This window comes from Dyadobacter sp. BE31 (genome assembly GCF_031457695.1).
Classification (GTDB): Bacteria; Bacteroidota; Bacteroidia; order Cytophagales; family Spirosomataceae; genus Dyadobacter.
This window is the reverse complement of the sequence record NZ_JAVDXA010000002.1, coordinates 230,686-288,356: the sequence shown is the minus strand read 5'-3', so window position 1 is coordinate 288,356 and position 57,671 is coordinate 230,686. Positions and strand designations below refer to the sequence as shown.

Here is a 57,671-nt window from a genome sequence, read left to right as displayed (position 1 = left end):
CTGGCGGAAGCGTCATTGAGAGGCTGGATCAACGGAACTCCGGCGAGTACTTACTACGAAAATGCGATCCGCACGGGCATGCAGTTTGTAGCCAACAATACGCCGGATAATGCTGATTTTCACCATAACCGCAAAATCACTGCCGAGTACATCACGGCTTACCTCGCTTCACCCAAAGTAAAGCTATCGGGCACCCCGGAACAGCAGCTTGAAAAGATCATTACCCAAAGATACCTGGGAACTTTCCTTCAAGCCGGATTTGACGGTTATTTCGAAAACCGCCGCACCGGTTATCCGATCTTTCCGATAAACCCGCTGTCCAATAACAATACCGACAAGGACAAAATACCGGTAAGATGGATGTACCCGGATTCGGAGATCAACTACAATAACGACAACCTGACCAAAGCGATCCAATCGCAATATGGGGGTAACGACGATTACAATCAGAAGATGTGGTTGCTTAAATAGGCGGCAGTCTTCGTAACAAACAATGCCCTCTGAAAGTCAATTGACCTTCGGAGGGCATTGTTCGTTTATCTCAAAGCATCTGGTCCAGATCCGCCCGTGCCGGACCGGTGAGTACGTGCCCGAAGCAATCGTACCGCGCACCGTGGCAAGGGCAATCCCAGCTTTTCTCGGCGCTGTTCCACTGCACAATGCACTTCGCGTGGGTGCACACCGGATCGAGCACGTGGACTTCACCGGCCGGATCGCGGTACACTGCCAGTTTCTCACCGTCAAGCTCGATGATCCTCCCGTCGTCGGCGCTTACATCCGCCAGGGAATCGATTTGGGCAATGCCGAAACGATCGCCGATGAACCGTTTCACTACGTCCGCATTTTCCTTCACCACCTCCGCAAATCCCGCAACGGGTTTCACCCGCGCCGGGTCGAATAGCGCCTTGTACTTACTGTCGCCGGTGGTAATGAGGTCGCTGATTACCAGCGCGGCGGCAGTGCCGAGGATCATCCCGTTGCCATTGTAGCCCGTGGCCGCATAAATGCCTTCCGATGCGCCCGGAAGATGCCCTATGTAAGGGAGGCCATCGGCCGGCACATAGTATTGCGCAGACCACCGGTAAGCAACCTGCTCCACATTGTAATACTTGCTGGTGTAGGCTATCAGATCGGCAAACGCCCGCTCGGGGTCGTTGTGACCGGTTTTGTGGTCATGGCCGCCCGCGACAAGGTACCGCTGCCCGTCGATCGTATGTGTTCTGAAATAATGATAAGGCTCCTGCGAGTCGTACACGAGGGCGTCGGGGTAAGCACCATCTGCGAGCGTAGCCGCAATGACATAGCTGCGGTAGGGCGCATTCCGGAAATGCAGCACGTTGATCCCCCCGGGCGGAATATGTGTAGCGTACACCACCCGCTTCGCGTGGATGCGGTGCTGATCCGAGATAGCCGTATAATGCCCGTCAGCGGTTTCTACTTCCCGGATACAAGCGTTTTCAACCACAGTCCCGCCCGATTTCCTGAATTCATTCAGCAGGCCGCGGATGTATTTTAAGGGATGAAACTGCGCCTGGCCATCGAATACCACGGCTTTCAGGTAAGGTACAGGCGTAGGTACATCGTCTGCGGGCGCCACGCCGACGCCTGCGCGCAATGCGCTCTCATACAGATCGTCGAGTTGCTTTACTTCCTCTTCCGTTTCGGCATAAACATATCCCTGCCGCCATTCCAGGTCGCAGTCTATCTGGTACGTTTCAACAAAGTGCCGAATCAACTCCACAGCGTCGCGGATCGACTCGGCAAAAAGCGGGGCAGCATCCGTCCCGAATGCCTGCTCCACTTCGGCATAGGTAGTATCCGCAAATGTGTTGATGTGGGCCGTGGTACCGCCCGTTGTACCGAAGCCCGCGTGATGCGCATCGACTAGGGCACATCGATTTCCAGCTTGTTGAAGGAGCAACGCAGTAGTAAGCCCGGTTATGCCGGCACCCACCACGATCACATCGTAAACCTCCGTTTCCGGCAACGCCGTCTCCTCGTTCTTCAATGTAATATCCTTGTTCCATAAGCTGGCATTTTGTCCATCGCGCTCCCACTCGTGCGCGTCGGGCAGGACGTCCGTTTTTGAAGTGTGTTCCGTTTTAGCCATGGTCGTTCTGTTTTTTTGCGCAGGCTTTCGGTTAAAACCGTACCAGCGCTCAATGCCTCTTACAAAAACGCAGGGAAAGTTGCCCAAACCGTGGTTTGACATGCGGGGCGGCTGGTATCCCAAAATCATACCATGTGTTTTTACGCGGGGGAACGGATTTTGCTCAACCCGCCGGATCAAAAAAACGGAAATCATGGCTAACGAAAAAGATAAGTCGACGCAGGACGCTGTCGCAAAAGCACTCAGAAGCGGCAGAAATGCCAACGACAATTTCAACGAAGGAAATGTGGACGACTACGGCACAGCATCACAGGAGGAAATACAGGAACGCGATGAAATCAAAGGAGGCGCGGGACAGCACGGGGCAGGAAGGAACGCAAACGACAATTTCAGCGAAACCAGGTCGTATCCGCAGGATCAGTCGCAGGTCATCTTTACCGATTTGCAGGGCATCAGGCGCCGGGGCGTCTACAAAAAGGCTCGGGGTTTTCAGGAAATCAGTGAAACAGAAGTTCCGCTGGAACAGCAGTCCTTCTTCCCCGAGGAAGATGTGGCTGGGTGGGAATATGAACCGGAAAGCCAGTCAGAATAGGGCGCTGCCCGGCGTAAAACCTGCGCCAATGCATTCATTTAAATTCCATGAGGCACATTTGAGAACACCTTGACTCCGGGACCGTCGATGTTGCGGGCGCTGCCCGTTTTCGTTTGCGCATGTTCCGGTGAATCGAGTATCAGGTGCCAATGGGCCTCTTCCGGCAGCGAGAAGGTCAGTTTTTCGTCGGAGAAATTGATATAGCAATACAATGTCGCCCGCTCGTCCCGGCTGGTTCTTTTCAGAAGCAATGCCTTGTCGGTCAGCACGTCCACGGCGACGCCGTCCTTGTCGAAGTTGCGTAATGCGGCATGCGTTTGCCGTAGGGTGATCAGCCTCTTGGTCCAGGCAAGCAGGTCGGCGTATGGGTCTTCGCTACGTTTTTCCCAATGTATTTTAGAATGCAGGAAGGTTTCCTCGTCCTGTGGGTTACGAGGTTCCTGACCGTCCCCAAAATCCTTGAATTCATTTTGCCTTCCTTCGATCACAGCCCGGATGAGCTCCGGGTCAGTGTGGCTTACGAAGAAGAAAAAGGGTGTGTCCTCCCCATATTCTTCACCCATAAAAAGCATAGGTACGTAGGGCGAAAGCATTAAAGCAGCCATCGCCACTTTTTGTCTCGCAGGGTCCACCAGCTGGCTAAGCCGCTCCCCACCGGCGCGGTTTCCAGCCTGATCGTGATTCAGATTGAAAACAACGAACGCAGCGCCTCCAACCCCTGCCGAGGAGACTCCGTGCTTTCTCTTCCGGAACTCCACATAACCGCCGCTATGCACAAAACCATCTTTATAAGCCTTAGCAAGCTGCCCGATGGTTCCGAAATCGATATAGCGGTCACGCCCCTTCTCGTCGAGCAATACGTAAAGCGCATGGTGGAAATCGTCCAGCCATTGGGCCTCGAATCCCATGCCGCCTATTTGGACGGGTTTGACGACACGCGGACTGTTCAGATCGGATTCGGCAATGAGGTGGAAAACGCGACCGCTATATTGCTGATGCGTACGGAGTTTCTCATGTACGAGCTCCCAGAAACTGAATGCGCCCTTGTCGAAAATTTCATGAATGGCATCCAGTCGGAGCCCGTCTAAATGGTAATATTCCGACCAGAACAGGATCAGGTCCGAAAAGTAATCCCGCACACCGTCCGACCATTCGCCATCCAAATTGATCGCCTTACCCCAGGGCGTTGCGTACTTATCGGTGAAATAGGGACCGAAATGGCCCAGGTAGTTGCCCTCCGGACCGATATGGTTAATGACAATATCTAAAAAGACGGAAATGCCGAGCGCGTGGGCGGCATCCACGAGCGCTTTCAGCCGATCGGGCCCGCCATATGCGCTGTGTACGGAATAGGGAAACACCCCGTCATAACCCCAGTTCCGGCTGCCGGGAAATTCCGAAACAGGCATCAGCTCGATCGCATTGATTCCCAGGTCCGCCAACGCCGCCAGGCGGGGGATGATGGCTTCGAACGTCCCTTCCGGCGTAAATGTGCCTACATGCAGTTCGTACAAAATGAGGTGTTCGAATGCGCGCCCGCGCCACTCGTTGTCCGTCCACGGAAAACGGGTGTGATCTACAAACTGTGAATATCCATGCACACCTTCGGGCTGAAAATGCGATGCGGGATCAGGAAAAGGCCCCTGCCCGTCCGGCGCATATTGGTAGCGGCAGACCTCGTCCTGCCAGGGTAGCGTCAGACTGAAATAGCCTTCGTCGTCCGGCTCCATTTGAAAGGTCGCGAGTTCCGTTCGCTGACAAATCAGGTTCATTTGCTTTGTTTGCGGGGCCCATACCCTGAACCTGATTTGTTCTCCGTCCCTGTATGCGCCTGCTGTGACATGTATCATAATATAGGATGTTAGATACCCGGTTTTTTTTGAATTCCCGCCCCGGAAAAAACTTATGCCATGCCTCTGTACCTATGCAGGCGCGATTTTGGATGGGGGGCCGACTATTTCAAAAGAAACAGGATAATGGAACATACAACGGCGATATTTCCGGCAGAACCTTCCGCCCAATATAGGTGGTGGCATCATGGCATTATTTATCAGGTGTACCCCAGGTCTTTTCAGGATTCGAACGGCGACGGCGTCGGCGACCTGAAAGGTATTATTACCCGGCTCGACTACCTGCAATGGCTTGGCGTCGACTGCCTGTGGCTTTCCCCGATTTTCCCGTCGCCGATGGCCGATTTCGGGTACGACATTTCCGATTATCGCGGCATTCACCCGCTTTTCGGAAACATGGAGGATTTCGACGAGCTGCTGAGCGAGGTACACCGGCGGGGGTTGAAACTGCTGCTTGACCTCGTTCCGAATCATACCTCCGACCAGCACCCCTGGTTTCTGGAAAGCCGCTCATCCAGGGACAATCCGAGAAGGGACTGGTACATCTGGCATGACGGCAAGGCAGACGGTTCGGTACCCAACAACTGGCTTAGCGTATTCGGCGGGCCGGCCTGGGAATGGGACTCGCATACCGGGCAATATTATTATCATGCATTTCTGAAAGAACAACCTGATCTCAACTGGCGCAATCCGGAAGTGCAGCAGGCGATGCTTGATGTCATGCGGTTCTGGCTCGAAAAAGGGGTCGACGGATTCAGGGTGGACGTTATGTGGCACATGATTAAGGACAGCCAGTTGCGCGACAATCCACCCGTACCAAATGCCGCCGGCGATACCGCAAACCCGCTGTATGACGACTATCTGCCTGTTTATTCCACCGACCAGCCCGAGGTACATCAGATCGTACGCATGATGCGCGAGCTCACAGACGCCTACGACGACAGGGTGCTCATCGGGGAGATCTATCTGCCGATACCGAAACTGGTCACCTATTACGGCCAGGACAACTCCGGGGCGCACCTCCCGTTCAATTTTCAGCTCCTGACCTTGCCCTGGAATTCCCGGGAAATCGCGGGCGCGATCGACGCTTACGAAGGCGCACTGCCTGCGGGAAGCTGGCCGAACTGGGTATTGAGCAACCACGACAAGCCCCGGATCGCCAGTCGTTTGGGATTATCGCAGGCCAGAATCGCGGCCATGCTCCTGCTCACGCTGCGCGGCACGCCCACCATCTATTACGGCGATGAAATAGGGATGACCGACGTACCCATCCCCTTGGATGAAATCGTAGATCCGCAAGGGCTGAATATGCCCGACATGAATGTGAGCCGCGATCCTTGCCGAACGCCCATGCAATGGAGCCCGGAGATCAATGCCGGCTTCTCGGCCAGGAAGCCGTGGCTACGACTGCCCTACAATGCAGCGAGAGTGAATGTGGAGAAGCAAAAAAACGACACGCATTCCATGCTGTCGTTCTACCGCAAGCTGATTGATATGCGCAAAAAAAGCGCTGCATTAAGCGTGGGAAGTTATAGCCCGGTTTACTCGGACGGACAGCTTATCTCCTATCTCCGGCAGGAGCACGATGAGACATTCCTCATTATCCTCAATCTGAGCCACCGCCCGGCTTATTTCCGTCCCCAAAACACCAGTTATAACGGCATTATAAAACTCAGCACCGAAGAGGAACGCATCGGGATGCGGGTCACAAATGTGATTACCCTGGCGGGGGATGAAGGTCTTTTAGTACAAATTGACGATTAAAAAAACGATTTATAAGTAGCAAAAAAATGGAACAACACATTGAAAACGAATTGCTGGAATCTGCCAGTGAGCAGGAAATAAAAACACTTCCCGGCAAACCTTATCCCCTGGGCGCGACCTGGGATGGCAATGGAGTCAACTTTGCCGTTTTCTCCGAGAATGCGGATGGTATCGAACTATGCCTTTTTCAACCGGAAAATGAGGAGGACGAGTACATTAAGATCAAAATTGAGGAAGTAACCCACCACGTCTGGCATGTATACATTCCAGGCATCGGCCCCGGGCAACTTTATGGCTACCGCGCACACGGGCCCTACGATCCGGGAAAGGGGCACCGGTTTAATTCCAACAAATTGCTGCTCGATCCCTACGCAAAAGCGATCAACGGCAATATCAAATGGGATCATGCGGTATTCGGCTACCAGATCGGAAATGCCGAGGAGGACCTCAGTTTCAATGACAGCGACAGCGCGGGTTTCATGCCGAAATCGGTGGTGATCGATCCCGGCTTCGACTGGCAGGGCGACGCGCATCCGAACATCCCCTATCATAATACCGTTATTTACGAACTTCATGTAAAAGGCTTTACCAACCTCTGGGACCAAATCCCTGAAAACATCCGCGGTACCTATGCGGCTATTGCCCATCCGGCGTCGATTCAGTATTTGAAACAACTTGGTATCACTGCGATTGAGCTGATGCCCATTCACCATTTCGTAGCCGACCAGCATCTGATCGAAAAGGGCCTTACCAACTATTGGGGTTACAACACACTTGGCTTTTTTGCACCGGACATCCGGTATAGCAGCCGCCGCGAGCCGGGAGCGCAGGTCAGCGAATTCAAAGAGATGGTGCGCGAACTGCACAAGGCCGGCATTGAGGTCATTTTGGATGTAGTCTATAATCATACTGCCGAAGGCAACCATTTCGGGCCCACCTTTTCATTCAAAGGGTTGGACAATGCAGCCTATTACAGGCTCGTGCAAGACAATCCACGGTATTATATGGATTACACCGGCACGGGCAATACACTCAACGTCCGGCTGCCTAACGTACTGGCCCTCATCATGGATAGCCTCCGCTACTGGATTACCGAAATGCATGTAGACGGCTTCCGGTTCGATCTGGCGGCTACGCTGGCGCGTACGCTGCATGATACCGACACCCTCAGTTCGTTCTTTAACATTATCCATCAGGACCCCGTGATCTCGCAAGTCAAACTGATCGCCGAGCCGTGGGACATTAACGAAGATGGCTACATGGTGGGCAAATTTCCCGTGGGCTGGGCAGAGTGGAACGGGATTTACCGCGACCAGATCCGTGACTTCTGGCGTGGGCAGGATATTGAAATGACCGCGTTCGCACGCCGTTTCACAGGGAGCCCGGACCTCTACCAAAGCGATTACCGCAGGCCCACGGCCAGCATCAACTTCATTACAGCGCACGACGGCTTCACACTGAACGACCTGGTGAGCTTCGAACAAAAACACAACGAAGCAAATGGCGAGCAGAATCAGGACGGCGACGACAGTAATCACTCCTGGAATTGCGGTGTGGAAGGTCCGACAGACAATACAGATATCAATTCACTCAGAGACAGGCAGAAAAGGAATCTCCTTACCACCCTGCTCCTCTCGCAAGGGGTAGCCATGGTGGCAGCCGGCGACGAGCTGGGCAAAACCCAGCAAGGCAACAATAATGCCTATTGCCAGGACAATGGAATATCCTGGCTCAACTGGGCCAATGCCGACCAGCAGCTGCTCGAATTTACCCGGGCATTGATCGCGCTTTGCAATGCGCACCCGACTTTCCGCCGCAGGCGCTGGTTCCAGGACCTGCCCGTTACAGGTTCGGACGTGAAGGATATTATGTGGTTCTGGCCAAACGGGCAGCAAATCCCCGATCAGGAGTGGGAAGGCCACATCGCCCGAACCTTTGGGGTGTATCTTAACGGCCAGGGGATCCGGTGCGTTGATCCGGACGGCAATAGAATCACAGACGACAATTTTTACATCATTTTTCATGCAGGAGACCAGCCGCTGGATTTTACGCTCCCCCCTGTGGAATGCGGCTCCGACTGGCACATCGTGATTAATACAGCGGATAATTTCGTCGGCGAAGCCGATCAAACAATTCCATCGGGCGGAAGCCTGACTATCACCGACCATTCTGTGGTTGCGTTGAGATGCTTGTCGTCTACCCCTCAAACCGGTACATAAACTGTGCGGGTTCACCCCTGAACCCGCACAGTTTACTTGCCTGTTTCCCAATGGGCGGCGTCGACTGGTTTTGATTCCGGTGAACCCTTCTGCCGGAGAAAAATGGACAGGATAACAATGGAAGCGACGGAAAGAAATTCGCTTTGCCAGTTCTGGAAAGTCTCAAACCAGAAATCGGGTTCCCCCAGAAATGCGCTCAACGATTGCTCCGGTTCCCCATGAAGCATCCTTTGCTCGTTGTGATCGGTATAGCTGCCGTACAAATGGCCCGCCCAGCTCCCGAGGAAAAGCACCACAAAAGCGATCGACAAGGACTGCTGGTACAGCCATAATTGCCATCCCCCCCGCTTCACAGGCCCCGGCGCATCTTTTTTCAAAGGGTCGGGCTCGCGATCGACTTCTTCCGGCTTCACCAGATCTTTCGACTCGGCCGAACCGATCTGACGAAGTGAGATGGTCAGGATTACATACATGGCCATTTGAAGGAACTCGCTTTGAAAGTTTTCAAATGTCGAAGAAAAAAAGTGACCGCTGGAAAGGTAATGTGCAAACGCGATCGGCTGTGCGCCTAGCTCCATGAGTTCATCATTGTGCTGCTTCCAGCCAAAAAAAGCCTGCGCTACCCATGCGACAATGAAAAACGAGAGAAAGACGATCGATAATCCGTTTCTGTAAAAAAAGTGTGGTTTGCGTTTCGGCATAGACGTAGCTGTTAAAGTATGCCTTTTACACTAGAAAAGTGTGCCAGCTTTTGAGCGCACCACACCCGTATTAAGCTATATTCTAACAGAAAGAATGCCCAACCTGGCAGACAGCGATGAGCCTTTTTTCCGGCCCCTCATTTACCTTAAATGCAAACAACGATTGTGGTTATACGCAATCCGACTACCGCACACGCTGCAATCAACTGAATCACGTAATAACCCAATATGTCCCTTTACTCTTTTCAAAATTAGACCTTTTCAAATAGAGCGGTATTGTAAATTGAGGCTATTCTTTTTTCACACAAACCTGTAAAATAATGGAGGATGATTGCAGGAATGCCCTTGGAAATACACCAAACGTTTTCTTGAATGTATTGCTGAAATGCGCCTGATCGGTGAAGCCGAAATTCTCTACTGCTTCTCCGAGCGTCATTTCACCCGAAGCCACTGCATAAATGGATTTTTTAAGGCGCTGCCATATAATGTATTGCGTGAAAGGAAGGCCGATCTGCTCTGTGAACAAATGCCTGAAACGGTGAGACGACAGGTGCGCCAGGTTCGCTACTTCGGCCAGCTCGATGTTTTTGGAGAGATTCTGGTCGATATAGGATATCACCCGCCCCAGCCGGTCATCGGTTTTCCTCCGCGGCACTGCCGGACTTTTTTTAGCCAGCTTCACAAAGAATGCCTGAACCCGCTGTGCAACGGCCGTTTCATCCATCGCATCGAGACCACGCGGCAGGATGGAGTCAATCTCTTCTACGGCCATTAACTCCTCGATGAAGCAAACCTCCCGCCCCGAAAGTAATACCCACAGATCGCGGCCCCACCGGCTGGCAGGTTCGACGAGGCTGATAAACATGACTGCCTCACCGGAATTCCAGGTATGCCGTACATTCCGGGCAATAATAAATCCCTTAACGGCTTTATAGTAACGCCCGTTGATCTCCGGATCGAAGGTATCGTCCAAAGAGATAACAATCTTGAATCCGAATCTGTTTTGTATTTGTACAGAGTGGTTCGTTGTTTGGATAATGTAAGAGATACTACAATCCTGCAATTCTCTGGATTGAGAATCCGCAGAAACAGATAATTTCATAAACGCGCTACCCCGGTTCTTTCAAAAAGTTAAAAAATGTTGAGTGTGGTTTCGACCCGAAACCAACAAGGCGAGTAAAGGGAGCGCTAAAATGAAACAAACGTAACTACGCCACAACCTTTTGAAAGAAGAAAACCCTTGAAACAGTAAATATTAGCCCCAATTTACAAGTCTTCGCCGCTGGCGACAACTTCTTCGACGTGCGCATCGTCCTGGACAATAACCCTGCATTCAACGAGGAAATTGGATGGGTTTAATCCAAAAATGTTTTTAAATGTTTTATGAAAATGCGAGAGGTCGGTAAAGTGGTAATCCCGGCAAACTTTGGAGAGGGATTCGCCCGACTCGATGACAGTTTTAAGTGTGCGCCGCAGCCGCTGCCACAAAATATATCTGGATAAGGGGATGCCCACTTCGGCGGCAAACAAATGCCGCGTCCTGTGAAATGAAAGATTGGAGATATCCACGATTTCCCGGTTGGTTATATCGCTGGTAAGATGCCCGGACACATAGTCGATGATCCGCATTACGCGCGGATCGATCAGATTGGAATCATGAATTTTCAGCCCGGTGACGGCAAACATCAGTTCGAATATGTGTGGAATGAGATCGGTGTCTTTTAAAAGTGCATGGTTCATCGGCAGAATAGGACCAAGACTGTCCACATCCAGGATTTCTTCGAACCGGACAAAGTCCTTATCACCCAGGATTTCCCTGATTTTATTTCCCCACGGGCTTTGCGGCTCGATCAGGATACTCAACACCGGCCCATCGGGAGAGATGCATCGGTGCATGGCGCGCCCGTTAACCACAAACCCCTTCATCGCAGTATAAGTAGAATCTTCCACACTGCATTCGATCTGATGGTCGAGGCTCACGGCCACCTTATAGCAATAGTGCTTGTGGACTATGACGCTTTTTGTGCTGGAGATGTATGGCAGGCACACCTTCCAAAGCCTTTCCGATAAATCATCTGTTGTATACATATAGTTTATGGTTGGGCTCTAACTGCTGCTTGCAGCAATTATTGTGCCTGCAACTTAGCCTCTGTATACAAGTGTATTTTTCCGCGGGCGCGTGAGTTTTGTCTTATCTCCGTAATCTACCGTGTCAAACATAATGTCGGCTGCAAAACAGGAATTTGTTATCGAGGCGATTGTTGCCCAAATCACCGAAGCCCGACGCACGAACAAGCATTACCTCATTTACACGATCCCTTCGAGCGATGTGGAGCGTAAAATTGTAGAATCCATTATTGTTGATCTGAGAACACTCGGCTTTCACGCAACGCATTTTTCCATCCCGGATCAAGAACCGGAGACTCCTTCTTCATGGGATATCTATATCTGCTGGACGGAAACGGCGAAACAGGACGCAGTCAGCCGCGGATACATTTTTGACTGATCTGGCTCCCGATTTGTATATAGAGGCTATTCTTTACACTATCGAAGTCTTTCTACATAGTTGCGGCACGCCTTTTGGGCTTTCCATCCACCATTTGTAATGGAGAAACCGGAGGTCCGGTGATGACCGGCAGTGCAGAAAACAACGAAAGAAAAATGAAACCAATCGACCTGAACCACACTATTGTCAATATTGTATACTATACCCAGCCGTTATGCCCGGTCAGTTGGCGAATGCAGCAGCATTGGCATGAATTCACCACCAAATTCAGCGAACTGATTAACGTCCGTTTCTGCCTCGTCACAAGCGATACAACGAGCCGGAGCCCGACTGGCTCAGGTCGCGAGCCGTCCAACATCAGGGCGTGCCAGGCGGTGAAGGCAGTATCGTTACAGTCGCAGCGAGCGGCGAACCTCTACCTGAACGCCCTCCGCAAAGCTGCGCTCGTCGAAGGAAGGGACATTTCGCTTTCCCGTGTTTTGGTAGACCTGGCACGGGAAATCAGCCGCGAGCACCATGGCATTCTTGATTTGCAAAAATTCGGGACCGACTTCGACAGTCCTGCTACCCGGCGCGCATTGCAGAAAGACGCGCTGAAAATCCGTACCAATAAAATCGACAGCTGCCCGACCATTACGTTTACGGTGAATGGGTACGGGTTCAAAGCCACGGGATTTCATTCATTCCAGCAGTTGGCGGCAATGCTCAAAAAAGCGTTGACACCCACATTCCCAGCAGCGAATGATTTGCGGAGTCGGGTTTGAGAATCGTAAATTTTTCGACGATTCTGTAACCTTTCCTCCCGGGTTTTCTCTAAGAGGTAAACCAAAACAAACTGTCGATGAAAAATTCAAAATTCCTTAGCTGCTCGTTTGCATTCGCGTCTTTGATCTGCACCGCTAACGCGCAAAAGAATCCAAGCCTGACCGACCCCGAAGTAGCTTCAGTGGCGGTGGTAGCAAACCAAATTGACATTAATTATGCGGAGATTGCTGCTAAAAAGTCGAAAAATCCCGAAGTCCTCAAATTTGCGGAAACGATGAAGCGGGACCACGCCGCAGTAATCGGTCAGGCCGTTGCGCTGGCAAAGAAACTGGGTGTTACACCGAAGGATAATGAGGTTAGCAAGAACCTGCTGGCCGATGCCGACAAAACGAAGAAAACACTAAATGGAAAAGCGGGCAGGGATTTCGACAAAGCCTACATCGATAACGAAGTAACATACCATAAGACGGTGATCCATGCCGTGGAGAAGCTGCTTATACCGGAAACCGATAATGCCGAGTTGAAAAAGTTGTTGCAAGACGTATTGCCAGCATTGCAAGCACACCTAGGCCACGCCGAAATGGTTCAAAAGAACTTCAAGTGATGAACTGGCCGCTTAGGATTAGCCTGACAATCATCCTGTTGACAGCCGACAGGAACGCTTCGCATTTGATTGGTTATCAAAACAATCCAAACACTTCCAGCTTCGTGGCCAATCATGTTGTCGAGGTCAGGCAAATGGCTTTTGTTCCGTCGAGCATTACTGTCAGAAAGGGTGAGCGGGTAACTTTTATTAACCGCGATATTGTCAGGCACGACATCACTGAAGAGAAGAAAGCCTGGCAATCACGCCCCTTAGGCACCGGCAAGTCCTGGACCTTTACTGTCATGCGAAGTGCAGATTACTATTGCTCGATTCATCCGGTGATGAAAGGAAAAATTACCGTGAAATGAATAATACATCCTGCCGGGCCGGTTTCCGGAATCACAAAATGGCTGGCTCCGGCGGGACATTCTACAGGTGGATCAGGACGAGATATTTTGCTACCTTGATCTGTCCCCGGTTAATACTTCATCCAGCGAGCTGGCAATATTGTTAAAATGAAAGAATCCGAACAACTGCCCCCAACCACGATTTCGGACGAAGAACTGGTTGCAAGGATATTACAAGGCGAAAAGAATCTATACGAGATACTCATCCGCAAATTCAACCTCCGTCTGTACAGAATCACCATGGCGATTGTAAACGACGACGACGAAGCGGAAGACGTTATGCAAACCACCTATTTGAATGCATACCTTCAATTGTCTAGCTTTGAAGGCAGATCCAGTTTCGGAACCTGGCTGACCCGAATCGCGATTAACGAAAGCTTGCTGCACAAAAAGCAGAAAAAGCGATCAGACGAACTTCTTCTTAGTCATGCACAAAGCGAATTGCACAACGAATCGCCATTGAAATACCTTATGAACAGAGAATTGAAAGTAATCCTCGAAACTGCCATTTCCAACCTGCCAGAGAAATACAAGCTCGTGTTTATAATGCGTGAAATCCAGCAAATGAGCATTCAGGAAACAATGGAAATACTCGACGTGGGCAAATCAAATGTCAAAGTCCGGCTGAACAGGGCAAAGGAAATGCTGCGTGTAGAACTAAGCAGTTACTACCAATCCACCCCGCTCTTTGACTTTGATCTCGTTCGCTGCGACAGGGTTACGCGCATTGTCCTTTCCAGGATTCTTGAACAATAAGTTATCCTACCTCGCAAAGTCTTAGTCTCCAATGCCTACCAGCACATAAATCAGGCGGGAAGTAGCCGAAATCCGGCAGAATCGAGTAATATTAGTGAGGCGGCGGATACTAAATACTATTGGCGCCGGCAGAGCGATATTACCCATGAACGACACCAGTATGAAACGCTTTTTGGTTGCCCTCGCGCTCTGCGGCGGGGTATTTGCGTCGGCCATAGAGCGAAAAGAAGCATATCCCCGCGAGGTAAAACCCGAAGATGCCATCGCCACATTTGAGATCCCGGAAGGTTTTCAGATCGAAATGGTGGCCAGCGAACCAGAAGTTTCGGACCCGGTTGCGATGGAAATCGACGAAAACGGGGTGATGTACGTCGTCGAAATGCACGGGTACCCGCTCGACAAAAGCGGTACGGGCAAAGTGAGAGCGCTGCACGACACCAACGGCGACGGAAGAATGGACCGATCGGTGATTTTTGCCGAAAACCTGGTGCTACCGACCGGGATCTTGCGCTGGAAGAAGGGCGTACTAGTGACCGATCCGCCCAATGTGCTTTACCTCGAAGACACGGATGGGGATGGGAAGGCCGACAAGCGCGACACGCTCCTGACGGGTTTCGCGATGTCCAACCCACAGCATAATTTCAACAACCCGATCCTGGGCATCGATAACTGGATCTACCTCGGACACGAACCCGCCGTCACGACTAAAACTTTTCAGAAAGAATTTGGCGACCGCGGTGGGGAAATCTTCTATCCGCACCTCCCCGACAGTCCCCGTTTACCCGAAAATGGCCTTGGAAGAGGCGTACGGTTCCGGCCTGATACCAAGGGACTGGAGGTATTGAGCAGTTACACGCAATTTGGCCATACATTCGATCAATGGGGGCGATATCTGCTCGTCAGCAATGCAAATCCGGGTTACCACGAAGTAATTGCCAACCGCTACTTGCAGCGTAACCCCGATTTGCTGATTTCAAAAGTAACCCAAACCCTATCCGACCATTCCTCGGAAGTGTTTCCCATTACCAAGAACCCGCAGCACCAGCTGCTCACCGACCTCGGCGTGTTTACATCTGCCTGTGGCCTCACGAGCTATCAGGGCGGGCTCTTCCCAGCTCCCTACGACAGCGTCGCATTCGTTGCGGAACCAGTCAGCAACCTGGTTCATGCCGATATTATCCGCGATAACGGCGCGAGCTTTACGGCCAGCCGCATGCAGGATAAAAAAGAATTCCTGGCCTCCACCGACTCCTGGTTCAGGCCCGTGAATATGTACATTGGCCCGGACGGCGCATTGTACGTGGTGGATTACTACCGCCAGATTATCGAACACCCGGAATGGATGGCCGACGACGTCGTGAAATCCGGGGCGCTTTATAATGGCCGGGATATGGGCCGTATTTACCGGATCTCTCCCAAAGGCACGCCGCGGCTATCGTGGTCGGGCAGGCTGGATCTCCATGCATTGTCGGATGCCGAGCTGGTGGAAAAACTGGCAGACAAGAATATCTGGTGGCGCCGCAATGCGCAGCGGCTACTGCTTGACCGCCATCATGAAACCGCTATCCCGCTGCTGAAACGCATGGCTACGGGTAACGACCCTAAGGGACGGCTGCACGCTTTATGGGCAATGGAAGGCCTGGGGGCGCTCCGCGCGGACGACCTGCAACGCGCATTGAAAGACCCGGAGGCAGGTGTAACGGAAAATGCCGTCAGGATTGCCGAACTTCACCTCGCACAATTTCCTGAGCTCATACCTGCCCTCACCGCCCTCGCCAATCATCCGAATGCCAAAGTCCGCTTTCAGGTGCTTCTAACGCTCGGCGAAATACAGTCCGACGCGAAGTCCACAGACGTGCAGTCCGCAGACGCGAAGTCCGCAGACGCGCTCAAAGCGCGCGAAACAATTCTGTTCAAAGACCTGCGGGACCCGTGGGTGCAAACTGCCGCCCTCACTTCCGCCTACGGGAACGACGTTCTGTTTGCCGAAACGCTGAAACGCTACAAACCGCGTGACGAAGCGTATGCGGCACTTGTGCAACGGTTGAGCACACTGACCGGTGCCCGTGGCGACGCTGCCGCGGTCCGGTCCATCATTCGCAAAGCGCTGGCTCCCGCGAGCACGCAGGGATGGCAGGCGCCCGTATTGCGTGGATTAGCCGAAAGCCTCAACAAGAAAACGGATCTTGCCGCACTCAAAAACGAGAAGTCGCTACTATTGAATGCATCATTAAAAAACCCCAATCCGGAAATCAGGCAGGCGAGTATGCAGCTCCTGCGGAAAACCGGGCTCCCCGCCGGACCGGAAACCGAGGCTGCCATCAAGACGGCCGTACTGACGGCATCCAATAAAGGCACCACAACCGAAAAGCGCGTGGAGGCGATCCAGTTTCTTTCTTTCAAAAACCCGGCGGAACACTCGGATATGCTCCAAAAACGGGTGGAACCGAGCGAGCCTCGCCCGGTTCAAATCGCAGCGCTGAAAACGCTCAGCGCCATACCGGACGAAACCGTATGCCGCTTGCTGCTCGACAGATGGTCGTCACTCACACGGGATGTGCGGGAGTCGGGCATAGGGTTCTTCCTTTCCGACCCAAAACGGACTACCCTCCTGCTGGACGGGCTGGAACAAGGCAAAATCGATCAGGCGAGTCTTGGATGGCCGCGCAGCGTATCCCTGATGGCGAACCAAAACGAAACCCTGCGCAACCGCGCGAGGCAGCTCCTGACCCAAAAGGAAAGCCAGCGCCACGTGGTGATTAAGTCCTATCAGCCGGTCATGACCCTGTCGGGAAATCCACAGGCTGGCAAACGGGTGTTCGAGCAGCAATGCGCGGTATGCCACCAGATTGGCGGCGCAGGCGGCGTAGCGTTTGGGCCCGATCTTGGTACGATCCGCAATCGACGCCCCGAGTCGATTATGGGCGACATCCTGGACCCCAACTTTTCCATTGCCGACGGATATGACCTGTGGCAAATCGAGCTCAGCTCCGGCGAATCGGCGCAGGGACTCATATCCAGCGAAACACCTTCGGCCCTGACGCTTTCCAATTACGGCGGCCAGAAAAAAGTCATTGCACGCAAGGATATCAAATCATTGAAAACATTGGGCATGTCGAGCATGCCCGTGGGGTTCGAAGCATCGATCGATAAACAACAAATGGCAGACTTGCTGGCCTATATCAAAAACGCAAAGTAACACACCCTAACCACCTACACCTCACATCCTACCCTTATGGCATACAAACATTTGCTTCGCCACCTAAGCCTCTCCTGCCTGGCGGTTGTCGGCCTGATTATCCCACCGGCCGTCTCGCAAACCTTCAAATGGCCCGACGGGAAGAAGATGGCGATCAGCCTTACGTTCGACGATGCGCGCGGCAGTCAGGCGACGGCGGGCATACCGCTTCTCAACGAGTACGGCATTAAGGGAACATTCTATCTTGTCCCCTCGGCCGTCCGGAAACAGCTCGAAGGCTGGCAGAAAGCAGTAGCCAGCGGGCACGAAATGGGCAACCACTCATTACACCACCCTTGCAGCGGCAATTTTGTGTGGTCCAGGGAAAAAGCGCTCGAAACCTACACACTCGACCAAATGCGCTCCGAACTGACCGAGACCAATCGGCAAATCCAGGCGATGCTTGGGGTAATGCCGGTCTCGTACGCATATCCGTGCGGGCACACGTTCGTAGGTCGCGGGCGGGGGACGCAGAGCTTTATACCACTCATTTCAGAATTATTCATGACAGGTCGCGGCTGGCTGGACGAAGCGCCCGTTGACCCGGCCTATTGCGATTTCGCCCAGCTGACGGGTATGGAAACCGACGGTAAGGACTTCGAACAGATTCTTCCGATCATTGAAGCGGCCCGAAAATCGGGACAATGGCTTGTGCTCGCCGGACACGAAATGGCCGACTCCGGCCCGCAAACTACCCGCCTGGCAATGCTGCGCAAACTCTGCGAATATGCCAAAGACCCCAACAACGGCATCTGGATCGCCCCGGTGAATGAAATCGCCGGCTACGTAAAGGCGGTACGGGACACCATCAACATCCCCGAAATGGTGGTTACCGATGCAAAAGGCATCCTTCATTTAACAGCCGAAAAAGGCAAAGGCACAGGGCCTCAAATTCAATATATGCCCAAATGGAAAGCGTTTGGCTGGTTTGGCGCTGCGGACGCTGTCGAATGGGAGATCGAAGTGCCCAGGGCCGGGGTATATGAAGTGCGCATGGAATGGTCTGTTGACGACAAAGAGGCCGGCAAAGCGTTTGTACTGGAAACGGGGAAAGTGTCATTATCCGGCAAAGTCCCGCGAAGCGGAGGCTGGGAGAACTTCCAAAGTAAGTCCGTGGGAACCCTGCGCCTTGCGACTGGTGTGCAAAAAATCAAATTCAGGCCCGGCCAGGCCTTTGCGAGCGGTGCGCTGCTTGATCTGCGTCAGATAGTGCTGTCGCCTGGGCATTGACGATACTATACTGCCAGATCAAGCCCATATCACATTTAAATTGAAGCACTTACAGCTCGACCAGTAGCGCGAACAGAGAAAGTCCGGATCCTGGTTTGCCTAAAATAATGACCGCAAAGATTGGAATTCCAAATCCCGGCTGTAAATTTACAACTGTAAAAAAGCAATTGGAATGACTTACCTGAGCGCAATGCCGCAAACGGCTACATCCTGGGAGGAAATTTGTTATCCGGTGGATTCGGTGTTACTGGCCGATATGCTGCCCGAGTATGACATTATCGCCACCGACCGGCAGCAGCTGATAGTAGGCACACCGCCCGGGCACAGGAAAACAATTTTTGGAATACAAAGCTCCGGCTATACCATCATACCGAATGAAATGATCAGACAGGCCGTAGACAGCCTGTTCACTCAGTACGAACTCCAGATCAAGCACACCATCACTGGTGAATTCAGCATCAGCATTATCCTCCCGGAGGAACTGCCCATCGGAGGGGAGCATCTGAGACGAAGTATTATTGTGACCAATGGCTATAATGGTAAAACGCCTTTCACCATACAGGGGCGCACGCTTACGGCGGACAACGGCCTGCCGGGCGGAAGCATGTACAGGGCGGTATGCCAGAACGGTTTGATGGGTTGGGCCGATTCCTTCACAGAACTCGGGCACTACCAGGAATGGTTGCGCGGGCATTTGCCCGGCACTTTCAAAGGGCAGCAAAAGAAAAGCGGTTCTTCCGGCAGCCTGGAAGCATTACCGCAATTGCGCAGGCCCAAAGGAAATCGCAAGATAGATTTGGACGCACTCCAGCAGCAGCTCGCCGACCTGCTAAGCTCCGTCACGCAAGAGAATCTTACGCTGACGGCAATGGTATATGAGCATTTTCAAAAAAAATCCATGACCCGCAAAGAGGAAAATGTGCTGAGCAGCCTGCCGATCCCGGTTCAGCTGGCAAGGCAAGCCCGCGAGCGCCTGCGGATTGAGCAGAACCTGCTGGGCGTCACCCCCTCCTATTGGCTGATGTACAATGCGGTAAATTATGCCCTTTTCAACGCCCGGAGCAGCCTTACACTGAACGATCGCTATAAGCTCGATGAAAAGGTATTCCATCAATTTGCAGCCCTTGCCTTTAATTAACCCTATCAGTAAGCGAGGATAAGTAGTGAGCATCAAACGATTTGGAATGCATGGATAAAATAGGAATTTCACCGGCACTGGAAAAAATCCAGCAACTTTTCAGCACACACGGCCACCAGCAGGAAGCTGGTTTGCAGCATCATTGGCCTGATATGTCGATCATAACAAACTTTATCCGCGAGAATGCGGTGATCCTTGACAAAACGGGGACGATACAGCGGCAAAGCCAGGTCGGAAACCGGACGGCAAACTCATATAAAATCGCCACCGAACGATTTCTCAGAATTTTGGCCCGGCTTACCAAAGCGAACGAAGGCCTGTCGCGGCAGGAGCGGATTTTTGTTACCCAATACTGGTCTGACCTGCAAAATACTTCCCCCACGAAATAGCATCCCGGGTACTCAGCATCAAACACATAACGCTAACATTGGCCGCGGTTCCATCGCACCTCCCCGGAGTTGCGGCGGACTGCGGTCGACTATTCCTTAACCCTTTCATTCTGAAACCACTTCGTGGACAACCAACAAACCCAAACACATCATGAGCAGCAACACGAGCCCTGTCATACTTGGAAAAAATGATTTTCGCCTTCTCAAACAGTTTGCGAGCAACTTCTCGGACAGCCCCGCCGCCAGCGAAATGTCGCTCGCTTACGAGCTGAACCGCGCGATAGTCGTTGAGGACGACCAGCTTCCCGAGGATAGTATCCGTCTCAATTCGCAGGTAAGAGTTTTGGAACTGACCACCAACAGGGAAATGGAGTTCAGTATCGTCATGCCCAATCTGGCAGATATTACGCAGCAAAGAATATCCATTCTCACCCCGATGGGCGCTGCCTTGATCGGCCTTTGCAAAGGTGAAACCGTAGAATGGAAAATGCCCGCCGGGATACGGAAGTTGAAGATCCTGGACGTGCGTTCTGCCTGAATGCGAGTTGGTTAGCTCACCGTCTCCGGGTGAATCGGGTGACTAAGCGCGAGGAGAAAGTTCTTGCGGTCTGTTTTATATTACAACGGTTACACGATTTTTCGTGTCTTTTAAGGCGTTGTATTCAGATCGTTCGCTATGAAAAAGCTTTATTACCTGGCCATCATCATGCATTTTCTGGTTGGTTGTAAAAACAAGGAAATAGAAGCCTTTCAAGGACCGCCCGGACCCAATGAAGGCGATACGAGCATTTACAACACAGATCACTACCGGTTGACTAAAATCCTCAATTTCAGCAAATCGGATTCCAAGGAGCCTGGCGGGCACGTGCTCTTCACCTACGACACTGAGGGAAACCTCACGCGCGAGGCTATGTACAGCGCCCCCGACCAGCTCTCGACCTACAAGGAATATACCTACCGTAACGGCCGGATGGCGACCCAAAAAGTGTATGACGGCGTCGTAAACAGCCTAACTTTGGCAAGAACGATCACCTATACCTACGAGGGTGGGCTGCTCACGCGGGAAGAAGCGGTGGACGCCGGCGGTACATCGTTGCAATCGATCCATTATGAGTATACCAACCGAAAACTCGCCGAAACTTATACCTGGTCGCAATCACTAGGCAAGCATCATCACTATAAATACACTTTTGACGGCCGCGGAAATGTTGCCAAAATGCAGGTGTATATGTATAACAACGAGCTGTCGAACACCGAGAACTACACCTACGATAACCAGAACCGCCTGATCAGGACAGAGCGGTTCGATCATCGGAATGCGCTCGAATTGATTACCATTACCGAATACACGGGCAACAATTCCCTGCCGTCGTCAGAAATATATCAGAACGCAGACGGCAATGTGAGATCCGGACGAACCTATGAGTTCGATGTCGCCGGCAACCAGATCCGGACTTTGATGGGCACCAATGTGGCGAGTAAGAGAAAATATTATGGGAAACTGCTTCGGGAGGAAATACTGTACTCGCCTACCTGGGGCTTCACTGAAATGGGTATGATCCGCTATGAATATGAAAAAAAATAGCCTGCTGACGGCAGTCGCAGTTCTGGCATTGCTTAGCTGCGACAAGGATAAAACAGAACCGGCGTCGGGCACCCAATGCATCCCGGCCGTTTACCTCACACAATACTGTCCGACCAAAACCGAAACACATCTGGTCCGGCTCCTGAAACCGACATCGTACGCCACGAGGCTAAGCAGCGACAGCCAGGGCGAATTCTACGTGGCAGCAGTCATAAACCTTCCGAAATCGCTGATAAAACGGGACACAGTTTTCCAATTACAGTTTCACTACGACCCCGAGGCCGAACGACAAAACAAGGCCACCGGCTACTGCAATGCCAATATCGCACCGGCGAAAATGGTTGTTTACGATGGCGTGAGTGGAGTTGAATGTCCGTAAACAAAGGGTAAACTATAAGTAAATTATAATATATTCATACTTAAAACATAAAGTATCTGATATGTTACGATTTGCTTGTGTCGCATTCCTGATGTTGGCCTGTGAATTTGCGTTAGGCCAGGATAAAGTATCACCCATCGTTTCTTACGACATCACGTGTACTTTCCAGTTGACATTTTATCCAGATAGCACAAGTACCGTTCCCAAAACGGAATCGTTTTTTCTTTTCATCAATCAGGAGCAATCCCTTTTCAAAAGCCAAAACAGGTATTTGCAGGATTCGGCCATCTCGGCGAGCGTCGACGGTGCGGACCGCCATAACCTGATTGCATTTCTACAACAGCATAGGACGGATTTCGACTTCAACATTGTCAAACACGGCTGCAATGCGATCCAAACAACAGACCGGGTTTATCACGATTACTTTTCGTACACCGAAACTCAGGGCCATTTGCAATGGGCTTTAACGCCAGACACCGCGACGGTTGCCGGCTATCCTGCACAACGGGCCACCACGGAATTTGGCGGGAGGACATGGGAAGCCTGGTTCACGGAAGCGGTGCCGGTCAGCGAAGGACCATACAAGTTTTGCGGACTGCCCGGCATGATAATCCGCCTCACGGATTCCAAAAAACAATACAACTTTGTTTTAAATGGCTTGAAGCAGTCGCGGCGCGAAATGCGCAACACAACACCGCTCAAAGTCACTAAAACGGACAAACGGACATTTTTCAGGAAACGCGACGAATACCGTGCAAACCCCATCGGCGTTGCCGAACAATCCGGCGTAGTTTTCACATCGGGCCGAAGCGAAGTAGCCCAACGAGTGCAGCAAAAGATCAAATCCGACAACAACCCGATTGAGTTCTTTACCCATTGAAAATCGGAATAGCCAGGCGACTCATCTCAGCCCTCGTTCTTTTTATTCAGATCGGGTGCTATAACTCCTACGCCCAAACCACCATATCGGGCAAGGTAATAGACGAGCGTGGCACGCCTATTCCGAATGCGAACATCGCAATCGTCAACAAAAACAACACGGTATCCGCATTCACATTCAGCGGTAATGACGGGAATTTTATCTTGAAAACACCCCTCGCCGTCGATACGCTGGCAATAAAAGCGACGCGCCTGGGTTTCGAGGCGGGGCTATTCCTGCTTCCCAACAAATCACAGTTTACACAGTTGGTTTTAAAAGAAAGCGCATTAAAACTACAAGAACTCACAGTCAAAGCACCACCTATTATTTTGCGAAAAGATACGATCGATTATCAGGTCAGTGCCTTTCAGGCAGAAGGCGACCGGACGATCGCCGACGTTATCAAACGCATGCCCGGGATAGAGATCAAGGAAAATGGCCAAATTCTTTACCAGGGAAATCCGATTGATAAATACTATATCAACGGCCTCGACCTGTTGGAAGGCCGATACAATCTTGCCAACGAGAACCTGCCGGCCGACGCCGTCAGGAAAGTGCAGGTGATGGAGAACGACCAACCGATCAAAATTTTAAAATCAAAAGTGTTTTCGGAGAAAACTTCACTAAACATTCAGTTGAAAAAGGTCACTACAACGGGAAGTGCCAAGTTGGGCGTCGGATTGAGCCCGGCCCTCTGGGATGTGAATGTAACCCCCATGGTATTCAACCGAAGCTTCCAGGCGATTGCCAGTGTGCAAACCAACAATGCCGGAACAGACCTTTCCAGACAACTGGATGTCCTGACAAAATCGTCGCAAGCAAAGATGCCGACTCCGGTGCTGAGCATCCAATCGTTGAGTACGCCCGGCATCAGCACGGATCGGTGGCTCGACAACAGATCTCACCTCGCCTCATTGAACCTGATCAAAAAAACCAGGAACCAAACCGAACTGAAACTAGGCCTGGGGATACGGGACGAGATGCAGCGACAAGCGGGAAGGAACTATACGCGACTGCTGACACCCGGCGGTATTGTCGAAATCGACGAACGGATCACGAACCGCGCCGACACAAAGGCACTCAATGCCAACCTGGTCATTGAAAAAAATACCGAACGGCTCTTTCTGAAAAACAATATCAGCGGACAATTCGGGCAAATAGATGGCGGCGGTAAATTAAGCCGGAATCTGCTTCAAACAGAGCAGCAATTGACGGCCGAACAAATGCAGCTACAAAACAGTCTTTCTATCATTACACATGTTGGCAAGCAACTGTTAAACATTAACTCCCAAACGATTTACAACCGCAGGCCCGAAGCGCTGGCTGTTCGTCCCGGCGTTTTTCCCGACCTGTTTAATGCGGGCAAAAATTTCCAATCAATCACACAAGATATCTTTACAGCGGAATTTGATACCAGAAACTCCGTCAGCTTTACCAGGCAATTTGCACGAATCGCATTTACGCCGATGGCTGGATTGAATTTCCAAAATCATCAATTCGAAAGCGCGATAAGCACCAAAACCGGCGACAGCACACGGACACACGGCAATGCATTTCGAAACGATTTGAAGTACCTGCATCTGAATCCGTTTGCACAACTAAGCGGCTACTACGAATCCTCAAAATGGCAGGTAGAACTCAATGTACCGTTCAGAATGCATGCATTCGGGATCTCAGATTTCACACAAAATAGCCATCAAAAGCAGACGCAACTCGCATTCGAGCCTTCGCTGACAGCAAGGTACCGGGCCACGGAATATACGGACTTCACATCTGCCGTGAGCTATTCATACGACTTCGGAAACCCGTCGCAAGTGTACAGCGGCTTCATTCTGAGGTCGTACAGAAATGTACAGAAAGCCCAAGGAGCCATTCCGGTAAACAGGATTCTGCTGGGCAGGATCGGAATTAACTATAAAAACCCGCTTTCGCTGATTTTTATAAATCTGGCAGGTTCGGTGATGCGGATCAACAACAACTTGCAATACCGCACCGGCATTGATTCGACGGGTGCTGCGGAACTTACTTTTGTGCTGAACAACAACACCCAGCTTTCGCGAAACGTCCATTTAGGTATCGGCAAGTATTTTGGTGGGATCAAAACTTCCCTTAAACTGAACGGCGACGCTGGATTGACCCGTTCCGAACAGATCGTGACCGACCGCCAGGTACCGGTTCGAAACAGGAACTATCGCGTGGGATTGTCGGGCTCGACATTATTCACGAGTTATCTAGGCGTGGAACTTTCGGGAAGTACCCACTTTTTTCAAAATCGTGTCGCCGATCAGCGCCAAAAAACGTCGGGCATTTCGCAGCTGCTGTTGGGCATCGACATTTATCCGGGTAAGGCTCATGCATTGCGATTGGACACGGAACGCTATGCCACGCGGGGAAGCGCAAGTCAAAATCAACTTTATCTGAACTTTCGTTACCGTTATACTTTTGGAAAAAGGAAAATCGATCTCGAAATCAGGGGAACGAATCTGACGAATGCGCAAAACTATTTGTCGATTGTAAATTCCGCATTCACAATAGCTGAAAGCGGCTTTCAGCTCCGGCCACGGCAGGTAACGACCGGCGTAAGAATTCCTTTTTAACATTGAAATGGCTTTTTACTACGGGTTAAAATAGTTTTATCAGCCAGAGATTGTTCAATATTTTAGCGGTTATACATTATCTTGACGCACGTTTCGTAGATAGAAAATCAATTCTAGAAAATGCAAAAAATTTACATAAACACAGCTCGCGTCATAGTGTTGATTGCGATCGCGGCAATACTCCTATTACTCGTACAGTTTAAATTGCAACACTGGAAAATAGGCCCGGCTTTGTATGTGGTTCTTGGTGTTCTTGTTGCGATTGTAATGGGAGACATTTATTGGAACAAGGTTAAGAAATGAGATTCGTTGAGTTTGGTCAGCACACGAAGACCTGCGTAGCCCTCCCGAATTTATGATTCAGAAAATCTTAAAGGGCTTCGTCCTCGGCTTACTGCTATTTGTATTCGCTGGGTATTTATGGTATCTGATTCGAAGAGATCATAGCCGAATATTATATGTCAAAACATGTGACCACGCAGGCGGACAAGGTCTAAAAGCACTGAGCAAATTCGTTAAAGGCGGCTGGCTACACCTTGGGCGTCACGAGATACAGGTGTTTTCTTATGGCTCATGTATGTTTTTCCAATTCGACGAAAATCGCGGCACATTGTTCTATGGTGTGGAATTAACAAGCGGATATATTGGTGCTGTAACCATGACATTGACAGAACTTCATCAATTGGCAGATTCAATACCTGCAAATACGGGTTTTGAAAAGACCCTGGACTACCTTTCGGTTTATCCAAGGGTGGCTCCGTCATCCGAATTCTGACAAGAAAGTGCTAATCAGCTGCCATCACCCATTTTTAAGTTTCGGCAAAAGGCCGGTGATAATGCCGATCAGCGGCAAAAATGCGCAAAGCTGGAACACGTACTCGATACTTGTATGGTCGGCCAGGTTACCTAGCATGGCCGAACCGAGTCCTCCCATACCGAAAGACAATCCGAAAAATAATCCGCCGATCAGTCCGACTTTTCCGGGCACGAGTTCCTGGGCGTAGACAACAATTGCAGAAAAGGCTGATGAAATGATCAGTCCGATGCAAACCGCAAGAATGGTGGTCCAAAACAAATTGGCATACGGCAGCAGCATGGTGAATGGAGCGGCACCCAGGATCGAAGCCCAGATCACATATTTTCGCCCGAACCGGTCCCCGATCGGCCCGCCGGCAACGGTGCCGATTGCAACGGCCGAGGAGAAAATAAATAGCTGAATTTGAGACTCCTGAATACTCAACCCAAATTTATTCATGAGAAAAAAAGTATAGTAACTGGTCATGCCCGCCAGGTATACATACTTGGAAAAAATCAGGATAAGCAAGATAACCAAAGAGAAAACCACCTTGTTCTGACCCAGCGAAGTGTGCGCTGCAGAAGCCGTTTTGGCCGTTTTCTGTGATGCACTACCCTTGTACCATTTCCCGATGTGGATCGCCAGCATCACGCCCATAATCGCCGCCACCGAAAACCACATAATGCCATGCTGCCCGAAAGGCGCCACTAGCAACGCCGCCAGCAACGGTCCCAGGGCGCTGCCGCTATTGCCGCCGAGCTGGAAAAACGACTGGGCAAACCCTCGTTTGCCGCCGGAAGCCAAATGCGCAATACGTGACGACTCCGGGTGAAAAATCGATGAGCCGATACCGATCAGGCCCACAGCGATTAATACGAGCCCGAAGGAATCCGCCCAGGCCAGCGACAGTATCCCGATCAGCGAAAAGCCCATACCCACGGCGATCGAGAAGGGTTTCGGGTTTTTATCTGTATAAAGGCCCACAAATGGCTGCAAAAGGGAAGCCGTAATTTGATAACACAGTGTCACCAGGCCGATCTGGGCGAAACTCAGGTGAAAATCAACTTTAAGCAAAGGGTAAATGGACGCGATGACCGCCTGCATGGTATCATTCAATAAATGCGCGAAACTGATCGCGAAAAGGATCGGATACACGGTTTTGGCAGGCGGCAGAGCGGATGCAGGCGTTTGCCCGACGGCAGAACTATTCATCATATCATCTGATGTTTAATGTTAAAAAAATTTAATGCCTCAAAATTTCCCTGGCGCAGCGCAATGCTTGCTCTTCGTTACCATCTTTAATGCTTAGGAACAGGGATTTATGCAAATCGTTAGTCTGAATGAATGAGCTGGTATCGGGATAAATTTGCAAAAACCAGCTTTTCAATCGGGACGAAAATGCGTAGTACATATCGGCCAGAATCTCGTTCCCGGATGCCCTGGCGATGCTTACGTGGAAATTAATATCTGCCTGAATACACTCTTCGATCTTCGCCTGCTGGGCAGCCTGAATTCGCTGGTTCAGGAAACCTTCTATTTCTTCGAGCTGCTTGGGAGTGCGGTTGAGTGCTGCCTTTTGCGCAATTTTGACTTCCAGCAGCTGCCTTACTTCATCAATATCTTTCGCCGCCGCCCGGTTCAATCGCTGATGTAAAGTCTCATTTTCTTCCACAAATTCATTGATGAATGTCCCCAACCCTTGCTGCACACGCAACAAGCCGGAGTTCGCCAGCATCCTGACTGCCTCACGAATGGACGACCGCCCTACCCCGTATTGCTTCATCAATTCGGGCTCGGTGGGCAGCCGCTGCCCGGCCACATAGTGTCCCGCCCGGATATAGGCCTTGATCTGGTTCGCTACCTCGTCGGCTAATGATCGTTTATGTATCGGCGTATTCATCATATCATCTGACGACAAAGATAGATAGCATTTCTAAACAAATCCCTGTCAGGAAGAAAAAAATCAGAAATACGCCGGTAACCAACGGAAAGTCGGACCTCCCAAAAGAGGCCCGACTTCATTAATCAGCATTCCTTTCCGTGCGAAACTACCCTGGCTCTGTTAAACAGGTCTCAATACTTGATAATTTTCTTCACGGTAATCTGCTTCCCATTCCGGATGTTTACCAGATACACACCGGCTGCAAGCCCTTTAAGCGACACCTCCTGCTTTGCGGAAGCGAGACGAGCAGCTCGAACCACCTCTCCGCGTGCATTGTACAGCGTGATCGCGGCATTGGCTTCCAGTTTCGGCACCGTGATATAGAACTTTTCGGGCGCGGGGTTAGGATAAACCGCAATGCTCGAAGCAAGCTTGATCTCCTCGTCGGCGGGCATTCCCAGGCGCGCGCCGCTACCGCAGGAACCCAGGCTATCCCCGTGCCCCAAATGGGCCTGCACAGCGGACGCTGCCACGCAGATGGTCTTGTTGTTATGACAAATCATTACTTTATCACTGTCGTTGCCGCATCGCACATCTACCACACTCATGCTCACGGATGCCGTTGCCTGGCATACACCGGCGTAAGAAACCGTGGCGGTGTAGGTGCCTGCTTGTGAAACCGATATGGCCTGCGTCTGCTGGCCGGTGTCCCAGCTGTATGTGTAACCTTCCGCACCGGTAGCCGTCGCTGTGGTGGTGAGTGACGTTGGCCCGTAGCCAAGGTAAATGGTGTTTTTCATATCCACCGCAGGGTTCATCGCGTACACGTCGGCGATGGTTACCTGCACCGGGGCGCATACGGCCGTTAACGTCACCTCCACCGGGAAGCCGTCCGCAAGCACGAAATCAATGATGGTGCCCGTAGAATCGGCAGATACAATGGTGGCGTTCGGGTCGCCGGAGAGGGTCCATTGGTAACGCAGTTTTAACCTCACCGTCTTAGGCGTCGAAGGCGAAGCGCCCATATCGGGGTTGCTGATTGACAGCAGGGTCTGGCCGTAACCATTGTTCACGCTGCGGTACATGACAAGGCAAGGCGTGTCATTGGACGCCACCATACCGCTGTCGATCGATGCATTGGCCAGCGGCAGCGCGTAAGCCCAAGTTTTGGAGGATTTATGCTCGATAATCTGCGCCGCGGGCGTGTTTGCATGAACGGTGAACGGCCTTGTCTGCTCATTTTGCATCGCGAGGCTGAATTGCGCCATTCTCGCCGTATCCGAAGCGGGAAGACAGACAAACTGATAGGCATTATCAACCGGCGCGGTGCCGTGATCCAGGTAGGCCAAGCGGTACTGATTGGACCCATTCGTGGCGATGAGCGAATCGGACGGAAACTCCTGGTTCTGGTACGGGCTCTGTTGCAGCGAGTTTCTGATTTTGAGCGTTCCCGAACCCGGTAAGATATAGTACCCGGTTTTATAATTATCCAGCACCCAGTTTGGCCCCGAACCCGCAAATGACTCGGCACTCTGGCTGGACTTAACAGCCCCATTGACAAACAAATCATTGGAATTGTTATTCAATCTTTGGGACAATGTGGTCACCGTAGGATGGTTTGCATCATTGTTTTTGATTCCGCTACCCAGACAAATGATGTAGTCGTCGATGGCAAAGTAGGTTTTTGTAAACTCAAAAGTTGCATTATGCGTAGGCGGCCCGTAAGTCGTTCCGAAGCCCAGGTCGCCGCGCTCTTTAAACCGCATGGCAAATAGCCCGCTCTCTCCCATCGTTTTGGAAAGCACCGGTTTGCCCGCTTGTTTCAACACCAGCGAGCCGGCGAAACTATATGTATTAAGCTCGTCGACGCGGCTCTTTTCGGCCCCCAGGCTATCCCATGGCAGGACGATCGTCGTCGTGCCCGGATTGAAGTTCCAATCCCACCCTATCAGGTCGAATCCGTTGCCGGTAACCGTGTTCCCCGGGTAGGCGATATCCAGCGTGCCATAGCTCTGGTACCTGCCGAACCGGTTCTGTTTGATGTAAATTTCAGCTCCAAACAACTCCCTGGAAAACCCTCGGGACGTTGCCACCCAGTTGTTTTTCCTGTAAACACCCAGGTTTCCGTAGTTAAACTGAATATACCCTTCCTCGAAAGGCGTAACGGTATTCAAATTGAAATCACTGTTAACCCCGTACTTCCGGTTGTAATTACCTGCCAGGATCGGGTCGGCGGTGGATAGCCCCATTATCTTACCGCCCGAAATCGCCAGTTTAGCCAGCGTAGCCGGCGCCAGCGTGGTCGTTCTCGTTTGCGGGTTCCTTCCGGTCATGGAAAGCGGGATAATGCCCGAATCGCTGCTGTAAATGGCTTGTGCATAAATGGCATCCCGAAAACGGGTATACGAAGCCAGATCAATCTGAAAAACAGTATTTTCCAACGATTTAATTACCGTTGCAGCAGTACTGAATGCATACATATAGCCATCGTACGCCGACCCGTGATGGTAGCCTGAACCATCCTTTTTCAATCCGTCGGCTTTCCCATTGGTATGGATCACGAAGCGCTCCAAAAACCTTTTGATCGTTTTTAAATATCTGATTTTCTCATCGTTCGTATCGAACCAGTCGGCGTATGCGAACAGCACGTCCAGATCGAGGTAAATGACGTCGGTATTAATGGCCCCCTTCGTTGCGGTGGTCGCAAAATCGTAGTTTGCATCGAAGATGTATTGAAACAGCGCCGTTTCAGTCGAAAGGGTGTTGCCAAATAGGGCTTTTACTTTGGGAGACAGGTAGTCGTTCAGGAAAATGGCAGGCCGCGAAAACCTGGGAAAGTTGTAAAAAGTAAGGGCCGCATTGGTGTTGTTGCAGTTTTGTTTTGCCAGGTACCAAACGGCATTAGAAGCTTTATGGCCGACGATCGTATCCGCCGGATTGAATTTGAGATAGCGGGCAAATGTAGCCAGAAATGCAAACTGACTTGGAGCAGTGACCGGCGTACCGGTAATGTCGGTGCCCGAAGCCTGGATATTCAGCAAATCGTATTGCGCCAATGCCGCATTTACTTCCTCGGTCGTGGGTGGTACCGCGGTATACAATTGCTCGAACAAGCTGTTCCGGATCGTTTTCAGGTCGTTAATTTCAGTCGGGGTAGCGGTCGTGAGGGGAAGGTCAAAGCTGAAATCCGGTTTGCAGATCGGCAGCATATTGGTAAACACCGAATTGACCTTCAAATAATCGATCGCCACGACGCGTACCGGATTCAGGTCGTCTTTCCGCACAAACCGCACCGCGATTTGGTCGCCCACGCTCGCCTGCGTGAAGTAATAGGTCAATGAGGCCGCGAATACCGGCGCCACGGTACCTGCCGCAACACCCGTTACACCTAATGTTGCGGTCTCGGCCAGCACGGCGTCATCCGTCACATTATACACCTGCATTCTAAAATTGGTATAGGAAGTCGAATTGGCATAATACTTTATCTCGAGGGCCAGTTTTTCGTACTCCACGGGCGTACCTCCCAACAGGTACTGTATCCCTTGCAGGGCGGGCGTATTCGCCGTGCCTTTGATCTGCAAAGCACCGTCGCCGAGGCCATCCCCATTATCCTGGTCGTTTTTAACAATGGCCGCTACCGGGTTGGCATTCTCAATTCTTGACCAGTTGAAATTCTCCTCGTCAATCACGAGATGCCCCGCCACAACCGGGGGAGTCATGCCGGCAAATTTCGTGTTGATTTTCAAGTAATCGATACCCGCAGAACGTACCGGATTCAGGTCGTCGGACCGGAGGAACCGCACCGTTATCTGGTCGCCGACGCTTGCCGAGGTGAAGGTATAAGACAATGTACCTGTTCCGACAACGCCCGTTGCGGTCGTCAGATCGGCCGTTTGCGCCAGCACAACGTTATCCGTATTGTTGTACACCTGCATTTTGAATTTCACGAACGAAGCACCTATCTGGTAATATTTAGTTTCCAGATTCAGCTGTTGCCCCAGTGCCGCGGTCCCGCCCAACTGATATTGGATACCTTGCATCGCAGGTGTGTTCGCGGTCGTTTTTAGCACCATGGCCCCGTCCGCAACACCGTCTCCATTATCCGCATCGCTGGTAACGAGCGGCGCAACCGGCTCCGCACTCTCGATCCGCGACCAATTAAAATGGGTAGAATCCATGTAAACCTGGGCGAAGGCCCCCGAGGCTAACAATATGGAAAAGGCAAAAAGCAGTACAATTCTTCGCTTCATATTCATTTAGGTTTAAGGTTAGCAACAGCAATCGAGTTTACCAGGTATGCGCAAAAGGAATAGCTTGATCAGGGAATGAGCCGGGATTGGAAATACGCGCGGAAGACGGCAGCGGCATCATAACACCTCTAATTAAGTGATATCATGCAGGCAATGAAAGTGTTGCCGAACAACAAGAGCACATTAACCGCGATAAACCCGTTACGCAACCGGTTGCGTAGCCTGAGCAACCGGTTGCGCAAAATCGGGTACTTGCAGGGGGCCAGGGGCTCCGCTACTGCCAGACTTTAAGGTGAGATTCGATGATTACGCTCTCATATCCATCCGAACCCGGCATTGCGCCCGACTGAATGCTCCTGATCAGCATCTCGGCCGCCTTTTGCCCGATTTCAAAGGGATGCTGCTCGACAGACACCAGCGGCGGCTGTTCGAGGTACATATTCATAGGTAAATTGGCGAAGCTCGCAAACGAAATATCCTTGTTGACGATCACCCCGTGACTCCGGCATATCCGCATCGCGTCCAGGGCAACATAGTCGTTGAAGGTTAATACAGCATCCGGCCGGTGATCCAGCGCCAGCAGTTGCGCCATTTTCTTCGCCGTATCTTCCGGCGTCAGGTCAACCCGCTTAATCAGGATACTCTCCACAGGCAAATCCTTCTCTACCAATGCCGTAATGTACCCTTCGTACCGGTCGTCGCAGGCGACGAGCGTCGGCGGGCCATTCAACAGGGCAATGCGCCTGAAACCCTGTGCAGCCAGCCAGTTCGTGGCCTGGTAGGCCCCGTTTTTCACATCACACCCGACCTGGTGCGTTTTGATGCCTGGCGGAATGCGGTCGAACAATACCACGGGTATTTGCTGGGCAATCACGTCGTGAACGTGCTGAAAACTTTGTGACTCCTTGGCGGCCGAAAGCAGAATCCCCTCCACCCGGTTTGCCGTCAAAGCCGATAAAATCTGCTTTTCGCGTTCAAAAGAGTCGTGCGATTGGTACAATGCAACCAGATACTTCTCATCGAGCGCGATCGCATCAATGCCGTTAAGGGCCTCGGAAAAGAAATTCTCCTTGATTTCGGGCAGCACCACGCCTATGATGCCCGACTTCCCCGACCGAAAATTGAGCGCAGCAGCATTCGGGGAATATTTGAGCTGCCCGGCAAGCGCCTGAACACTTTCCCGGGTTTTCAAACCAATCCGGGGATTGTTCTGAAGAGCGCGGGAAACGGTAGAAACGGAAACCCGCAACTGGCGGGCAATTTCCTTAATCGTGACTAACTCCTTCATAAACAATGTTCTTCCTTGAAAACCGGACCGGCGTTTTTCCCAAAATAAAAGTAGCCCCGGTCAATCTATTTGAATAAATTTTATAAAAATTGTAATAGTTTTGCCTTAAAAACTACTTTTCCCCTCATCATGGCTACGCAGAAATCAGATAACGAGCGCGAAATGCTGCGCGAGCTAGCCGATGGGAGCGAATCAGCCTTTGTATGGATTTTCGATACTTATAGCCCCAAAGTCTACCGGCTCGCCTTGAAATTTCTGAACTCCCCGCACGCCGCGGAGGAAGTGGTGCAGGACGTTTTTATGGATGTATGGCTAAGACGAAAAAAAATGGCCGACGTCCTGAATTTTGGGGCCTACCTGCATGGGATGGCCAAAAAGCAGGTCTTTGACGCTTACCGCCGCAAATCTAACTTCATCGAGATGATCCGTGAAATCGGCTACCAGGAACAAGCCGATAATGCCACCGAACGGATGGTCCAGGAAGACGAGCGCGAAAAGCTGTTGCAGGAGGCTGTCCGAAGCCTGCCCGACCATCAGCGGAAAATCTTCCAACTGGCGAGAGAGGAAGGGCTCAGCCACGAGGCCATCGCCGAGCGGATGAACCTTTCGAGATTGGCCGTCAAGGCGCATATGAAGCGCATCCTGCGTTTTATCCGTACCCGGCTCGACCCTGTTTTAAAGGCCGAGACCTTCTTCTGGCTGCTGATTTTCGCAGTAAAATAATTTTTTTTAGAAAAAATTGCCCCCTACCGCTTTTTCGGGAGACATGTGAAATAGAGGGCCGCTCGCGGCTCCGACACAACCATATGTTAGAAGAAAAACGGATGCCCGCATGAGCGCTGACAACGATACAAATGCTCCCCACGATTTCAACCCATCGGGAATGGAACGGTTTGATTTCCTCATGACCAAATATCTGGCCGGGGATGCCTCCGACCCCGAAAAAGAGGAGCTCCGGCAATTGACCGAAAACGGTTATGAATTCCGTTTCCGGAAGTGGCTGGATGCGCATTCAGACACCGATTCGGCAGAAGTAAGCCTGCCCGAAAAGGCACGCGAGGAAATCCTAACCAACATCCTGGGCACCGCCCGCCCTCAGGCCAGACGCACTACCATGTGGTGGAGTTGGGCCGCGGCCGTGCTTTTGGCCCTGGGCGGCTTCATGTGGCTGACATTAAGAAACAGCCCGCCCGCTCATGTGAACATTACCCGCAACGAGCAACCTGTCCGGCAAGACGAGCCACAGGTCGTTCGGGGCAAACAATTTTTAATACTCCCCGACGGAAGTACGGTTCTCATGAACGAGCACGCCGAACTCACCTATTCGCCGGCGTCGTTTCATAAAGGGTCGCGCGACGTGACATTACGGGGAGAAGCCTATTTCGACATTGCCCATGATCCCGCGAAGCCCTTTCGCGTGAAGTCGGGCGCGGTCGTGACGCGGGTGCTCGGGACGGCATTTAATGTGAACATGCAGGAAAATAAAGTGGTTGTCACGGTTACCCGCGGATTGGTGGAAGTCGGAAGCACGCAGCGCGTGTATGCCAAGATCAAGCCCGACGAGCAGATTACCGTTAATACCCAAACAGAGCAATACAACATGGCTTTGGTAAGCGCTACCGAAGAAACTGCGTGGAAGGATGCCTACCTGGTGCTAGACAACATCGACCTCGAAAAAGCCGGCCAGCTCATCGGAGCGCATTATGGTGTGAAACTGACTTTTAATCGGGCGGAAGTCAAAAAATGCCGGATTACCGCCTCATTCATGCATCATGAAAACCTGGATACCGTCCTGATGGTGCTTACGAAAATGATCGGGGCTACTTATTCAATCGAAAACGGCAATGTCTCGATAGAAGGCGGTTCCTGTGATTAATGCAAATGCAACCTGAGCGTATCATTACTAAACCCTGAAAACGATGTCGTACGGAGCAGATCTTACGATTTTCCCCAGAGATGGCTGAGTGTCACCTCAATGCCCGAAAACACAAACCACATTCAAGCAAAAGCCCTTCGGCGGGAACCGAAAGGCTTTTTAACCCGCAAGTTAGGCGTAACAAACGGGTGTCGCTTTTAATAATTGGCTATCACTAAAAACGTCTGGTAAATGTACAAAAACTTTATCATCGGGGGAAGGTATGCACTTTCCAACCATCAGCCCGGTCTCCGATTTCTTATGCGCTTAGGTTTATCCTATATAATCATCGCAGTAAGCTGCATTCAGCTCATGGCAGCCCGGCCTTCCGAGGCCCAGCCGCTGGCTGAAATGCAGGTTACCATTCAGTTAAAAAACGAAGGTGTGCGGGACCTGTTCCGTAAAATCGAGAAGCAAACCCCGCTTCGCTTTGCCTTTATCGAAAACCAGGTCGACAGCGAGGCACGCTTTGTCGTCGGCAAGGGAACCTACCGGGTAACGGAGCTGCTCGACAAAATGCTCGGCTCGCTGCACTTAACGTATATGAACACCGGTAGCATGGTATATATCATTAAAAATCCGCAGAACGGGAAAGAAGCGAACGCGCCGGCAGGTAACACGGCCGATGATTTGCCGGAGCGGCGCCCCGAAACGAAAACCCTGCCCGTGAAAGGAAAAGTGACCGACGAGAAAGGAGAACCGCTCCCGGGCGTCAATGTCATCATCAAAGGCACGCAGCAAGGCACCACCTCCGACCGGGATGGAAATTTCAGTCTGGATGTACCCGATGAAAATGCGGTGCTGGTGTTTTCATTTGTGGGCTACGTGAGTAAGGAAATCCAGGCGATCGGGAACAAGACATTGGTCGAGGTTTCATTGAAAGTCGACGAGCGGAGCCTCGACGAAGTGGTGGTAGTGGGATATGGAACACAGAAAAAGGGGAACGTGATCGGCTCCGTGGCCACCATCAATGCGCAATCGGTTGAAAACAGATCGGCTTCGACATTATCTTCTTCACTGGCAGGATTAGCGGCGGGCGTGAACGTGCAAGCAACCACGGGCCGGCCGGGCGCGGACGGGTCCAGCATACGCATACGAGGCACGGGTACATTGAACAGCACCTCTCCATTGGTCGTGATCGACGGCGTGGTAGGCTCGATGGATGCCGTGAACCCGAATGACGTGGAAAGCATTTCGGTGCTCAAAGACGCGGCCACCGCGGCTATTTACGGTTCCCTTGCTTCCAATGGTGTTATCCTGATCACAACTAAAAAGGGTACCAAAGGCAAAACGTCTGTGAACTACACGGTGATGACCTCCCTCCCGCGCCCCAACAATGTGCCGGAGTTTGTGACCGATTATGCCCGGCATATGCGACTGGTCAACGAGGGTTTCAACAACCTGGGGCAGGCCTCGGTGTATTCCAATCCGACGATCGAAAAATGGGAAGCGGCCAAAGCCAACCCCGACGCATTAACCGACCAGGGCATTCCCAACAGTGTCGCTTATCCGAACACCAACTGGGGAAAGGTGCTGTTCGGAGAGCGCAGACTTTTACAAAACCATAACCTGACCCTCAACGGCGGCTCGGAAAATACGCAGTACCTGTTTTCGGTGGGTTACCTCAACAACCCCGGAACCATGCCCGAGACCGGTGCCGATAATGTACGGATGCGGATCAATCTGCAATCCAAAGTGGCCAAATTCCTGACCGTGGGCACGCAGACTTTCGGCGACCTCCAAAACACCAGCGTGGCCGACGTGGCCACCGCCTACTCCTATCTTACCCAGACCGTGCCGGGGGTGTATCCGGTTTACCAGGGCAAATATGGCTTTCCGGCAGCCGCAGAGGAATCTGCAACGGCCAACAACGCAATGGCCTGGCTGTACAGCCAGGGCGGCAACAATCGGGTAAGCCGGATTAATACCACATTGTTTGCGAAGCTGGACCTTTTCAAAGGATTGGAATTTGAGTCGAAAGTGCATTACAACCAGGGCTACACCGAGAACAATACACACCCGATCCCGTACGAAAAATGGAATTTCGCCACGAATACATTAAGTACCGCGGCGCAGCCTGCCGCCCAAATGACCACCCGGTACTCTTTGTATAAAAGCCGCAATCTGATCCTGGACAATGTGCTCCGGTACAACAGGGAATTTACCCATCACGAGGTAGGCGCGCTCGTGGGATACAACCAGCAGTATTTCAACCAATACAACTTCGACGCCTCCAAGCAAGGCCTCACGCATCCCGACCTGACCACGTTGAATTCGGGCACGACCATGACGGGCATTAACGGCGACGAAACGGATTACGGACTGAAATCGGTTTTCGGGCGGCTCAATTATTCGTTCAAGAAGCGGTACCTGGCTGAGGCGGTTTTCCGGTACGACGGATCCTCGCGTTTCGGGGAGTCGAGCCGGTGGGGCTTTTTCCCGGCCTTCTCGGCAGGCTGGCGCATATCGGAGGAAGCTTTTATGCAGCCGCTGACCGACATTTTCGACGATATCCGGATCAGGGCTTCGTGGGGACGGACCGGAAACAATGCAGCCGGCAACTATGATCATTTGCCTGCGTACGGCACGGTGAATTACTCCTTCAACAACACCGCAATTAAGGGCCTCGCCCAAACCAAAACCGGGAACCGCAACCTGAGATGGGAAACGACTACAACGACCAACGTCGGGCTCAGCGGTTTTGCGCTCCGGCGAAGGCTGAATTTTGAACTCGATTTGTACAAGGGCTTTACGGATGGGATCCTTTTCGCTCCCAATGTTCCGCTGATTGTCGGCACCGCCAGTCCGGCCACGATGAATATCGCCGAAGTGACCAAACGCGGTATAGAAATCAGCCTCGGATACCAGGACCGTATCAATGATTTCCAGTACTCGATATCGGGCAATTTCGCCTACAATACCAACCGGGTGGATACCTATAAAGGCCAGTTGCAGGAGGGATATGCGGATGTTTCGGGCAATCGCGTTTACCAATCCAATATCGGTACGGTGTCGACCGGCGGTACCGAGCGAATCTTGGAAGGCCATGCCATCAACGAGCTTTATTTGTACCCCGTTTACAAGGGTTCGGGTAACTACCGGCTCCCGGACGGCTCGCTGGATGTCAACGGGGGCCCGCGCGACGGGATGATCCGGACGGCGGAAGACCTCACCTGGCTGCGCGGGATGGTGGATGCAGGATACCGGTTCCAACCTGCGGACGGCATCGATCCTACCAAAATCTGGTACGGCGATTTGATCTACGCGGACACCAACGGCGACGGCATTTACGGAAACGTGTATGACCAGCAGTTTACCGGAAAACGCGCCACGCCCTCCATTAACTACGGGTTGACGCTCAACTTGTCTTACCGGGGCTTCGATCTTTCGATGATCTGGTCGGGCGCGGCCGGAATGCATTACTATTGGAACACGATTTACCTGAACCAGTCGATTGTAGCACAAGGAAAATCGGTACCGACACTGGTAGCGGACAACCATTATTACTACAATGAATCCAACGCCAGCGATCCAGCCAATAACCTGAGCGGGCATTACCCGAGGCTCAAAGGGGTTACGGACGCGCAGAACGGACGCACGAGTAACTATTATTTGTACAATGCATCCTTCGCCAAGCTCCGCAACCTCCAACTGGGCTACACCTTCCCGAGCCGGCTGACGAGCAAACTGGCTATGAGCAAACTGCGGGTTTACCTGGCAGGCGAAAACCTAATGACGCTCACGAAGTTTCCCGGACTGGATCCTGAAATCGGGCCTAACCCCAACTATCCAACCATGCGCCAGTTTTCGCTGGGGTTGAATGTTTCATTTTAAAGAAGAAATAATGATGAAAAAATTCTTTGCTATAATCATTGCCCTGAGCCTGGGCGGCTGCCAGGATAATTTGCTCGACACAGCCCCCTATTCCTCCGTTTCGAATGCAACCATGTGGACGACCGATAACCTGACCGATCTGGGTGTGGCCGGCGTTTACAATACTTTCAGGCTTGAAATGGGCCACAGCGGGCTTACCACCGTGCATGAGCTCTATCAAACGGACCGTTTCGGGTATACCGGACAGGGCCGCTGGGACGAGCCGCTGCTGCGGGGCACGATCACCGCCGGCGACGCCATGTTCTCCAAAGTGTGGCAGCATATGTATGAAGGCATCCAGCGGGCCAACGACGCCCTTTTAAATATACCCGCAAAATCACCTTCCCCCGAAAAGAAGAAAGCCCGTTACCTGGCCGAATGCAAGTTCTTGCGCGCCTATTTCTATTTCCGGCTCAATCAGCTGTACAAAGGTGTGCCGATTTACCTCGAACCCTTTACCCCCACCGAAGCGATCAAACCGAGGGCTACCGAAGCGGAGGTATGGAACCAGGTACTTGCCGACCTCGATGCGTGTATCAATGAGCCGAACCTGCCCGACCGTTACGCCAGCGGCAATGCGGACTACGGTCACGCTACGAAAGCGGCTGCCTACGCTTTACGCGGGAAAGTATATTTGTATCTGAAACAATGGGAAAAAGCATCAGCCGATTTTCAGAAGGTAAAAGATGCGGGGCATACATTGTTCGGCGACTACAAGGCATTGTTTACCGAAGCCAACGAACAATGTCCTGAAATGATTTTCTCCATCCAGCATCGCGGCGAGCAGGGATATGGAAACAACTTTCAGCTGTTTATCGGATGGCCTTCGGCATTCCGCCGCGGCTGGAACTACTATATGCCCTCGCCGAACCTGGTGGACCTCCACGAGAACATCGATGGTACCCCATTCAAGTGGGACGATATTATTCCGGGCTTTTCCGGTTTGACGGTGGCTGAACGGGAAGTATTTTTTCTGAGAAACAATATCACTGCCGAGGAATATGCCGCTGCCAGCGCACGCGGGGCCAAAATGAGTTTGTACCTGCCGCAAGGTAATGAAGAGCGGATCAAAAAGGCCTACGAAAACCGGGACCCTCGCTTGCAGGCTAATGTGGTTACCCCATATGCCACCTTCCGCGGTGCTTTCAACTTTACGGATGTGGAGAGCCTGCAAACGATGCGGTGGCCGTTCCGGGGACAGGCCGCTACGGGCGGTGATATCCAGAGCGACACCCAGATCAACTTTTACTATTTCTACCGGAAGTTCGTGATCGAAGGTGTTTCGGGGCTCATTGATCGCAACTATGGCCCTACCGATTTCCCCATCCTGCGGTATGGTGATGTGCTGCTGATGTGGGCGGAAGCACTCAACGAAGCCGGAGCGACCTCCGAAGCGGTCGAAAAGGTAAACGAAGTTCGAAAAAGAGCCGGAGTGGCGTTGCTGAATTCGAATGCGGCCACGGCGGTAAAAGGCCAGGAAGACCTCCGGCAGAGAATCCGCAACGAACGGCGGATCGAACTACCGGGTGAGGGTATTAACTATTTCGATGAATTGCGTTGGAAAACCTGGGGCGAGAAAGTGTTCTACACCGGAAGCGGCAAGAAACAGATATGGGGCGCCAACGTGAGCGATTACTCCTACAAGGGCGACTTCCTCATGACGTGGCCTATTCCTACGGGTGAGATTCAAATGAATCCGAATCTGGTTCAAAATCCGGGATGGATTGATTAAATTACCCTGCATCAAGTCTTCCTTATCCCCCGGGCCTTTTCCGCAAACGCGAAACGGGTCCGGGGGATATGCCTTCGTTTAAGTTATTGTTAAGCCGGGGACTTAGCTGAAAATTTCCCGTACTTTCGTAATCTGCCGCATGTCGAATGCGGCCACAGTTTACAATCGTCGGACGCACCGGAAATATTCGCTTATACTTCTCCCCCGTTATGAAAAACCACCTGAAATTCGGACTGTACCTGCTGGTATCAGTTGTTACCGTTTTGGGCTGTAAAAAGAACGTCAGCCTGCCATCCGAAGAAGTTGCAGTTTACAAGGAGCTTTCTTCGAAACGCATTCATCTCCCGAATGGATGGTCGCTCACACCGGTGGGACGAAGCCTTGACCTGGATGATCTTCCGCTGAATCTGGTGGTGTCCCCTTCCAAAAAATACCTCGCCGTCACCAACAACGGGCAAAGTACCCAGAGCATTACGCTCATCGATGCGGCATCTGAAAAAGTGCTGGATTCGGCCAGGGTGGCCAAGTCTTACCTGGGATTGGCATTCAGTCAGGACGAAAAGACCCTTTACGCTTCGGGCGGAAATGATAATAAAATACTGGTATTCAAAATTCAGGACCAGCAGCTTGTACCTGCCGATCCCATTGTATTGGGCGAGCCCTGGCCCGTCGAAATTTCCCCGACAGGCATTGCCGTCGACGATGCGCAGCACAGGGTTTATGTGGTAACAAAAGAAGACAGCGCGCTCTACATTTGTGATTCTCAAACAAGAAAGCCCCTCGGTAAGCTGAATTTGGGCGCTGCTGCCTACACTTGCCTGCTTTCCAATGACAAGAAGGAACTCTATGTTTCGCTGTGGGGCGGCTCGCGGGTGGTGATCGTCGATACCGAAACCCAAAAGATTTCGGCCACCATTGCGACCAATAAAAACCCGAATGACCTGCTGCTGACCAAAGACGGCCGGTATTTGTATGTTGCCAACGGCAATGACAATACCGTGGCGCTCATCGACCTGGCTAAACGGCAGATTTCGGAAACACTTACTACCTCCCTGTTCCCGGACGCGCCCGTGGGCACCACGCCCAACGGACTGGCGCTGAGCGAGGACGAACATACGCTGTACATTGCCAATGCGGACAACAACTGCCTGGCTGTTTTTGATGTCGAAACCAAAGGCCGCAGCCGTTCCGTCGGGTTTATCCCCACCGGCTGGTACCCAACCGCCGTTAAAACGATCGGTTCAAAGATATTCGTCACGAACGGGAAAGGGTTCTCTTCAAAGGCCAACCCCAAAGGCCCCAACCCGAATTTATCGAAAGTACCGCAGCAAGTAGGCCCTAACCCACAGGCATATACCGGCCGGGAGCAATACATCGGCGGGCTGTTCAAAGGCACATTGTCGATCATCGATGCACCTAAGCCGGAAGTCCTGTCTGCCTATTCACGGGTTGTATACGCCAATACACCTTACACCAAAAAGAAAGAACTGAATGCCGAGGGAGAGGCCGGCAACCCGATTCCGATGAAGGTAGGCGACAAATCGCCCATCAAATATGTTTTTTATATCATCAAGGAAAACCGCACCTACGACCAGGTATTGGGTGATATGAAAGAAGGAAATGGCGACGCCTCGCTCTGCCTCTTTCCCGAAAAGGTAACGCCAAACCAGCACGCGCTGGCCCGTGAGTTTGTGCTGCTCGATAACTTTTACGTCGATGCGGAGGTAAGCGCCGACGGGCACAACTGGTCGTCGGCCGCTTATGCCAATGATTATGTGGAAAAAAACTGGGTGACCAGCTACGGAGGCCGCGGCGGGACCTACGATTATGAGGGCCAGAAGGAAATTGCGCATCCGAGGGACGGGTTTATCTGGGACCACGCTGAGCGTGCCGGGCTGACGTTCCGCAGCTACGGCTGGTTTGCAGACGAAGGCAAAGCCAACATCAAAACACTCGAAGGAAAATACTGCCCCACATTCAAAGGCTATAACCTGAGCTACATGGATATCGACCGCGAAGCTGCCTGGGAAAAGGACTTTGACGAGCTGGTTGCCGCAGGCAAACTTCCCCTGCTGAACACCCTCCGGTTCGGGAATGACCATACCTCGGGCGCTAGCGTGGGCAAACCCACGCCGTTTGCAGCCGTCGCCGATAACGACCTGGCCGTAGGACGCTTCGTAGAGCATCTTTCGAAAAGTAAGGTTTGGAATGAATCAGTGGTCTTTATCCTCGAAGACGATGCGCAGAACGGCCCCGACCATGTGGATGCGCACCGTTCCATCGCATTTGTGGCAGGCGGCTTCGTCAAAAGAGGTTACGTCGACCACACCATGTATTCTACCTCCGGCATGCTGCGCACCATGGAGCTGATATTGGGTATCAAGCCCATGAGCCAGTACGATGCGGCGGCAACGCCCATGTGGAGATGCTTTGATACCAAGGCCAATCCAGCCACTTTTACTGCTAGAAAAGCCGGTGTGGACCTTTCCGAGAAAAACGTAGCCGTGAATGCCAATTCCCGCCGCACCGACCGGTTCAACCTCACCGTGCCCGACGCTATCGACGATTTAATATTCAGCGAAATCGTGTGGCAAACCGTACGCGGCGAGAAAAGCATTATGCCCGCTCCGCGCCGAGGCGCATTTGTACGGCTTGAAAAAAAGGGCGAAGACGATGAAGAATACGATGATGATTAACCCCTCCTTCGAACTTAGAAGGATGATCAACTATTTTTCGTAGCCATCGTTTAGTACCTATAAAAATCCATAGAATGATTACTATGGATTAGAGAAATCAAAATCACTAACAAGCTGACAAACAAATCCTTGCAAGAGGATTGAAAAATCTGTCTGTCAGTCACCCTTCGAATCGAATACATTTTTCCCGCTACTTTGTAGATATAGTTTGCACCGCAACATCTGTCATAACCGACTCATTCGACAGATGTCCTGGGCGGGCAGCACCTGATCCTTTGTAGGGTCAGTCGATCCATTAAGCCCCATTACAGATTAAATACATCCATTCAGAAGTGAAGGGCCGAAAGCCGCGCATTTCGTTGGCGAAGCCTTGCCTTTTCCCCTGACCCAATGAACAATCGCTTATCAATTCCATACTGTTTTCAATGATTATTAATTAAAACAAATTCCAAACATGCAAGTAAGACAACTACTAACACGCACAGCCGGTGCACTCGGAGTCACCGCCGGATTGCTTTTTGTGGGCTCGCCTCTGATGGCGCAGGTGAAAATCGGGGACAATCCGAATTCGATTAATGGAAGTTCAATTCTGGAACTGGAAAGTACATCAAAAGGGCTTTTGTTGCCACGCGTACCACTTACTTCTCTTGGTACCGCCGCGCCGGTCACCAATGCTGTGGAAGGTATGCATGTGTTCAACACTACCACGAATAGTGAATTGCAACAGGGCGAGTATTACTGGGACGGCAACGCCTGGGTTAGACTGGTGACCGCTGTGCCAGTTGGTAAAGAAGTTTACAGAGAGGGAGCTCCAACAGTTGGTGGAAGTTGTGGATCTGACCCCGAAGGAACAATCTGGAACGATATCTCCGAAGCGTCAGATGGTTCTATATCGGGAGACCGGTATCTTTGTAAAGGTGGCGTATGGGCTGTTTACACTGGTGCAACCAGCAGCACACCCTTTTTTCTAGGTGCGACATCCAATACAGTAGATGCCGGAGGTGCAAAAGGAGGAACGATTTCCCGCATCGGACATATAATCGCCCGTCGTTCCGACAACGGGGGTTCTACAACAATTGTTCCTGGCGGCGGTCTCCGTTTATTACGCACGTTGGCGCTTGCACCAGTTCAAGGACCTTACATTGATTTCGGTCGGAACGCTGCAAACCCTAATTTGTTCCGTATCAGCCTTCGCAACGACCTCAACGCCGGCCTGGGAGCGCTTGCTTTCAATACTAACACAGGCGGTAACCTCAGTGCTCGAATGGTAATTGGTTTGAATGGCCAGGTGGGTGTTAATGTAACGGATCCCAAGCGCCTGATGCACGTCAACGGGCAACTATTGTTGGCTGCTCCAAACCAGGACGGCGAAAATTTTAGTGATGCATCTGGTTCTATGGCTGGTTTGCGCCTTTATTTTGAAGAAAGTCAAAACAGAGCTCAGCTATTCATTCATACTAACCCAAGTGATCCAAACGTCGTTTTGACAAAAATCGGGACTACTCCCAACGAGTCTCCTTTTATGGCATTCCGCATACCTGCCGGACAGGTAGGAAGCATTGAGCGTGCAGCCGGCCTAACCGTATTTTATAACAATGCATCTGACCGTCGTTTGAAAGAGAATATCAAAAATACCCGTTATTCAATCGAGGATTTGATGAAAATCGGTGTGGTTGATTACAACTATATTAGCGATGAAGCCAAAACACGTACCACCGGTTTTATAGCACAGGATCTTTACAAAGTCTACCCGGAAGCAGTTTCGAAAGGAAATGAGGATGTCAAAGTGAAGGCCTGGATGGTGGATTACAGCAAACTCACTCCACTCCTGGTAAAAGCCGTTCAAGACCAGCAAAAAGAAATCGCCGCTTTGAAAGCGCAGCTGAGCGAAATGAATGCGCTCAAAGCTGAGGTGGCCGGCATCAAGGCGATGTTGGGTAACGCCGAGCAGCAGAAATCCGAGGCTACCATTTCAAAATGAATGAAACATGCACAAAATCATCCATAAAAAGCTCTTTGGCCTGAGCGCGGCATTGTGCCTGTCGCTCACGCTAATGACCGATCCCGCGGCTGCGCAGTCAAGTAGTCAGGGAAATACGGTCATCTCCGAAGGCACGCAGATGACCGTGTTCGGTGCGCATACGTTCCTCACGGGCGGCGCGGGTATCCAACCCGGGATCATCAAAGCCAACCGCGCCCTGTCGCCGGGCATCCTGGGCTTCGGTACAGCAGGCTCCTACACAGGCGAGGACGATGCCAACCATGTAGACGGCTACGTGTCCAAAGACGGGAACAGCGCATTCACTTTCCCGGTGGGTAATGGCACGAAACTGCGTAAGATCGGCATTTCCGCTCCTACCACGCCTGGTGTGTACAAAGCGGCCTATTTTTCAGGAAGCGCCGGCACGGCTACCTTGCCGGCAGGAGCGCCATTTCCGCTCACGAACATGAGATCCGATGTGACCGGCGTAAGTGCCGTAGAATATTGGGATCTGGACGGCGCCGGGCCTGTCAACATCACACTCACCTGGGATGCGGCCAGCAATCTGGATGCGCTGACGAGCTCGAACATCGCAAACCTCATTGTAGTAGGATACAATGCGGATAGCTCCCGCTGGGAAAGCCTGGGTAGGGCGGGCGGTACAATCGGTACGCTGGCCGGCCCCGGCAGCATCACCGCCAACAATGTGACACCCGACACCTATTCAGCATTTACCTTAGGGGCAAACATCGCATTGCCGGTAACGCTGGTGGCGTTCGACGTCCGCAAGGAAGGTACTACCGCGTCACTGGCCTGGTCTACCACCGCTGAATCCAACAGCGACCGTTTCGAAATCGAGCGCAGCGCGAATGGCAAGGCTTGGAGCAAGATTGGCTCGGTGGCATCTACGGGTGAAAGCAGGGTACTTGTGAAATACACGTTCGCCGATGCAGCCCCGCTGGGCGGCGAAAATCTCTATCGCCTGAAAATGGTGGACAAAGACGAGACATTCGCTTACAGCTCCATCCGAAGCGTGACCTTCGAAAACATCTCTAACCAGCTCGCCTATCCGAACCCTGCGCGCGAAATCGTGTACATTCAGAATGCGGACCATGTCAGGAGCATTTCGGTGGTTGACATGAACGGAAAAACCGTGAAGGAAGCCGGCATTGCGGCGGGCGGAACATTCAGGGTCGATGAGCTTGCCGCTGGAATGTACCTGGTGAAAGTTGTTAACAAAGATGGGGCCGTTAGATCACAGAAGATCATCGTTGCAAGGTAATTGCCTCATTTGTTAAACCTCTTTGTGCGGATAGCCTCCGGGAAATTCCCGGAGGCTATTTTTTTACCAGTCCATTGCGCATTGCTGGCGCTTACTGCGGAACAAGACAGCCGGCTTTCAGACAGGTGCGTCGGTGGTCAGAAAGTTGGCGGAGCGGCTTTCAGGTCCGAATCCAGAAAATCGGTGACCATGGGAACAAGCCAGTTTGCGCGCTGCATGATCATTCCTATGTGCGTGGTGCCGGGCAGAATTGCCAATCTTGACTTGGGCAGCCCATGCATATCCCCCATCTTGCCGCCGCCCTTTGCACGAAAAAGCGCCAGCGCATGCTCATACTGCACCCCGTCGGCATCTCCGATGGCCATGAATATCGGGGCTTTGATGTTTTTAACGTCTTTCGACCAGTCATATGGTTTCAGATCGATGCTAAGCACTTTTTTAACGAAATCAGGAAACTTCGCAGGATCGTTACCCAGGCTATCGTATTGCGTTTGAATGGGTGTACCTTTAAACATATCCGCGGTAAACGTTGAAAAACTTGCTTCGGCATCGGGCCACCAGCCATTGTGCGCATACGTGCCCGACAGTACGACCAATCTGCGAAGCTGATCGGGGTGGCGCACGGCAAACTGGAAAGCCACGCCGCCGCCCATACTGTAACCGAGGATATCGGCACTGTCGACTTGCAGGTGTTTGAGCAGTTCTGACACATCGTCGGCCATTGCTTCGAAACTCAGCGGCCGGGCAATATCGCGGGTACGACCATGCGCCTGCATTTCGGCGACGATCACCTGCCGGTCGGCGAGCATCGGGATAATTTGCGACCAGTTGGAAAGAATATTCATAAACGATCCGTGCAGCAAAACCACGGGCTTACCCTTTCCGTAAACTTCATAATACATTTTTAGTCCGTTAATATCGGCATAGCCACTTTTCGATGGTTTAACGGGTTGGCCTGCCACCGAATCTTTCGGTGCAGCCGGCTTGTCCTGGTTTTCTTTCGAACCTTGCCCGCAACCGGAATTGAACGCAGTAACGGCCAACAAAAGGATAATAAGGATGTGCTTGTTCATGAGTGTATCTTTTTTTGTGATGACACAAATCTCGGAACACTTCCTAAACAATAAGGGGTGCAATTGCGGCAATGATGGGGGCTTAAAACCTAGGCAAAAGAAAGCTCCCGTTCCGACGCGGAAGCAACACTGGCGGCCGTGAAGGCCGAAGGCGCCGATGGCTGCCTCTTCCAGGGCGACCTCACCCAAATCGGCAACATCATCCGGTTTTTCGATGAAACGATCGCGCAGTTCGGCGGTATCGACATCGCTGTGAATACTGTTCGGCATTCGGAGGACTCACCGACATCGCCGATACTTAAAGCTGTACAAATAAGGGGCCATGTGTGCTTTTCCTGAAAAATGCTTCTCATGGCGGGTTAGCACGTCTGCCGCGAGCATTTTTCGCTGGAAGGTTGTTCGGCGAAGTTTCGTCCCCAAAATGGCTTCGTATACATTTTGGAGTTCGCTCATAGTGAATTTCCTGGGGAGCAGGTTCCCCCCTACCAGTTTTCTGTCCAGATTGTCGCGTAAAGTCTGAATGGCCTTCTCTACAATATGCTGATGATCGAGGATCAGTTTGGGAAGTTCATTGACCGGGTACCACTCACAGGAATCGGAAAGCGCGTCCGGCTTGGGTGTCACATCTTCGTAATTGATCAACGCATAATAGGCCACCGAAATAAACCGGTCCAGCATCCACTGGTATCCTTCATCGGGCACGATCCCGTTTGCTTCGAGCAAGGTACGCATCACTTCCGGGTCAAAACGGCTGAAATCGCCAAACGTATAAAACTGTTCGAGGTAGATGTCCGTCAGGCCCGTCCGTTCATTCAAACCGCGCAGTACCGCATCATTCAGGTTTTCCTGCAATTGCACAAATCCGCCCGGCAATGCAAACAGACCGGTGTTGTGATATTCCATAATCAGGATTTTCAGGTCACCTTCTGAAAAGCCAAAGATCACGGAATCGTAAGCAATATGGGGTAAATAGGCCGTTTGGGGCATTTCTAAAATTTTCCTCAAAAATAGTTAGCACTTCTGATAATTACCAATTACTATTGTCACAAACTGAGACAATAAGATGAAAACTTTACTTTTCGTGGCGGCACTCCTGTTGTGCCTCGTTGATAACACCGGCCTGTTTGCCCAGGGCAACAATGGTTTTCCGGTGCAAGCAAAAGTTGAAAACGGGACCATTGAGGGCCTGTACGACACCAAAACCGGCCTGCAATACTATCTGGGCATCCCTTTTGCCAAACCACCGGTGGGCGATCTGCGGTGGAAAGCCCCGCAAGCGCCCGGCAACTGGACAGGCGTAAAACAAACAAAAGCATTCGGCCCGCGCGCCATCCAGGCTCCCGTATTCGGCGACATGGGTTTCCGATCGAACGGTATCAGCGAGGACTGCCTGTACCTGAATGTATGGTCGCCCGCCAAACGCAACACCAAAGGACTCCCCGTGTTGGTGTATTTCTATGGCGGCGGCTTTGTTGCCGGTGACGGCTCCGAGCCGCGCTATGACGGTGCCGCAATGGCTAAGAAGGGTATTGTGGTAGTTACGGTCAACTACCGGCTGGGCCTGTTCGGGTTCTTTGCGCACCCCGAGTTGAGCAAAGAAGCATCCTACAAGGCATCAGGCAATTATGGTTTGCTGGACCAGGCTTTTGCCCTCAAATGGGTGAACAAAAACATTGCAGCATTTGGCGGCGATCCCAAAAAAGTGACCATCGCCGGTGAGTCGGCCGGGTCGGTTTCCGTGAGTGCGCAAATGGCCTCCCCGCTATCCAGGAACCTGATAGCCGGCGCAATTGGGGAGAGCGGCTCGGGAATGGGCGCATTGTCGGCAGTACCGTTGGCCGAAGCAGAAAAGGTAGGGGCCGATTTCGCTCAAAAGGCCGGTTACACATCCCTGGCACAGCTCAGGGCTGCCAGCACGCGTGAGCTATACGAAGCCTACACGGAATCCAAACGCTTCGGTTTTCCTTCGGTGATCGACGGGTATTTTCTTCCGAAGAGTATGCTGGAAATTTTCAAGGCCAGGGAACAGGCGCAGGTTCCGTTGCTGGTAGGCTGGAATTCGGCCGAAATTCCGGGAGCCGCTTTTACACAGGGCCCTATCAACGAGGAAAATCTGGTTAAAAAGATCAAAGAAGCTTATCCGAATGAATGGGAGGAGGTTTTGAAAGTATATCCGCACGGCGATGCAAAGGAAATTGAATGGGCTGCCACGAACCTTGCCTCCGATCGGTTCATCGTTTACAGCACCTGGAAGTGGTTTGACGTACATCGTAAAACCAGCAACCAGCCTGTGTACCGCTACCTTTACAGTAAACTCCGCCCGCCCCTGGTTGACAAAAGCCTGACTCCCGGCCTGGCCGGCGGCGTACAGCAGGGCGGCAATAAAATGCCCGAACCGATTGGAGCCCCGCACGCCTGCGAAATTGAATATTGCATGGGAAACCTGGATCTGGTGAAAGACTACGCCTGGACGCCGGATGACTACAAAGTATCCGAAACCATGCTGAACTACTTTGCCAACTTCATCATCAAGGGCAATCCCAATGGCGATAAACTTCCCGAATGGCAGGCAGCGCAGCCCAACGATGCTACGCCGCCCGTAATGATCCTGAACACCGAATCGAAAGCCGTAAAATACGATGACGCCCGGTATTTGTTTCTGGATCGTAGCAATAGGAACAACTAGGCTAAGTACTAAACGCAAACCCGACAGTCAGGTTGGCGCGCATTCGCAGCATCCATCTGATGGGATTGTTTTCATAGTTGCAGGAAGTGTTCAGGTCCACATACCCATTTTTAAACAGGCGTTGCTGAATACCTAGCAGCGGCCCGGTTCGGAAGTATTTTGATTTCAGTTCAAAGGTAAATTCGGGTGTATTTATCATGAAATGTTCATCCCAGCGGCTTGGCTTTGTGTGGGTTCCCCGGTAAAATGCGTACTCCGCATTGATACCGGCATAAACACCGGATAGTGCCCCACCCGATTTGCCAAGCCGCACTTTTCTTTTCTCGTTCAAATAATACCTGGGCTGAATGCTGAGCGTATGGGATTGTTCCTTCGATCGCGTATCATGGGCATACCATCCACCGTACCAATTGGTATAAAAGTAACCATGCAAATAGTTGGTTGCCTTCTGCAAATTCAGATCATACTGAAAATTAAGCGAGATCGCGGAGTTCCCCAATCCTACCTCATAAGCAATGCTGGTTCCCAGTGTCTTCTGTGTTTTACCAAATTTAAAATCGGGAATTTGTACTTTAATATGCTGATTGACCTGCTCGTCGCATCGGATTAACTCGCAAAGGGAAGGCTTGGCAACACGTTTCCAGTCTCCCAACGCGACACCGAGGTTGATCTCCGTAAACAAACTCCAGTTCTGCAACAGGTTCCGTTCCGAAAATCGCTCGCTCTTCCGTAAGCCGAATGACATGTCCAGAAACCCGTTGTTCAGGAATCGTCGCTGAAATCCAGCCCTGGCCCCTATTTTCTGCGAGTTGGATTTGGTTGCGACGAAGCCATATTCAAATGCCAGATAGTTACCGGTAAAATTATTGGCGCTCCTCCCCGATGCAATCCGTGATTTCATATCATAGTACCACCTGAATTGGCCGCCTACCGCGACATTTTCGAGAATCCAGCCTAGTGGAATGGCATTCCCCACGAGAGGCATCTGCCCCAGAACCCCGATTGAGAATTGCGGCGATAATTTATGCTCATAGCTGAGTTGCACCGCCGAGTTTTTAAAGCCAATATCATTATACAGTGCAAATGGTGTCGACTGTTGGTACTGCGATATTCCAAATTTGAAAATGTTTCGGGTAGGCACTTTATTCATAAAAACATTCTCGTACCTGTCGATAAAGCGCACGGGCGGCAGTGAATCATATTCTTCTGTGAAAAGAATCTGTGCGCTTTCCTGGGAATATGCCGGGCCACTAATCAGGAACAATAGAAATACATACCATTTGAACATGCGTGCTGTTTAATTTTTCACAAAAGAGGCCCTCCGCACATCCAAAGGTTGTATTGGCGATAATTTTATTTACCCGAAAATTCAAGACGTCAGGATGCTTTGCCGGCATCCTGGTCTTTCCTCAACAAAACCACCACGGCCGCCAGGCAGCTCGTCGCCCCGAAAAGGTATACCGAGGCATATCCTGCCCAGCCGGCGATAATGCCTGCAACCGGCCCGGCCAACCCGAGGGAGAGGTCAAAAAATGCTGCATAGGCGCCCAGAGCGGTGCCGCGCATTTGCGGAGCGACTTTCTGGATAGCGAGCACCCCCAATGAGGGAAAGACCAGCGAGAAACCTACGCCCGTGAGGCCGCATCCGGCAATGGCGAGCTCAGGCGAGGGAGCAAAACTGATCAGCAGCTGGCCGCACAGCTCTATCCCGAGTGACACCAACGCCACTCGATAGCCGCCGAAGCGGTCGGGGAATGAGGAAAAGAAAACCCTCGTGAGCACATAGCACGTACCAAATGTGACAAATGCAAGCGATGGGTTCCCCCAGCTTCGGGAATTGAAAAACAGGGCAATAAAGGATGATATGCAGGCGAAACCAATGGACGCGAACGCCAGCCCGAGACCTTGCTTCGAAATAAGACCGATGATTTTGTAAAAAGGGGTACGGATATGCGTTCCGTCAACCTTCAATGCCGGCAAGCCCGCGGTGGCCGCCCAGCTGATTCCCGACAGCACGATCGTCGACGCAAACACGTACTGAATCCCATAGGCCTGCCTGATCCAGATAGCCAACGGCGCCCCGAGCGCGATGCCTGCGTACATGGCAATGCCATTCCAGGTCATTACCTTGCCCGATTTGGGCGCACCCACCAGACCGATGCCCCACGTGAGTGACCCCGTTACCGAAAGGCTTTCGGACACGCCATGCACAATGCGGGCGAGCATCAGGAGAACGAGCGCTGTGTGGGTGCCGATCCCGGAAGTAACGGTGCAGGTGTAAACTGCTCCTGCCACGGCTACCAATGCAATGCCGAGGTAGTTACTGGTTTTGGCGCCCCTCGTGTCGGTGAGTCTGCCCGAGTAAGCCCGCGTGAGCAGGGTAGCCAGCGATTGCAAGCCTACGACCACGCCTACGATGAGGCTTCCGAAATGCAGGTCGTTTTTGACAAACCCCGGAAGTGTACCGAGCGTCATACCCATCGTGAGGTATATAGCAAAAACCGAGATGATAATAGGTGTGATGAATTTCGCGAAGGTCTTGTCTTCGCTTGTTGCAGCAATGGTGTTCATTTTTCTACCGTATGAATGATTTTACGGCAGCAAAATTAGTGCGCGCAACAGTCGCCCGGGGAGAGGCATTGCATGGCTATGATTGGACAAATAATGGTTTTGAATTCCTGAATGCGACCGCGGTAACCCCTGTGTGCTTTTTAAAAAACTTTGAAAAGTAGGCGTGATCTTCATAACCCAGCTCATAGGCAATCTGCTTCACATCCAGCCGCGTGTAGGCGAGCATTCTCTTCGCTTCCAGCAAAATTTCCTGATTGATACGATGACTGGCAGAAAAGCCGGTGACCTCCTTCACGATTTCATTCAAATACAATGGCGTGATGTTCAGCAATGCGGCGTACGCTTTCACCTGCTTCAATTCCTTACAATTTTCGGCAACAAGCTGCTTGAAGTGCGCAGCAGTGCGATACTTTCGCCCTTCGATCTGTCCGGCCGGATATTCCGATTGCAGGATATGCGAAGCCAGCAGCGTGGTAACGGAGCCGGTCAACGAGCTCACCAATCCCTCTTTGAGCGCCAATGCGGCCTCTCCGAGCATTGTTTCGAGAATGGGTACCAACTGAAAAAGCGGGCTGTCCGGCGAAATGGATACAGCTTGCCGCACATGGGCAAAATTGTCGAAAATCTCGCGGTTTTCCGGTGATACCAGCCCCGGCGCCACGAACACCAGCCACCCTCCGGCCCTATCGAAATCCAGGTTCTGGTGCACCTGCCCCGGTGTAATGAAGCCCACCATCGGGCCTGTGAGCGCCACCTGGCTAAAATCCAGTTCCCAAAGACAGTAACCTTCCCGCTGGATGATAAAAATGTAATGGTCGTCGCGATGGGCGGGATACGTTTCGCATTGCAATGACTTCACGGGCACAATTTCCACCCCGACGCTATCCAGCTCGTCCTGATGTATGTCAATAGCAGGTTTTTTCATTTGTAACTCAAATTTAGAGAAATCCCGCTATAAAAAGCCTTATGCTGACGGCGCTTTCGGCCTTGCCCCTATCTTTGCACCTTTCTAATTTACTCGAACGACGACAAGCGTCAGCAACCTTCTTAAATGCTCAGAAATTTCGTTTTGGCAATTTTTTGTCGCCAGGTGATTTTTTTCGTCCCTTTCAGTCCTATAACCGTAGCTTTGCGGCTTCAAACAATGAGAAGATGATTACAGTTGAGAATTTGGCCGTTGAGTTTAGCGGTTCTACCCTTTTTAGCGAAGTTTCCTTCGTGATTAACCCTACTGATAAAATTGCCCTGATGGGCAAAAACGGCGCAGGGAAATCCACCATGATGAAAATCATCGCCGGTGAACAAAAAGCCACGCGTGGGCACGTACGCGCACCTAAGGACGCCGTTATCGCCTACCTGCCGCAACATCTGTTGACCGAGGATAACTGTACCGTTTTCGAAGAGGCGGCCAAAGCATTCAAGCAGGTTTTTGAAATGCGTGCCGAAATGGAGAAACTGAACCACGCCCTCGAAACCCGCACTGACTACGACAGTGAGGAATATATGGCCATCATCGAAAAGGTGACCGAGCTGGGTGAAAAGTACTACCAACTGGAAGAGGTCAATTACGACGCCGAGGTCGAGAAAGCGTTGAAAGGACTGGGATTCAGGCCGGAGGATTTTCAGAGACAAACCAAGGAATTCAGCGGCGGGTGGCGCATGCGCATCGAACTTGCCAAAATATTATTGCAAAAGCCCGACCTCATTTTGCTGGATGAGCCTACAAACCACATCGACATTGAGTCGGTAATCTGGCTCGAAGATTTTTTGGTGAATAAGGCCAATGCAGTAATGGTCATTTCCCACGACCGCGCCTTCATCGACAACATTACCAACCGCACGATTGAAGTGACCATGGGCCGCATTTACGACTATAAGGCCAACTATTCGCATTACCTCGTACTGCGTGAGGAGCGCCGGGCACATCAGATGAAGGCATACCAGGAACAGCAGAAGATGATTGCCGATAATTTGCAGTTTATCGAGCGCTTCCGCGGGACCTATTCCAAAACCAATCAGGTTTCCTCGCGCGAGCGCATGTTGGAAAAACTGGAAATCATTGAGATTGACGAAGTGGACAATTCGTCCCTGAAACTTCGCTTTCCGCCTTCGCCGCGTTCAGGGGATTACCCGGTTACCGTGAAAGATGTATCGAAATCCTATGGTGATCATGTGGTGTTTAAAAATGCCAGCATGTCCATTTCAAGAGGAGAAAAGGTATCGTTTGTAGGCCGGAACGGGGAAGGTAAATCTACGATGATCAAGGCTATTATGGGCGAGCTGAACGTGGATGGGACCTGCCAGCTTGGGCATAATGTGAAGGTCGGCTATTTCGCACAAAACCAGGCGTCGTTGCTGGACCCGAACATGACCATTTTCCAGACGGTGGACGAGGTCGCGGAAGGAGATGTGAGGACGCAGATCAAGAACATTCTGGGCGCCTTTATGTTCCAGGGTGATGATATTGATAAAAAGGTGAGTGTACTGTCGGGTGGGGAAAGAACGCGCCTTGCCATGGTGAAGCTGCTCCTGGAACCGGTTAACCTGTTAATTCTCGATGAGCCTACCAACCACCTCGATTTGAAGTCGAAGGATGTTTTGAAAGAAGCATTGAGAAACTTTGATGGGACGCTGGTGCTGGTATCCCACGATCGCGACTTCCTGCAAGGCTTGTCCGAAAAAGTCTTTGAGTTCAAAGACAAGCGTGTGATCGAGCATTTTGAAACCATTGACGCATTCCTGGAACGTAACAGAATTAAAAGCATAGCAGATCTGCAACTGGCCAGGTAATAGCAAATATTTGCTACTGTGCCGCAAGGCTTTGTGACCAATCGTAAGAAAGGCGGGAACATGCTTCCCGCTTTTCTCATTATAGGCAAGTTTATAGCCTTTTTGGGCAGCGACTTGGCTTTTTTCAATAAAAAATATCAGTAAATCCTGCACATCGAAATACTTTGTAGTTCATATTTATCTGCAAGCATAGTACCGGGCCCGGACGGAATTCGTCGGTGACCCGAAGAGTCCCATCTTGACGACAACCCGACCCCCATCGGGTTGAATGCACTTTTTTAGTTTTTTTTCAACTACACCTAACGATTAGTTTATGAAAAAAAAACATCTCTACTCACCATTCAGATTTGCCCGGAAACGTTTTGCCGGCCTGGCGTGTGCCCTGATAGGCATTATCGCTGTCTGCGTGCCGGCCATTGCCCAACCGGTGTCCGGGCTGGTCCTCGATGAATCGGGCTCCGGGCTGCCGGGCGTAAGCGTCGTGGTAAAAGGGACCGCCAATGGCACTACCACCGACACGAAAGGCAAATTTCAACTCGACGTCCCAGGTGAAAACCAGACCCTGGTTTTCAGTTTTGTAGGCTATGCTACACAAGAAATAGCCATCGGCAAACGTACAGGCATCACCGTTAACATGGCGGTCGAGGATCGTTTGATGACGGAGGTGGTCGTGGTAGGTTACGGAACCCAGCAAAAAGTGAACGTGACCGGCGCGGTGGGCGTCGCGGACGCCAAGCGCATCGAAAACCGCCCCATTGCCAACACCGGCGAGGGACTTCAGGGCGTAATACCGAACCTCAACATTACGGTCCGCAACGGCGACCCGGCCCAATCGCCTACGTTTAATATCAGAGGTTATGAGTCGATCAACGGCGGGGCTCCGCTGATTCTGGTGGATAATGTACCGATGGATATCAACCGGATCAACCCCAACGACATCGAGAGCATCAGCGTGCTGAAAGACGCCTCCGCCGCGGCGATATACGGAGCCCGCGCTGCATTTGGGGTCGTGCTCGTGACCACCAAAAGCGGTAAGTCCGGGAAAGTACTGGTAAACTTCGGCACCCAGTTTTCGCTCGCCAAACCGATCTTCAATATGGATGTGGTCACCGACCCCTACCAGTT

At 51.6% G+C, this 57,671-nt stretch carries 43 protein-coding genes (2 of these 43 only partly in view); 29 read left to right on the top strand and 14 right to left on the bottom strand.

What is annotated here, in order from left to right:
- Positions 1 to 471: the final stretch of a SusD/RagB family nutrient-binding outer membrane lipoprotein gene (locus J2Y43_RS10125; protein WP_309982071.1), read on the top strand. 1,047 nt of this gene lie to the left of the window's left edge; the window shows 471 of its 1,518 coding nt (coding positions 1,048–1,518); the start codon falls outside the window, past its left edge; it ends in the stop codon at positions 469 to 471.
- 70 nt (positions 472 to 541) lie between these two features.
- On the opposite strand, the gene J2Y43_RS10120 is transcribed toward J2Y43_RS10125, so the two are convergent.
- Positions 542 to 2,110, bottom strand: a complete 1,569-nt coding sequence (locus tag J2Y43_RS10120; protein ID WP_309982070.1) for an FAD-dependent oxidoreductase — start codon at positions 2,108 to 2,110, stop codon at positions 542 to 544.
- Positions 2,111 to 2,303: 193 nt separating this feature from the next.
- On the opposite strand from J2Y43_RS10120, the gene J2Y43_RS10115 reads away from it, so the two are divergent.
- The gene (locus J2Y43_RS10115) at positions 2,304 to 2,702 is read left to right on the top strand and encodes a hypothetical protein (RefSeq protein ID WP_309982069.1); all 399 of its coding nucleotides are present in this window, start codon (positions 2,304 to 2,306) and stop codon (positions 2,700 to 2,702) included.
- Positions 2,703 to 2,740: 38 nt separating this feature from the next.
- Here the strand turns inward: J2Y43_RS10115 and treZ are convergent, their stop codons facing one another.
- The gene (gene treZ / locus J2Y43_RS10110) at positions 2,741 to 4,552 is read right to left on the bottom strand and encodes a malto-oligosyltrehalose trehalohydrolase (protein WP_309982068.1); all 1,812 of its coding nucleotides are present in this window, start codon (positions 4,550 to 4,552) and stop codon (positions 2,741 to 2,743) included.
- 126 nt (positions 4,553 to 4,678) lie between these two features.
- On the opposite strand from treZ, the gene J2Y43_RS10105 reads away from it, so the two are divergent.
- Both J2Y43_RS10105 and glgX read left to right on the top strand, forming a co-directional pair.
- Positions 4,679 to 6,316 (top strand): alpha-amylase family glycosyl hydrolase, encoded by a 1,638-nt coding sequence (locus tag J2Y43_RS10105; protein ID WP_309982067.1) that lies wholly within the window; start codon positions 4,679 to 4,681, stop codon positions 6,314 to 6,316.
- A 26-nt stretch (positions 6,317 to 6,342) separates the two neighbouring features.
- Complete coding sequence (glgX, locus tag J2Y43_RS10100; protein ID WP_309982066.1) at positions 6,343 to 8,535, top strand: glycogen debranching protein GlgX; 2,193 nt, start codon at positions 6,343 to 6,345, stop codon at positions 8,533 to 8,535.
- 32 nt (positions 8,536 to 8,567) lie between these two features.
- Here the strand turns inward: glgX and J2Y43_RS10095 are convergent, their stop codons facing one another.
- The 3 genes from J2Y43_RS10095 to J2Y43_RS10085 all read right to left on the bottom strand — a co-directional run bounded on the left by J2Y43_RS10095 (position 8,568) and on the right by J2Y43_RS10085 (position 11,324).
- On the bottom strand, positions 8,568 to 9,236 hold the full coding sequence (locus J2Y43_RS10095) for a DUF6766 family protein (protein WP_309982065.1): 669 nt from the start codon (positions 9,234 to 9,236) through the stop codon (positions 8,568 to 8,570).
- 289 nt (positions 9,237 to 9,525) lie between these two features.
- The gene (locus J2Y43_RS10090; protein WP_309982064.1) at positions 9,526 to 10,209 is read right to left on the bottom strand and encodes an AraC family transcriptional regulator; all 684 of its coding nucleotides are present in this window, start codon (positions 10,207 to 10,209) and stop codon (positions 9,526 to 9,528) included.
- A gap of 293 nt (positions 10,210 to 10,502) precedes the next feature.
- Positions 10,503 to 11,324 carry a helix-turn-helix transcriptional regulator gene (locus tag J2Y43_RS10085; protein ID WP_309982063.1) on the bottom strand — a complete coding sequence of 274 codons (822 nt, stop codon included), beginning with the start codon at positions 11,322 to 11,324 and terminating at the stop codon, positions 10,503 to 10,505.
- Between the two features lie 133 nt (positions 11,325 to 11,457).
- On the opposite strand from J2Y43_RS10085, the gene J2Y43_RS10080 reads away from it, so the two are divergent.
- From J2Y43_RS10080 to J2Y43_RS10010, 15 genes are all read left to right on the top strand, one after another.
- On the top strand, positions 11,458 to 11,742 hold the full coding sequence (locus tag J2Y43_RS10080) for a hypothetical protein (RefSeq protein ID WP_309982062.1): 285 nt from the start codon (positions 11,458 to 11,460) through the stop codon (positions 11,740 to 11,742).
- 155 nt (positions 11,743 to 11,897) lie between these two features.
- Complete coding sequence (locus J2Y43_RS10075; protein ID WP_309982061.1) at positions 11,898 to 12,506, top strand: DsbA family protein; 609 nt, start codon at positions 11,898 to 11,900, stop codon at positions 12,504 to 12,506.
- A gap of 77 nt (positions 12,507 to 12,583) precedes the next feature.
- On the top strand, positions 12,584 to 13,111 hold the full coding sequence (locus J2Y43_RS10070) for a DUF4142 domain-containing protein (protein WP_309982060.1): 528 nt from the start codon (positions 12,584 to 12,586) through the stop codon (positions 13,109 to 13,111).
- A complete protein-coding gene (locus J2Y43_RS10065; protein WP_309982059.1) occupies positions 13,111 to 13,461 on the top strand; it encodes a plastocyanin/azurin family copper-binding protein in 351 nt (116 codons plus the stop codon). The genes J2Y43_RS10070 and J2Y43_RS10065 overlap by 1 nt, the downstream gene beginning before the upstream one ends.
- A gap of 147 nt (positions 13,462 to 13,608) precedes the next feature.
- Positions 13,609 to 14,256, top strand: a complete 648-nt coding sequence (locus J2Y43_RS10060) for an RNA polymerase sigma factor (RefSeq protein WP_309982058.1) — start codon at positions 13,609 to 13,611, stop codon at positions 14,254 to 14,256.
- A gap of 160 nt (positions 14,257 to 14,416) precedes the next feature.
- On the top strand, positions 14,417 to 17,455 hold the full coding sequence (locus J2Y43_RS10055; protein WP_309982057.1) for a PVC-type heme-binding CxxCH protein: 3,039 nt from the start codon (positions 14,417 to 14,419) through the stop codon (positions 17,453 to 17,455).
- Positions 17,456 to 17,491: 36 nt separating this feature from the next.
- Positions 17,492 to 18,724 (top strand): polysaccharide deacetylase family protein, encoded by a 1,233-nt coding sequence (locus J2Y43_RS10050; protein WP_309982056.1) that lies wholly within the window; start codon positions 17,492 to 17,494, stop codon positions 18,722 to 18,724.
- 172 nt (positions 18,725 to 18,896) lie between these two features.
- Positions 18,897 to 19,862 carry a hypothetical protein gene (locus J2Y43_RS10045; RefSeq protein WP_309982055.1) on the top strand — a complete coding sequence of 322 codons (966 nt, stop codon included), beginning with the start codon at positions 18,897 to 18,899 and terminating at the stop codon, positions 19,860 to 19,862.
- Between the two features lie 50 nt (positions 19,863 to 19,912).
- Positions 19,913 to 20,251 carry a hypothetical protein gene (locus J2Y43_RS10040; protein WP_309982054.1) on the top strand — a complete coding sequence of 113 codons (339 nt, stop codon included), beginning with the start codon at positions 19,913 to 19,915 and terminating at the stop codon, positions 20,249 to 20,251.
- Positions 20,252 to 20,402: 151 nt separating this feature from the next.
- On the top strand, positions 20,403 to 20,789 hold the full coding sequence (locus J2Y43_RS10035; protein WP_309982053.1) for a GreA/GreB family elongation factor: 387 nt from the start codon (positions 20,403 to 20,405) through the stop codon (positions 20,787 to 20,789).
- A gap of 138 nt (positions 20,790 to 20,927) precedes the next feature.
- Positions 20,928 to 21,836, top strand: a complete 909-nt coding sequence (locus tag J2Y43_RS10030) for a hypothetical protein (RefSeq protein ID WP_309982052.1) — start codon at positions 20,928 to 20,930, stop codon at positions 21,834 to 21,836.
- Complete coding sequence (locus J2Y43_RS10025; RefSeq protein WP_309982051.1) at positions 21,823 to 22,215, top strand: hypothetical protein; 393 nt, start codon at positions 21,823 to 21,825, stop codon at positions 22,213 to 22,215. Before J2Y43_RS10030 ends, J2Y43_RS10025 begins: the two co-directional genes overlap by 14 nt.
- A 61-nt stretch (positions 22,216 to 22,276) precedes the next feature.
- A complete protein-coding gene (locus J2Y43_RS10020) occupies positions 22,277 to 23,095 on the top strand; it encodes a GLPGLI family protein (RefSeq protein ID WP_309982050.1) in 819 nt (272 codons plus the stop codon).
- A complete protein-coding gene (locus J2Y43_RS10015) occupies positions 23,092 to 25,731 on the top strand; it encodes a carboxypeptidase-like regulatory domain-containing protein (protein WP_309982049.1) in 2,640 nt (879 codons plus the stop codon). Before J2Y43_RS10020 ends, J2Y43_RS10015 begins: the two co-directional genes overlap by 4 nt.
- Before the next feature lie 355 nt (positions 25,732 to 26,086).
- On the top strand, positions 26,087 to 26,506 hold the full coding sequence (locus tag J2Y43_RS10010) for a hypothetical protein (protein WP_309982048.1): 420 nt from the start codon (positions 26,087 to 26,089) through the stop codon (positions 26,504 to 26,506).
- A 24-nt stretch (positions 26,507 to 26,530) separates the two neighbouring features.
- On the opposite strand, the gene J2Y43_RS10005 is transcribed toward J2Y43_RS10010, so the two are convergent.
- The 4 genes from J2Y43_RS10005 to J2Y43_RS09990 all read right to left on the bottom strand — a co-directional run bounded on the left by J2Y43_RS10005 (position 26,531) and on the right by J2Y43_RS09990 (position 33,947).
- Entirely contained in the window at positions 26,531 to 27,742 is a 1,212-nt protein-coding gene (locus J2Y43_RS10005; protein ID WP_309982047.1) for an MFS transporter, read from the bottom strand.
- 28 nt (positions 27,743 to 27,770) lie between these two features.
- Positions 27,771 to 28,430: a FadR/GntR family transcriptional regulator gene (locus J2Y43_RS10000; protein ID WP_309982046.1), complete on the bottom strand. Its 660-nt coding sequence runs from the start codon at positions 28,428 to 28,430 to the stop codon at positions 27,771 to 27,773.
- A gap of 170 nt (positions 28,431 to 28,600) precedes the next feature.
- On the bottom strand, positions 28,601 to 32,659 hold the full coding sequence (locus J2Y43_RS09995; RefSeq protein WP_309982045.1) for a polysaccharide lyase family 8 super-sandwich domain-containing protein: 4,059 nt from the start codon (positions 32,657 to 32,659) through the stop codon (positions 28,601 to 28,603).
- A gap of 274 nt (positions 32,660 to 32,933) precedes the next feature.
- Entirely contained in the window at positions 32,934 to 33,947 is a 1,014-nt protein-coding gene (locus tag J2Y43_RS09990; protein WP_309982044.1) for a LacI family DNA-binding transcriptional regulator, read from the bottom strand.
- 129 nt (positions 33,948 to 34,076) lie between these two features.
- Here J2Y43_RS09990 and J2Y43_RS09985 point away from each other — a divergent pair, with 129 nt between their 5' ends.
- The 7 genes from J2Y43_RS09985 to J2Y43_RS09955 all read left to right on the top strand — a co-directional run bounded on the left by J2Y43_RS09985 (position 34,077) and on the right by J2Y43_RS09955 (position 47,426).
- Positions 34,077 to 34,670 (top strand): sigma-70 family RNA polymerase sigma factor, encoded by a 594-nt coding sequence (locus J2Y43_RS09985; protein ID WP_309982043.1) that lies wholly within the window; start codon positions 34,077 to 34,079, stop codon positions 34,668 to 34,670.
- A 109-nt stretch (positions 34,671 to 34,779) separates the two neighbouring features.
- Positions 34,780 to 35,823: a FecR domain-containing protein gene (locus J2Y43_RS09980; protein WP_309982042.1), complete on the top strand. Its 1,044-nt coding sequence runs from the start codon at positions 34,780 to 34,782 to the stop codon at positions 35,821 to 35,823.
- Positions 35,824 to 36,054: 231 nt separating this feature from the next.
- Positions 36,055 to 39,696 carry a TonB-dependent receptor gene (locus J2Y43_RS09975; protein ID WP_309982041.1) on the top strand — a complete coding sequence of 1,214 codons (3,642 nt, stop codon included), beginning with the start codon at positions 36,055 to 36,057 and terminating at the stop codon, positions 39,694 to 39,696.
- Positions 39,697 to 39,706: 10 nt separating this feature from the next.
- Positions 39,707 to 41,467 (top strand): RagB/SusD family nutrient uptake outer membrane protein, encoded by a 1,761-nt coding sequence (locus tag J2Y43_RS09970; RefSeq protein WP_309982040.1) that lies wholly within the window; start codon positions 39,707 to 39,709, stop codon positions 41,465 to 41,467.
- Positions 41,468 to 41,676: 209 nt separating this feature from the next.
- Positions 41,677 to 44,163 carry a bifunctional YncE family protein/alkaline phosphatase family protein gene (locus tag J2Y43_RS09965; RefSeq protein ID WP_309982039.1) on the top strand — a complete coding sequence of 829 codons (2,487 nt, stop codon included), beginning with the start codon at positions 41,677 to 41,679 and terminating at the stop codon, positions 44,161 to 44,163.
- Positions 44,164 to 44,617: 454 nt separating this feature from the next.
- The gene (locus tag J2Y43_RS09960; RefSeq protein WP_309982038.1) at positions 44,618 to 46,144 is read left to right on the top strand and encodes a tail fiber domain-containing protein; all 1,527 of its coding nucleotides are present in this window, start codon (positions 44,618 to 44,620) and stop codon (positions 46,142 to 46,144) included.
- Positions 46,145 to 46,151: 7 nt separating this feature from the next.
- Positions 46,152 to 47,426: a T9SS type A sorting domain-containing protein gene (locus J2Y43_RS09955; protein ID WP_309982037.1), complete on the top strand. Its 1,275-nt coding sequence runs from the start codon at positions 46,152 to 46,154 to the stop codon at positions 47,424 to 47,426.
- Between the two features lie 137 nt (positions 47,427 to 47,563).
- On the opposite strand, the gene J2Y43_RS09950 is transcribed toward J2Y43_RS09955, so the two are convergent.
- Together J2Y43_RS09950 and J2Y43_RS09945 are read right to left on the bottom strand one after the other, a co-directional pair.
- Entirely contained in the window at positions 47,564 to 48,499 is a 936-nt protein-coding gene (locus J2Y43_RS09950) for an alpha/beta hydrolase (RefSeq protein ID WP_309982036.1), read from the bottom strand.
- Positions 48,500 to 48,778: 279 nt separating this feature from the next.
- Positions 48,779 to 49,486 (bottom strand): NrtR DNA-binding winged helix domain-containing protein, encoded by a 708-nt coding sequence (locus J2Y43_RS09945; RefSeq protein ID WP_309984261.1) that lies wholly within the window; start codon positions 49,484 to 49,486, stop codon positions 48,779 to 48,781.
- Between the two features lie 76 nt (positions 49,487 to 49,562).
- Here J2Y43_RS09945 and J2Y43_RS09940 point away from each other — a divergent pair, with 76 nt between their 5' ends.
- A complete protein-coding gene (locus J2Y43_RS09940; RefSeq protein WP_309982035.1) occupies positions 49,563 to 51,185 on the top strand; it encodes a carboxylesterase family protein in 1,623 nt (540 codons plus the stop codon).
- Position 51,186: 1 nt separating this feature from the next.
- Here the strand turns inward: J2Y43_RS09940 and J2Y43_RS09935 are convergent, their stop codons facing one another.
- The 3 genes from J2Y43_RS09935 to J2Y43_RS09925 all read right to left on the bottom strand — a co-directional run bounded on the left by J2Y43_RS09935 (position 51,187) and on the right by J2Y43_RS09925 (position 54,681).
- Entirely contained in the window at positions 51,187 to 52,473 is a 1,287-nt protein-coding gene (locus tag J2Y43_RS09935; protein ID WP_309982034.1) for a hypothetical protein, read from the bottom strand.
- An 89-nt stretch (positions 52,474 to 52,562) separates the two neighbouring features.
- Positions 52,563 to 53,756, bottom strand: coding sequence for an MFS transporter (locus J2Y43_RS09930; RefSeq protein WP_309982033.1), 1,194 nt, complete (start codon positions 53,754 to 53,756; stop codon positions 52,563 to 52,565).
- A gap of 76 nt (positions 53,757 to 53,832) precedes the next feature.
- On the bottom strand, positions 53,833 to 54,681 hold the full coding sequence (locus J2Y43_RS09925) for a helix-turn-helix domain-containing protein (RefSeq protein ID WP_309982032.1): 849 nt from the start codon (positions 54,679 to 54,681) through the stop codon (positions 53,833 to 53,835).
- Between the two features lie 227 nt (positions 54,682 to 54,908).
- Between J2Y43_RS09925 and J2Y43_RS09920 the strand changes: the two genes are divergently transcribed.
- Together J2Y43_RS09920 and J2Y43_RS09915 are read left to right on the top strand one after the other, a co-directional pair.
- Positions 54,909 to 56,546: an ABC-F family ATP-binding cassette domain-containing protein gene (locus J2Y43_RS09920; protein WP_309982031.1), complete on the top strand. Its 1,638-nt coding sequence runs from the start codon at positions 54,909 to 54,911 to the stop codon at positions 56,544 to 56,546.
- Positions 56,547 to 56,859: 313 nt separating this feature from the next.
- On the top strand, positions 56,860 to 57,671 hold the start of the coding sequence (locus J2Y43_RS09915; protein ID WP_309982030.1) for a TonB-dependent receptor. The gene runs 2,407 nt beyond the window's last position; only the first 812 of its 3,219 coding nucleotides appear in the window; its start codon is at positions 56,860 to 56,862; its stop codon lies beyond the right edge, outside the window.

Excerpts from the sequence above, each read along its gene's own strand:
- J2Y43_RS10120 (WP_309982070.1), bottom strand. The coding sequence starts at position 2,110 with ATGGCTAAAACGGAACACACTTCAAAAACGGACGTCCTGCCCGACGCG.
- J2Y43_RS10115 (WP_309982069.1), top strand. The coding sequence starts at position 2,304 with ATGGCTAACGAAAAAGATAAGTCGACGCAGGACGCTGTCGCAAAAGCA.
- treZ (WP_309982068.1), bottom strand. The coding sequence starts at position 4,552 with ATGATACATGTCACAGCAGGCGCATACAGGGACGGAGAACAAATCAGG.
- J2Y43_RS10105 (WP_309982067.1), top strand. The coding sequence starts at position 4,679 with ATGGAACATACAACGGCGATATTTCCGGCAGAACCTTCCGCCCAATAT.
- glgX (WP_309982066.1), top strand. The coding sequence starts at position 6,343 with ATGGAACAACACATTGAAAACGAATTGCTGGAATCTGCCAGTGAGCAG.
- J2Y43_RS10095 (WP_309982065.1), bottom strand. The coding sequence starts at position 9,236 with ATGCCGAAACGCAAACCACACTTTTTTTACAGAAACGGATTATCGATC.
- J2Y43_RS10085 (WP_309982063.1), bottom strand. The coding sequence starts at position 11,324 with ATGTATACAACAGATGATTTATCGGAAAGGCTTTGGAAGGTGTGCCTG.
- J2Y43_RS10080 (WP_309982062.1), top strand. The coding sequence starts at position 11,458 with ATGTCGGCTGCAAAACAGGAATTTGTTATCGAGGCGATTGTTGCCCAA.
- J2Y43_RS10075 (WP_309982061.1), top strand. The coding sequence starts at position 11,898 with ATGAAACCAATCGACCTGAACCACACTATTGTCAATATTGTATACTAT.
- J2Y43_RS10070 (WP_309982060.1), top strand. The coding sequence starts at position 12,584 with ATGAAAAATTCAAAATTCCTTAGCTGCTCGTTTGCATTCGCGTCTTTG.
- J2Y43_RS10065 (WP_309982059.1), top strand. The coding sequence starts at position 13,111 with ATGAACTGGCCGCTTAGGATTAGCCTGACAATCATCCTGTTGACAGCC.
- J2Y43_RS10060 (WP_309982058.1), top strand. The coding sequence starts at position 13,609 with ATGAAAGAATCCGAACAACTGCCCCCAACCACGATTTCGGACGAAGAA.
- J2Y43_RS10055 (WP_309982057.1), top strand. The coding sequence starts at position 14,417 with ATGAAACGCTTTTTGGTTGCCCTCGCGCTCTGCGGCGGGGTATTTGCG.
- J2Y43_RS10050 (WP_309982056.1), top strand. The coding sequence starts at position 17,492 with ATGGCATACAAACATTTGCTTCGCCACCTAAGCCTCTCCTGCCTGGCG.
- J2Y43_RS10045 (WP_309982055.1), top strand. The coding sequence starts at position 18,897 with ATGACTTACCTGAGCGCAATGCCGCAAACGGCTACATCCTGGGAGGAA.
- J2Y43_RS10040 (WP_309982054.1), top strand. The coding sequence starts at position 19,913 with ATGGATAAAATAGGAATTTCACCGGCACTGGAAAAAATCCAGCAACTT.
- J2Y43_RS10035 (WP_309982053.1), top strand. The coding sequence starts at position 20,403 with ATGAGCAGCAACACGAGCCCTGTCATACTTGGAAAAAATGATTTTCGC.
- J2Y43_RS10030 (WP_309982052.1), top strand. The coding sequence starts at position 20,928 with ATGAAAAAGCTTTATTACCTGGCCATCATCATGCATTTTCTGGTTGGT.
- J2Y43_RS10025 (WP_309982051.1), top strand. The coding sequence starts at position 21,823 with ATGAAAAAAAATAGCCTGCTGACGGCAGTCGCAGTTCTGGCATTGCTT.
- J2Y43_RS10020 (WP_309982050.1), top strand. The coding sequence starts at position 22,277 with ATGTTACGATTTGCTTGTGTCGCATTCCTGATGTTGGCCTGTGAATTT.
- J2Y43_RS10010 (WP_309982048.1), top strand. The coding sequence starts at position 26,087 with ATGATTCAGAAAATCTTAAAGGGCTTCGTCCTCGGCTTACTGCTATTT.
- J2Y43_RS10005 (WP_309982047.1), bottom strand. The coding sequence starts at position 27,742 with ATGATGAATAGTTCTGCCGTCGGGCAAACGCCTGCATCCGCTCTGCCG.
- J2Y43_RS10000 (WP_309982046.1), bottom strand. The coding sequence starts at position 28,430 with ATGATGAATACGCCGATACATAAACGATCATTAGCCGACGAGGTAGCG.
- J2Y43_RS09995 (WP_309982045.1), bottom strand. The coding sequence starts at position 32,659 with ATGAAGCGAAGAATTGTACTGCTTTTTGCCTTTTCCATATTGTTAGCC.
- J2Y43_RS09990 (WP_309982044.1), bottom strand. The coding sequence starts at position 33,947 with ATGAAGGAGTTAGTCACGATTAAGGAAATTGCCCGCCAGTTGCGGGTT.
- J2Y43_RS09985 (WP_309982043.1), top strand. The coding sequence starts at position 34,077 with ATGGCTACGCAGAAATCAGATAACGAGCGCGAAATGCTGCGCGAGCTA.
- J2Y43_RS09980 (WP_309982042.1), top strand. The coding sequence starts at position 34,780 with ATGAGCGCTGACAACGATACAAATGCTCCCCACGATTTCAACCCATCG.
- J2Y43_RS09975 (WP_309982041.1), top strand. The coding sequence starts at position 36,055 with ATGTACAAAAACTTTATCATCGGGGGAAGGTATGCACTTTCCAACCAT.
- J2Y43_RS09970 (WP_309982040.1), top strand. The coding sequence starts at position 39,707 with ATGATGAAAAAATTCTTTGCTATAATCATTGCCCTGAGCCTGGGCGGC.
- J2Y43_RS09965 (WP_309982039.1), top strand. The coding sequence starts at position 41,677 with ATGAAAAACCACCTGAAATTCGGACTGTACCTGCTGGTATCAGTTGTT.
- J2Y43_RS09960 (WP_309982038.1), top strand. The coding sequence starts at position 44,618 with ATGCAAGTAAGACAACTACTAACACGCACAGCCGGTGCACTCGGAGTC.
- J2Y43_RS09955 (WP_309982037.1), top strand. The coding sequence starts at position 46,152 with ATGCACAAAATCATCCATAAAAAGCTCTTTGGCCTGAGCGCGGCATTG.
- J2Y43_RS09950 (WP_309982036.1), bottom strand. The coding sequence starts at position 48,499 with ATGAACAAGCACATCCTTATTATCCTTTTGTTGGCCGTTACTGCGTTC.
- J2Y43_RS09945 (WP_309984261.1), bottom strand. The coding sequence starts at position 49,486 with ATGCCCCAAACGGCCTATTTACCCCATATTGCTTACGATTCCGTGATC.
- J2Y43_RS09940 (WP_309982035.1), top strand. The coding sequence starts at position 49,563 with ATGAAAACTTTACTTTTCGTGGCGGCACTCCTGTTGTGCCTCGTTGAT.
- J2Y43_RS09935 (WP_309982034.1), bottom strand. The coding sequence starts at position 52,473 with ATGTTCAAATGGTATGTATTTCTATTGTTCCTGATTAGTGGCCCGGCA.
- J2Y43_RS09930 (WP_309982033.1), bottom strand. The coding sequence starts at position 53,756 with ATGAACACCATTGCTGCAACAAGCGAAGACAAGACCTTCGCGAAATTC.
- J2Y43_RS09925 (WP_309982032.1), bottom strand. The coding sequence starts at position 54,681 with ATGAAAAAACCTGCTATTGACATACATCAGGACGAGCTGGATAGCGTC.
- J2Y43_RS09920 (WP_309982031.1), top strand. The coding sequence starts at position 54,909 with ATGATTACAGTTGAGAATTTGGCCGTTGAGTTTAGCGGTTCTACCCTT.